Below are 55,400 nucleotides of genomic sequence, written 5' to 3'. Positions count from 1 at the left end.
ACGGTCTTGCCGTTGAGCGAGGCCGTGACCTCCTGGATGAACCAGGCGGGGATGGTCTTGCCGGCGGCGTCCTTGCGCTGGCCGGTTTCCATTTCGTGCGCCATGAGGATGCGCACGGTCGTCTTGTCGCCCGCGGCCTGGGCGCGGATGCGCATGGGATCTGCCATGGTGGTCTCCTTCTTCTCGTCGTGTTCTGTGTGTGAAGCCCGTCGCTCAGCCGCCGCAGCCGCCGAGCGTGACCTTGACTTCCTTCTTGGCGAAGAGCGCCTTGCCGTCGTTCATGACCGCGATCGCGTACACGTCGGACGACTGGCCCAGCTTGGCGCGCGTGGTGAAGTTCGACTCGACGAACTCCGAGGTGTTGAAGATCGCGACCACGGCGTTGGGGTTCTTCTCGACCAGCAGCATGAGCTGCTTCACGCCGGGCAAGGCGGTGGCCACGCTGAGCGGCACCACGGCGCCGTTCTCGGCGATGTCGGGGCCGGTGATGGTGACGTCCTTGCTCTCGGTGGGCGCGCCGGTGACACCGACGGCCTTGAGCGCGTCGGCCACGCTCTTGGCGTCGAAGGCGTCTTTCGAATACGCGAGGGCGGTGGCGGGGAGCCAGCCGGCGGTGGCCGCCAGGCCTGCGAGGGCGGCGGACTGCGTGAGCATCTGTCTGCGGTTTTTCATGGGGTTGTCTCCTGTCGAATCATGGTCCGGCGCTGTCGGCGAGCCAGCGTGCGATGGCCTTGGCATCATCGTCGCCGAGGGTCTGCGGCGGCATCGGGATCGCCCCCCAGACGCCGGTGCTGCCCGCCTTGATCTTCTGCAGCAGGTGGTCGGCCTGGCCGGGGTACTTCTTCGCGATGTCCGAGAAGGCGGGGCCGACGAGCTTCTGCGTCATGCCGTGGCAGGCGGTGCAGCTGTTCTTCTCGAGCAGCGCCACGGGCACTTTCGGTGCTGCGGTCGGTGCGCTGGTCTTCACGGCAGCAGCAGCGGGCGCTGCGGTGGCGATGCCGCGCTGCGCACCCACCAGCCGGTTCTGGTCGGCGAGGTTGCCGTGGCTGCCGCGCGCATGCGCCGGCAGTTGCGCGACCGACGACGCCGCCGGCACGCAGTCGCGCATGCAGGCCACGGCCGACACGTCGGGCTTGGCCGCGCGGCCGAACTCGCTGCCGGGCCACATCGCATGCGCGGTGGTGCCGCCGTTGCGGTTGGGCATGCGGGCCTGCACCTCGCGGATGTTCTTGTCGGACAGCGTGAAGTCGTCGGGCACGATGCCGCCGAGGTTCAGCATGTAGGCGGTGACGGCGTACACGTCGTCGGGCGTCAGCGACTTGGGCTGGTTCCACGGCATGGCGCGGTACACGTAGTCCCACACGGTCGACAGGCTCGTGACCTTCATCAGCGTGGTGCGGCCCGGGAAGGCCGGGTCTTTCAGGCGCGCGACGTGGCCGCTCTTGATGTCCTCGGCCGTGGTGCCGCCGACGATGGGGCTGAACACCTGGTTCGATTCGCCGAACACGCCGTGGCACGAGGCGCACTTGCCTTCCCACAGGTCCTGCCCGCGCGTGACCGAGCCCGAGCCGGGCGGCAGGCCCTTGAAGTCGGGGCGCACGTCGATGTCCCACGCGGCCACTTCCTTGGGCGTGGCGTCGCGGCCGATGCCGGCGTAGCCTGCCGCCTTGGGCTGTGCCCATGCCGCAGCGCCGCATGCGAGAACGAGCAACAGCAGCGCGCGCTTAGGAAAGCTGGACATTCGCCACCTCCCCGTTCGCCTGCACCTGCCACGACTGGATGGCGTTGTTGTGATAGATCGAGCGCGTGCCGCGCACCGCGCGCAGCTGCTTGTAGCTGGGCTGCACGTAGCCGGTGTCGTCCATCGCGCGGCTCTGGATGATCGCGGGCGTGCCGTCCCACACCCAGTCGATGTTGAAGCGCGTGAGGCACTTCGAGAGCACGGGCGATTCGAGCCGCGCGGTGCGCCAGTTGCGCCCACCGTCCACGCTCACGTCCACGCGCTTCACCTTGCCGCGGCCCGACCACGCGAGGCCGGTGATGTTGTAGAAGCCCTTGTCGAGCAGCATCTGCCCGCCCGAAGGCGTGGTCACGACGCTCTTGCATTCCTGGATGCTGGTGTACTGGCGGTGCTGGCCGTCGGGCATGAGGTCGACGTAGTGCACGGTCTCGTCCTTGGCGCCGTAGGGCTGGTCGCCGAGTTCGATGCGGCGCAGGTACTTGACCCAACTCACGCCCTGCACGCCGGGCACCACGAGCCGCAGCGGGTAGCCCTGCTCGGGCCGCAGCATCTCGCCGTTCTGGCCGTAGGCCACGAGCACCTCGCCCGAGCGGATGAGGCTCATGGGAATGGTGCGCGTCATCGACGAACCGTCGGCGCCCTCGGCGAGCACGAAGCGCTCGCCCTTCAGGTCGGCGCCCGCCATCTCGAGCAGCGTGATCAGCGGCACACCGGTGAACTCGCTGCACGACAGCATGCCGTGCGTGTACTGGGCCGTGGGCACGGCGACGTTGCCCCACTCCATGCCGGTGTTGGCGCCGCATTCGATGAAGTGGAAGCGCGACACCGAGGGCAGGCGCATCAGCTCGTCGAGCGTGAAGACCTTCGGCGTCTTCACCATGCCGTTGACCATCAGGCGGTGCTTCGACGGATCGATGTCCCACCAGCCCTGGTGGTGCCGCTCGAAGTGCAGGCCGCTGGGCGTGACGATGCCGAACAGCGACTGCAGCGGCGCGAACGACACCGAGGCCTGCGCAGTCGGCGTGAGCCCCGGGCTCTGGCGGCGCTGCACGTTGGCTTCGTACTTGGAAGGCTTGCCGTAGCCGTCGGTGACGACCGGCTGGCCGAGGCCCGTGCTGTGCGCGGGCAGGTTCAAGATGGCGGGATCGCCGTCGCCCACAACGGTGCGCGATTGCGCGAGCGCGGACGACGTGGCCGCCGTGCCTGCGACGGCGGCCGCGAAGGCGTTGCGGATGAAGTCGCGCCGCCCCTTGCCGGCTTCGGCGAAGACGGCGCGCACGCCTTGCGCGTCGAGAAAGTTCTCGGGTGCCTTGCGCACCTGCCCGGTCTGCTGGATGCTGCCGCTCATCGCGTCGCGTCCGTGGGCCTTACTTGGCGCCGCCCAACACCCAGGCGGCCAGCGCCTTGGCATCGGCCTCGCTCATCGCGGGCTGCGCGGGCATGGGCACGGCGCCCCACTTGCCGGTGCTGCCCTTCTGGATGCTCGCGGTGAGCACGGCAAGCGCGTCGGCCTGGCCGGTGTACTTCTTCGCGACGTCGAGGTAGGCCGGGCCGACCAGCTTCTTGTCGACAGCGTGGCAGGCGAGGCAGGCGTTCTTCTGGGCCAGTTCCTTGTTGGCAAGGGCCGGTGTCGACAGCAGCAAGGCGGTGACAGCAACGGCGAGCGACGGCAACAGCAACTTCAATTCGGTCTCCTCGAAACGCGCCCCGAAGCGGCCGGTTTCATCGTTAAATAAGTAAATCGTTATGTATTGATTTTAGGGACGATCGTGAACAAGGGAAGGGCTTTGCCCTTGGGGGAAACCCGTTCGGTTTCGCCATGCATAACGTCAGCCGCGCACGGCGGTGCGCGCTTGCTGCAGGCGTGCTTCGAGGTAGGCGCCGTAGAAGTCCGAGTCGCCGCCGGTCAGGCGCTCGGCGACCTCGCGGCCGTTGCGGCCGAAGAAGAGCACGGTCGGTGCGACGCTGACGTGCCACGCCTTGATGAGCGCGTCGTGCGTGCGCGTGGCGCCGTCGAAGTCGCGCACGGTGCGCGCATCACGAAAGTCGATCTGTACCACGGGCAAGCCCGCGGCGAGTTCGGGCATGAGGTAGTGCTCGCGCGCGATCTTGCAGAAGGGGCAGCCCTGCAGGCTGGCCATGACGACCAGCGGTTGCGAGCGGGCCAGCGCCGCGGCGAGCGCGCCAGCCAGCGAGACGGGCGCGGGCAACTGCACATCGGCCGCATGCACGGCCACTGGCGCGACGCACCACGCGGCGAGGCCCGCAACGAGCTGCCGGCGCGTGCGCTCGCCGCTCATCGCGCCTCCTGCTCCAGCAGCAGGTAGGTGTTGTAGGCGTTCATGCGGTTGGCCACCTTGAACAGCGGCCAGGCCTCGAAGCGCGACCAGTCGGTGGCGGCGTAGGCCTCGTCGAAAGGTGTCATCTCGGTGGCGGCCTTCTGCATCGCGCCGCGCAGGAAGACGAGGTAGTCGCGCGTCTGCCGCAGGTCTTGCGCCGGGTCGTCCGACGCGGGGCCGTGGCCCGGCACGATGGTGCGTGCGTCGAGCGCGAGCAGCGCGTCGAGTGACGTGATCCAGTGCCGGCTGTCGGCCGAGCCCACGTAGGGCGTGCGGTTGCGGAACACGATGTCGCCGGTGAACAGCACCTTCTGCTGTGGCAGGAAGATGGCCAGGTCTTCGGGCGTGTGCGCGGGGCCGGCGGGCTGGATCACGAAGCGCGTGCCGCCGATGGTGAGCTCGGTGCGCCCGTCGATCCACACGTCGGCCGGCACCAGCCGCGTGCGCTCGTCGATCCACGGCGCGAGTTCCTGGCGCGAGGCCTCGAGCCGCAGCCGCGCGGTGTCGGACGTGAGGTAGGTCTTGCCCCGCGCGTGCGCCACGATCTGCGCGCCCAGTGCCTTGAACACCTGCAGGCCGTAGATGTGATCGGCGTGGTAGTGCGTGAGGATGACGTGGCTGATCGGCTTGGGCGTGAGCTTGCGGATCTCGGCCACCATGCGCTCGGCGACAGCGGGCGAGCCGAGCGCGTCGATCATCACGACGCTGTCGCGCGTGATGACGAAGCCGGCGTTGGAGATGAAGTTCTGGTTCTCCTTCGAGCCCAGCGCGGGGATGCCCTGCACGTAGTAGATGTCGGGCGCCACCGGCAGCGGGCGGATCTCGGGCGCGGCGAACGCGGCACTGGCGCTCAGCCAGAGCGCAGCGCACATCAGCAGCGCCTTCGCGCGAACGGCGGTGGGCCGGCACGGGAACATCGTGGGTCGTCTCCTGCGGGCTTGGCGGCGAGGGCCGCGGGCTTGCCCGGCTGTAAATATAAGCAGAAGATGATATTTTGCGGGCAACGACAACAGCCAGAGGGTTTCCCCATGAGACACGCATTCATCGCTTTCCTGCTCGCCATGGTCGCCACGTTCGCGGGCGCACAGGAGACCAAGGTGGTCTACCACGTGAACACCGGCGTGGAGAACAGCGCAGCCATCCTGGCGAACATCACGAACCACCTGAACGCAGACCCGAAGGCGAAGATCGTGGTGGTCACGCACGGCCCCGGCATCGACTTCCTGCTGAGCGATGCGAAGGACAGCCGGGGCCGCGAGTTCAGCGGCCCGGTGAGCGCATTGGCCGGACGCGGCGTGGAGTTCAAGGTGTGCAACAACACGCTGACCACGCGCAACATCGACGCGGGCAAGCTGCTGATGGAAACCAAGGTGGTGCCCTCGGGCGTGGCCGAGGTGGCGCGGCTGCAGGCGAAGGAAGGCTACGTCTACCTGAAGCCCTGAGGCGCGAAAGCCGGCTGATGCCGGCCCTCTTCTTCTCTTCTTATTCCTGCTCGATGGCGATCTGCACGCAGATGCTGCGGCACAGCGCCACCACGGTTTCGTTCGCGATGCTGTAGTAGATGCTCACGCCGTCGCGGCGTCGCGCGAGCACGCCCGCCTGGTAGAGCGTGTTCAGGTGCTGCGACATGTTGGGCTGCGTGGTGTCGATCTGCGCGAGCAGCTCGCTCACGTTCTTCTCCCCGTTGCACAGCAGGCTCACGATCTTCAGCCGCATGGGCGCGGCCATGGCCCGGAACAGGTCGGCGGCCATATCGAAGACCTCGTCCTCGGTGACAGCCGCGGACTTCTTACGGGGTTTGGTGGCCATGCTGAATAGGTTCATGCGCAGGTCGCAATGTACATCGGCGCCTGGCGCAGCGAGCGATGTCCCGGCGGCCGTATGGCGATTGCACGCCGGCGCCGCGTCACAAAAGCGACGCGCTGCCCGTCTTCGGGGTGCGGGGATGTCCCCGCGCAACCACCCGGAGCACCCACCATGCACGCGACGCCAAAGATAGCCCTGCCCTATCGGGGCCATTGCCACGTCTTTCTCGACAGCGTTCGGACGCGATCTAATAATCAAAGCACTTTCTTTGATAAAAAAGCAGGTTGCGTATGAACAAACAATCCAGGACCTGGCTCGGCGCCGGTCTCACGGTCGCGGTGCTGGGCGCGGCGGGCTACGGGCTCGTGGCGAAATTCCAGCCGGCCCATGCACAGGGCGGCGCGATGCCGCCGGCCAAGGTGGCGGTGGCCCCCGCGCGGCAGACCGAGATGGCGCGCTTTCTCGGCGGCATCGGCACGCTGGAGGCCAACCGGCAGGTCGAGGTGCCGGCCGAGGTGGAGGGACGAGTCGCGAAGATCCTTTTCACGCCGGGCGCACAGGTGCGTGCCGGCCAGCTGCTGGTGCAGCTGAACGACGCGCCCGAGCAGGGCGACCTCGAACGGCTGCGCGCCCAGCATGCCAATGCCAGGGCCCTGCTCGAACGCACGCGCCGCCTGCTGCCGCAGCAGGCCGCCACGCAGGAGCAGATGGAGCAGGCCCAAGCCGCCTTCGACCAGGCCAGCGGCGAGCTGCGCCGCGTGCAGGCGCTCATCGAGCAGAAGCACATCCGGGCGCCGTTCGACGGCGTGCTGGGCATCCGCAAGGTCAACCTCGGCCAGTTCGTGCGCGCCGGCGATGCGCTGGTGTCGCTCACCGATGCGCGCACGCTGTTCGCCAACCTCACGCTGCCCGAGAACGCGCTGCCGGCGCTGCGGCGCAACCAGGCGGTGGCGCTCGCGGTCGACGCCTATCCGGGCCGCGTGTTCCCCGCGAAGCTCAGCGCCATCGAGCCCATGATCGGCAGCGACACGCGCACCGTGCGCCTGCAAGCCACGGTCGACAACGCCGACGGCGCGCTCACGCCCGGCATGTACGTCAACGCCAAGGTGGCGCTGCCCGCGCGCGCCGACGCCATCGCGGTGCCTGAAACCGCCATCACCTACAGCACGCACGGCGACTCGGTGTTCGTGGTGCGCGCCGGCGACAAGGGCGACGGCTTCTCGGTGCAGCAGGTGTTCGTGAAGACCGGCGAGCGGCAAGACGGCCTGGTCGTCGTCGAGCAAGGCCTGAAGGCCGGCGAGCAGGTCGTCACCTCGGGCCAGCTGCGCCTGTACAACGGCGCCGCCGTGGCCCCGGCCGCGAAGGACACGCTGGCCCTGCAGGACGCGAAGTCATGAAGTTCACCGACCTCTTCGTGCGCCGGCCCGTGCTGGCGCTGGTGGTGAGCACGCTCATCCTGCTGCTCGGCGCGCGTGCGCTGGGCGACCTGCCGGTGCGCCAGTACCCGCTCACCGAGAGCACCACGCTCACCATCACCACGCAGTACCCCGGCGCCTCGCCGGAGCTGATGCAGGGCTTCGTCACGCAGCCCATCGCGCAGGCGGTGGCGACCATCGAGAACGTCGACTACCTTTCGTCGTCGTCCACGCTCGGGCGCAGCGTGATCAGCGTGCGCATGAAGCTCAACGCCGACGCCAACCAGGCGCTCACGCAGGCGATGGCGCAGGTCAGCCAGGTGAAGTACCGGCTGCCGGCCGAGGCCTTCGACCCGGTGATCCTCAAGTCGTCGGGCGAGGCCACGGCCGTCGCGTACGTGGGCTTCTCGAGCAAGACGATGCCCGTGCCGCAGCTCACCGACTACCTCTCGCGCGTGGTGCAGCCGCAGTTCGCGTCGATCGAGGGCGTCTCGGGCGTCGAGGTGTCGGGCGGGCAGACGCTGGCGATGCGCGTGTGGCTGGACGCCAACCGCATGGCCGCGCGCGGCATCTCGGCCGGCGAGCTGGCCGACGCGCTGCGCCAGAACAACGTGCAGGCCGCACCCGGGCAGGTGAAGGGCCTGTACGTGGTGTCGAACATCCGCGTGAACACCGACCTGGTGAACGTGGCGGAGTTCCGCGACATGGTCATCAAGCGCGACGGCGATGCCATCGTGCGGCTAGGCGACGTGGCCACGGTGGAACTCGGCGCGGCGAGCGCCGACAGCAGCGCGACGATGGACGGCGACAAGGCCATCTACCTCGGCCTGCAGGCCGCGCCCAACGGCAACCCGCTGGTGATCGTGAAGCGCATCCGCGACCTGCTGCCCGGCATCAAGCAGAACCTCCCGCCGGGCGTGGAGGTGCAGCTGCCCTTCGAGCTCGCGCGCTTCATCGAGGCCTCGATCGACGAGGTGCAGAAGACGCTGCTCGAAGCCATCGCCATCGTGGTGCTGGTGATCTTCCTGTGCCTGGGCTCGCTGCGCGCGGTGCTCATCCCGGTGGTGACCATTCCGCTGTCGATGCTGGGCGCGGCGGCGCTGATGCTGCTGTTCGGCTTCAGCATCAACCTGCTCACGCTGCTGGCGATGGTGCTGGCCATCGGCCTGGTGGTGGACGACGCCATCGTGGTGGTCGAGAACGTGCACCGCCACATCGAGGAAGGCAAGTCGCGCGTGCAGGCCGCATTGATCGGCGCACGCGAAGTGGCCGGCCCGGTGATCGCGATGACGCTCACGCTGGCCGCGGTGTACGCGCCCATCGGCCTCATGGGCGGACTCACGGGGTCGCTGTTCAAGGAGTTCGCCTTCACGCTGGCGGGCGCGGTGGTGGTGTCGGGCGTGATCGCGCTCACGCTGTCGCCGGTGATGAGCTCGTTCCTGCTGCCGCAGGACGCCACGGCGGGCCGCATGGCGCGCTATGCCGAGGCCTTCTTCCACAAGCTGGCCACGGCCTACGGACGGCTGCTCGACGTGTCGCTGCACCACCGCTGGGTCACGGGCCTGCTGGCGGCGGCCGTGCTCGTGAGCCTGCCCTTTCTGTACAACGCGGCGCAGCGCGAGCTGGCGCCGGGCGAAGACCAGGCGATGGTGATGACCGTCATCAAGTCGCCGCAGCACGCCAACATCGACTACGTCGAGAAGTTCGGCCAGAAGTGGGACGAGGTGCTGGCCAAGCTGCCCGAGAACACCGGCCGCTGGCTCATCAACGGCTCGGACGGCGTGTCCAACAGCATCGGCGGCGTGCAGCTGTCCGACTGGAACGCTCGCCAGCGCAACGCCGACCAGATCCAGGGCGACGTGCAGGGCGGCATGAACGAGGTCGAGGGCAGCAGCGTGTTCGCCTTTCAGCTGCCGTCGCTTCCCGGTTCGACCGGTGGGCTTCCGGTGCAGATGGTGATCCGCAGCGCGGGTGACCACCGCAGCGTGTTCGAGGCGATGGAAACGCTGAAGAAGGCGGCGCGCGAGAGCGGCAAGTTCGCCGTGGTCGACAGCGACCTGGAGTTCAACAACCCCGTGACCGAGGTGCGCGTGGACCGCGCCAAGGCCAACAGCATGGGCGTGACCATGAAGGCCATCGGCGACACGCTGGCCGTGCTGGTGGGCGAGAACTACGTCAACCGCTTCGGCATGGACGGGCGCTCGTACGACGTGATTCCGCAGTCGCCGCGCGACCAGCGGCTCACGGCCGAGGCCCTCGCGCGCTACTTCGTGAAGAGCGCGAGCGGCCAGCCCGTGCCGCTGGCCAACCTGGTGCAGCTGTCGACCAGCGTGGGGCCCAACAAGCTCACGCAGTTCAACCAGCTCAACGCCGCGACCTTCCAGGCCATTCCGATGCCGGGCGTGACCATGGGCGACGCCGTGGCGTTCCTCAGCGAAGAGGCCAAGAAACTGCCGGCCGGCTTCAGCTACGACTGGCAGTCGGACGCGCGCCAGTTCACGCAGGAAGGCTCGGCGCTGGTGATGGCGTTCGTGTTCGCGATCGTGGTGATCTACCTGGTGCTGGCCGCGCAGTACGAGAGCCTGCGCGACCCGCTGATCATCCTGGTCAGCGTGCCGATGTCGATCTGCGGCGCGCTGGTGCCGCTGGCGCTGGGCTTTGCCACCATCAACATCTACACGCAGATCGGGCTGGTGACGCTCATCGGGCTCATCAGCAAGCACGGCATCCTGATGGTGGAGTTCGCCAACGAGATCCAGGAGCGCCTGAACCTGGAGCGCCGCGCCGCCATCGAGCAGGCCGCGCGCATCCGGCTGCGCCCGATCCTGATGACCACGGCCGCGATGGTGGTGGGCCTGGTACCGCTGCTGTTCGCCAGCGGCGCGGGCGCCAACAGCCGCTTCAGCATCGGCCTGGTGATCGTGGTCGGCATGCTGGTGGGCACGCTGTTCACGCTGTTCGTGCTGCCCACCATGTACACGCTGCTGGCACGCGACCACCGCACGGTGGGCCGCTCGCAGCGCGCCGCCGAACTCGAGGCGCTCGTGGCGCGCGAGCCTGCGGGCGACACCGTCTGAGACACCGGGAGCATGACCATGACGACAAGACTTTTCTCCTACGCCGCGCCGTTCGCCCTCAGCCTGCTGGTGCTGGCCGGTTGCGCGGTGGGGCCGAAGTACGCCGCGCCGAACGATGCGCCGGTGGCCATCGCCGCCCCCGAGCGCGCGCTGTTCGCGCCCGACGCGGTGCAGCGCGACTGGTGGCGCCAGCTCGACGACCCGCAGCTCGACGCGCTCATCGAGCGTGCGCTGGCCGGCAACCACGACATCCGCATCGCCCACGCGCGGCTGCTGGAAGCGCGTGCGATGCAGACCGAGGCCGAGCTCGACCGCCTGCCCGTGGTGACGCTGGGCGCCAGCAAGACGCGCAGCATCGCGCAGGGCAACGGCGTGCCGGCCGATGCGCGCACGCTGGCGCAAAGCAGCCGCGCCGGCTTCGACGCCGGCTGGGAGATCGACCTGTTCGGCCGGCTGCAGCGCCTGGACGAAGCCGCCACCGCGCGCGCCCAGGCCAGCGCGGCCGACCTCGCGCAGGTGCGCATCGTGGCCGTGGCCGAACTGGCGCGCAACTACTACGAGATGCGTGGCGCCGAGCAGCGCCTGGCCGTGACGCAGCGCACCCTCGACAGCCTGCGCCAGAGCCTGCGCGTGACCGAGGCGCAGGTGCGCACCGGGCGCGGCCTCGAAGGCGACCTGGCGAGCGCGCAGGCCAACCTGGCCAGCACCGAAAGCCAGCTGCCCGCGCTCGAGACCACGCGCCGCCAGGCCGCGCACCGCGTCGCCGTGCTGGCGGGCCTGCGCCCGGCCGAGCTGACACCGATGCTGCAGCCGCACCCGCTGCGCGTGCTCGACAAGCGCCTGCCCATCGGCGACCTGGGCGAGTTGCTGCGCCGCCGGCCCGACGTGCTGCGCGCCGAACGCGGCCTGGCCGCCAGCACGGCCGACGTGGGCGCGGCCACGGCCGAGCTGTACCCGCGCGTCGACATCGGCGGCTTCCTGGGCTTCATCGCACTGCGCGGTGCCGACCTGGGCAGTTCGTCGAGCCGCGCCTTCAGCGTCACGCCCGGCGTGAGCTGGCCTGCGCTGCGGCTGGGCTCGGTCAAGGCCCGCCTGCGCGGCGCCGAAGCGCGTGCCGAGGGCGAGCGCGCCGTCTACGAACAGACCGTGCTGCGCGCCATCGAGGACGTCGAAAGCGCCCTCACCGGCTACGGCCAGAACCAGCTGCGCCTGCAGCGGCTGCTGGAGGCCTCGGCCCGCAGCGGCCGCGCCGCCGAGCTGGCCGAAGTGCGCTACCGCGAAGGCGCCGCGCCCTACCTGAGCGTGCTCGACGCGCAGCGCACCCTGCTGCGCGCGCAGGATGCCGTGGCCGAGGCCGAAACGGCCTCGTTCACCAGCCTCGTCGCGCTTTACAAAGCACTGGGCGGAGGCTGGCAAGCGCCCACGGATGCGAAGGGAGGGCCAACCACCTGACAATGACGCTGTTTTCCCCCACGACCGAAGCCGCCATGTCCGCCCCCGATGCCACCAAGCCCACCTGGATGCCGCACCAGCCGGCAGACCGCATCCTCTCCACGCTGAAGACCCGCGGCGCGCTCGGCATCCCCGACATCGCCAAGGTGCTGCACGTGACGGTCGAGGCGGTGCGCCAGCAGATGTCCAAGCTCGAGACCGAAGGGCTGGTGGACGCCGAAAGCCGCTCCAGCGGCCGCGGCCGTCCGACCCAGATCTGGCGGCTCACCGGCGAGGGCCACAAGCGCTTTCCCGACACGCACGCCGAGATGACGGTGCAGATGATCAGCGCCGTGATCAGCGTGTTCGGCGAAAAGGGCATGGACCAGCTCATCGGCGCGCGCGAAGCCACCATGCGCGCCACCTACACCGAGGCCATGCGCGGCGCGCGCAACCTCGAGACGCGGCTCGAGCGGCTGGCGGACATCCGCAGCCGCGAGGGCTACATGGCCGAGTACCGGGCCGAGGGCGACGGCTTTCTCTTCATCGAGAACCACTGCCCCATCTGCACCGCGGCGCAGGCCTGCACCGGCTTTTGCCGCAGCGAGCTGCAGCTCTTCGACGAGGTGCTGGGGCCCGAGGCCGACGTGAGCCGTGTCGAACACGTGCTTGCAGGCGCGCGGCGCTGCGCCTACCGCATCGTGCCGAAGGCCCGCGCCTGAGGCACCGACCTGTTTTTTGTTTTCCCCTTCCACCAACTAGAAAGAAAGACTCCACCATGGAACACACCCTTCCCCCGCTGCCGTACGCCATCGACGCGCTGGCCCCCGAGTATTCGAAGGAAACGCTCGAGTACCACCACGGCAAGCACCACAACGCCTACGTGGTGAACCTGAACAACCTGCAAAAGGGCACCGAGTTCGAAGCGATGACGCTCGAAGAGATCGTCAAGAAGTCCAGCGGCGGCATCTACAACAACGCCGCCCAGATCTGGAACCACACCTTCTTCTGGAACTGCATGAAGCCCCAAGGCGGCGGCGCCCCCACCGGCGCGCTGGCCAAGGCCATCGATGCCAAGTGGGGCAGCTACGACGCCTTCAAGGAAGCCTTCGTGAAGTCGGCCGTGGGCAACTTCGGCTCGGGCTGGACGTGGCTGGTGAAGAAGGCCGACGGTTCGGTGGACATCGTGAACACCGGCGCAGCCGGCACGCCGCTGACCACCGCCGACACCGCGCTGCTGACGGTGGACGTGTGGGAACACGCGTACTACATCGACTACCGCAACCTGCGCCCGAAGTTCGTCGAGACCTTCCTGGCCAAGCTGGTGAACTGGGACTTCGCAGCGAAGAACTTCGGCTGAAGCCCGCGCTGTCGGCATGAAGAAAAGCCGGCCTGCGGGCCGGCTTTTTCATGGGCGCGCCGTCACCATCCAGTCGATCCAGCGCGCCACGTGCGCCTGGTCGAGGTCGAAGTAGTGGGTGTGGGCGCCCAGGCCGAGGCAGGCCTCGTGCTCGGCCGCGACGCACCAGGCTGGTGGCGTCGTCACCTGCTCGTAGGGCTTGTCGTCCTCGCCCCAGAGCCAGCGCCCGACATAGTCGCCGGCCGTGTAGAGGTTGACCCAGCGGGCCACGCCGACCTGGGCCGCGCTCGGCCCGCCGCCATTCGCGTCTTCCGCCGTCACCCAGCCATAGAGGTGCGGAAAGCGCGCCGCATACAGCTGGCGCAGCGGGCAGCCGGCGGTGAGCAGCAGCAGGCGGCTCTTGTTGAGCGCCGCCCAGAGGTCGGTCACCCGCGCATCGACTTTCTGCGCGGCGCGGAACTGCAGGTAGCGCAGCAGCTCGGTCGAGATCACCGTGCCCTGGCTGTGGGCCACGATCACGATGCGGTCGTAGCCCTGCGCCGCCACGTGCTCCAGCAGCGACACGTAGCGCGAGAAGATGCGCGCGCGCGGAATGGCGCGGCGCGGGAACTCGCGGAAGTGGCCGTCGACGTCCAGCGCCACGTCGAGCGGCATGCGCAGGCCCGGCACGGTGCGCGTGAGAAAACCGCCGAGCAGCGAGACGGCGGCGGCCAGCGTGGCGGCGGTGAAGATCAGCGGCTTGAGCCCGCTTTGCGACAGCGCCGACACCCAGATCACCGCGTCGTCGATCCAGCCGCCGACCGAGACATTGCACTGCTTGAGCACCAGCAACAGGGCCACCGCGAAGGCGACCACCACGCTGGCGCTGGTCAGCACGGCGACGAAGCGGTCCAGCCGCCGGTAGCCCGCGCCGAGCCAGCGGCCCAGGCCCTGCGAGGTGCCGAAGGCCACCTTGAGCTCGGCGAACAGGCTGGGCACCAGCACCGCCACCAGGTAGGCCAACAGCGACAGCGTGAGGCCGGCCGTCAAGGCGAAGGCCTGCGTGCTCTTCTCATAGCGGCTGTGCAGGAAGTTCGCGCCGTCGGCCCAGTAGACGTCCTTGCCGAACCAGAACGGCGCGTAGTCGACGTCCTTCGCGCCGAGCTCCACGAGGTTCGTCAGCACGGCCCACGACACCATCGACAGCGCCACGAACGCCGCCACCGACACGAACAGCCCCAGCCGCCCCGTGGCGATGCTGGCGCGCGCGGCGGCGTCGCGGTCGGGCACCGTCTCCCCGGCGAGCAGCCAGGCGATGAGCAGCACGCCGGCCACGCCCCACCAGGCCACGACGCCCAGCAGCAGGTACTCGACCACCCGCATGCCGGCGCGCACCCAGTGGCGCAGGTCGTCCGTGGCGCCCGCGGCCGAGGCGTTGATCGCCACGTGCACCAGCAGCGCCGCCGCGGTCAGCGCCATCAGCCCCAGCCCCCAGGTGCGCGCCGCCGGAAAGCGGTCGCGCGCGATGCGCAGCGCGCGGTCGGCCAACGCGGCGAGCAGCGCCAGCCAGGCCACGCCGACCACCCAGTGCGCGGGCACCAGCGCCCACAGGAACCAGCCCGCCAGCAGCGCGTACAGGCCCACCACGATCCGCGAGGAGGCCTGGGTGCGCGCCTGGTAGCAGTACCACCAGATCGCCAGCACCGGCACGATCACCGCCAGCACCCGGCGCAGCAGTTCGGTGAGCGACAACGCATGGGGCGCGGGCTCGACCCGCGCCAGTCCGCCAAGCCCCGCGATCACCAGTCCGACCAGCAGCAGCTGCAGGAAGAGGTTCGCCAGCAGGTTGGCAAAGGCCCAGTCGAGCGCGGTCTGCAGCTTCGCCAGGCAGGCCCAGCGCCGCGCGCCCGAAGGTCTGGGCTTCCTGTTCACACCAGCCGCTTCGGCGGCCCGGTCCACCGCGTCGCGGCCCAGCTGCGAGAGGCGGAACACGATGGTGAAGAGCTCCGCGACGATGCGCGCCACCGAGCCCGGCAGGCGCGACAGGTCGGCCCAGTACATCTCGTGCACGTCGATGCGCTGCTGCACCGGCTGCCCGTGGGCATCGGTGGCGTCGCGCGTCATGCGCACGCGCGTGGCCTCGTAGGCCTCGTGGTCGGGCTCGGCGCGCTGCGACTTGAACAGCAGGTAGTCGCTGAAGGCGATGTCGGGGTTGCTCTTCTTCAGCTCGCGCGGCGTGAGCGGCCCGCGCCCCTTGGCGGCACGCACCACGCCCGCGTCGTCGGCCTCGGCGGTCGAGATCCAGTCGTCGGCGCTGAAGTCGGACGTCTTCGACTGCCGCATCGCCTTGCGCACGGGCGGCACGTAGGCCTTCTGCGCGGCGCCGCCTTCCGTGGCGGCCTTCTCGTTCTTGTCCTGATGCCCCGTGCGCTGCTGCACCATCGAGGTCAGCGGCGGCACCGGCAGGAGGTGGCTGTCGCAGTCGGCCTGGCGGTAGGTGGCGCCCTCGCCGGGGTGGTTGAGCATCAGCGAGGCGATGGCGCGCGCCGTGTCGCCAGCCTTCTGGTCGGCCACCCCGTGGATGGCGATGACCGCGACGCGCTCGGGGCGCGCGGATGGCTCAAACGTTGGCTGCTCGGGCGACGGTGCGCTCATGTGGGAACTCCTCCATGCCAGGCCGGTGCATGGCAGGAGGAATTGTCCGCAGCGCGCTGCCCTTGGCTTCCCCCAAACGGGGGATGCCGGATGGACAGGGGTTGCTCAGACGTTGATGAGGTTCAGGATGTTCCCGTCGGGGTCCTTGAACCACGCGACCTTCATCTCGCCCATGACGTGGATGTCGCCCGCGAGCGTGGTGTCGGGCATGTCGTAGTGCTCGAAGCGCACGCCCTTGGCCTTGAGCGCGGCCACGAGGCGCTCGATGTCGCCGTCGACCGACCAGGTCACGGCCGTGGCCTGGTTGGTGCCCGCGAAGGCCGAGCGGTAGACGTTGAGCCGCGTGTTGCCGCTGCGGTAGACGATGACCTCGTCGCCTTCGGCGTCGACCTGCGCGAGGCCGAGCGTGTCTTCGTAGAAGCGTCGGGCCACGGCGAGGTCTTTCACCGCCAGGTTGGCCACTGCATTGATGTGTCCGAGCATGGGTGCCTCCCGCAAAGAGGAATGGCGCCCGGAAGCCGCCGAGCGCCGGGCGAGCCAGAAATACTCAACCATTTGGTGGAGTATTCGACGCGCGATGGGCGGTGTCAAGGCGTCCGAAAGTACGCACCGCCCCGTGTTCTGCCCCCGCCAGCCGAGACGAGGGCCATCGCGAACCGCGAAAACCCCGCGCCGGCACTTCCGGCAGACTGCATCCCCCCTGCCCCCAGAACGAGACAATGCCCCCCATGACCCCATCGAACTTCCTCCGTCCGCTGGCCTTTGCGCTGGCCTTCACCGCCGTGGCGGCCACCGCCCCGGCCCACGCCCAGACCGCCGCCTACCCCGCCAAGCCCATCCGCATGGTCGTGCCCTTCCCGCCCGGCGGCGGCACCGACATCCTGGCGCGCCTGGTCGCGCAGAAGCTCACCGAAGCCAACCACTGGACCGTGGTGCCCGACAACCGCGCGGGTGCCGGCGGCACCATCGGCATCGCCGAGGCCGCGCGCGCCACGCCCACGGGCTACGACATCGTGATGGGCCAGAAGGACAACATGGTCGTCGCGCCCTGGCTCTACAAGAGCCTGAGCTACAACCCGGTGAAGGACCTCACGGCCGTGGCCCACGTGGCCTACACGCCCGTGGTGATCGTCACGCAGGCCAACTCCAAGTTCAAGACGCTCGACGACGTGGTGAAGGCCGCGCGCGCCGCGCCCGACACCGTCACCTACGGCTCGCCGGGCAACGGCACCACCATCCACCTGGCCGGCGAGATCTTCAACGGCGCCGCCAAGATCAAGATGCGCCACGTGCCCTACAAGGGCTCCAACGCGGCCATGATGGACGTGCTCGCGGGCAACGTCGACCTGATGGTGTCGTCGGTGCCCTCGGCCATGGCGCAGATCAAGGCCGGCAAGCTGCGTCCGCTGGCCGTCACCTCCGCCAAGCGCAGCACCTCGCTGCCCGACACGCCCACCGTGGCCGAGCTGGGCTACAAGGACTTCGACGTGAGCACCTGGTACGGCGTGTTCGTGCCGGCCGGCACGCCCAAGGACATCGTCACCACGCTGAATGCGGCGGTCAACAAGCTGCTGGCCACGCCCGAAATGAAGGCGGCCATCATTGCCCAGGGCGCGGAGCCGCAGAGCATGACGCCGGAGCAGTTCGGCGCGCTGCTGAAGACGGACTACGAGAAGTGGAAGGGGATCGTGCAGGCCTCGGGCGCGACGATCGAGTAAGAGGGGTTTTCATACCAGGAACACCGCGGAACCGGCTTTGCCGGGCCGCTGGTGTTGCCCCCGGTAGGGGGTTGGCGAAGCGACACGAAGTGCGCGAAGCCTGGGGGCGAGCTCAGTCCGGCACGAACTTGGCGTTGAAGATCTCCACGTCCGCCGCATCCTCGAACGTCGCCACCTGCCCCATCTTTCCGTCGCTCATGCGGCAGGCCGAGAACAGGCTGTAGCGACCCTTGAAATAGAACTCGTCCATCACGATCAGCGCGTACGGGTACGGCACGAACACCTGGTGCTCGAAGACGATGCGGTGCACGTTCCTCGGCGACGGGAAGAGCTTGTATTCGACGGTGTCGATGGACTTTGCGGTGGCCATGATGTGGTCGCCGTGTTCAGGCCGGGTCGCGCACGTCGGCCACGGGATTGCTGCCGAAGTCCGCGCGCGCCAGGTAGGCGAGCACCTTGGCCGCGGCGCTCTGGGGGCTGTCGAGCCGGCCTTCTTCCTTCATGCTCACGAAGCGCGTGCGGTCCGGGAACTGTTCGGCCGAAGCGCCGCGCAGCTGCACCTGCATGTCGGTGTCGATGATGCCGGGCGCCAGCGACACGATGCGCGCGCCGTTCGGTGCATGCACCTCCTCGAGCGCCACGGCGCGCGAGAAATGGTCCATGCCGGCCTTGGCCGCGCAGTACGGCGCCTGGCTGCCCAGGGCGTTGCGGCCCAGGCCCGACGAGATGTTCAGCACCTTGCGTGCGCCGCGCCATTCGCGCGTGCCGCCGAGGAAAGCGGCCGTGAGCAGCATCGGCGCCTCGAGCCCGATGCGCAGCGCCTGGGCCAGCTCGGCCGGCACGGCGCGCGACAGCGGCGCGGGGTTGCCGACGGTGCCGGCGTTGTTGATGAGCGTGACGCTGTCGAAGCACTGGCCGTCCAGCGTGCGCAGCCAGTCCGACAGGCGCGCCGCGGCGGCCACCGGGTCGGACAGGTCCTGCTCCCATTGCGTCAGTTCAGCGCCGGCCGCCTTGGGGGCTTCGGCCAGTTCGGGCGAGGACTTGCGCGCGATGCCGAGCACCGTGTGGCCGGCCTGCAGCAGCTGTTCGGCCATGGCACGGCCCAGGCCGCGCGAGGCGCCGGTGATGACGGTGAGGTGGGAAGAAGCGGAGGTGGTCATGGTGGTGTGGGAGCAGGAGAAGGCCGCAAGGCTAAGGGATATCGAAAGGCCGCGCGCGTCAGCCGGTACGGAACTGGGCGCGCAGGAAGTTGCGGTGGCGGGCGATGTGCTGCAGCTGCGCCGGTGCGATGGAGCCGCCGAGGTCGACTTCGTCCGCCCCGTTGAGCACCGCGTTGGCGTTCGCCATGGCGCGCGCCACGACCTCTTCCTCGCTCACGCCGAGCTGCGCCGCCAGGTCGAGCGCGACGCGGCGCATGGCGCGCTGCGACAGCATCCACATCGCGCCGAAGCGGTCCCAGGCCAGCGCGGCCTCTTCCGATTTCTCGCGGTCGGCCAGGATGTCCTTGAGCGGGCGCGCCAGGATCTCGTTGAGCGCGTCGATCTGTTCGCCCAAGGCCTCGGCGCGGTCGATGGCTTCTTCCAGCGTCGGGCCGTCGTCTTCCTCGTTGCGGGCCTGCGTGGCCTGTTGCTGCTGCGGCGGAAGAAAGCTCGCCTGTGCGTCGGCGGGCACGATCTGCAGGTGGTCGGAGAGGGCCATGTTTTTATCTTTCAGTTCGAGGTGCTGTTGTTCTTGCGGCTGGACATCGCGGTGGCGCGCAGGCCCGGCAGGTCGAGCACGCGCAGGCCACCGTACTCCACGCGGATCAGCCCCTGCGCCGACAGCGCATTGAGCGCCTCGTTCACGCGCTGGCGCGACAGGCCGACAAGGTACGCCAGTTCCTGCTGCGTGATGCGCAAGACCTCGCCCACGCCGGGGTACAGCACCGGGTTGAACAGCGACACCAGGTTGCGCGCCACGCGCGCGTCGGGGTTGTTGAGGCGGTCGATCTCCAGCGCCGCGATGAACTGGCCCAGCCGCTCGTTGAGCTGGTTCATCACGAAGCGGTTGAAGCCGATGGAGTGGTCCAGCAGCCAGTGGAAGCTCTCGATCGGCAGCCCCGCCACGAGGCTGCGGCGCAGCGCCTGGATGTTGTAGCGGTAGGGCTCGCGCTTCATCACCGTGCCCTCGCCGAACCAACCGCCGGGCGGCACGCCGGTGTAGGTGACCGAGCCGCCGTCGGCGTTGTCGTTGCTCATCTTCAGCAAGCCCTCGACCACGCCGAACCAGTAGGTGGGCGAACGCCCGACGCGGCACACCAGGTCGCCGGGCTCGGCCTCGCCCACCACGAGCGTGGCCTCGGCGCGGCGGCGCTCGGTGGGCGTGAGCGTGGGCAGCCACGGAATGCCGTCGAGTTCAGCGGCATTGGCAGGGCGCACGCGGTCCTTGATGGAACCGCCGAGCACGTTCTGTGGGTTGAGGTTGCCAGGAGGCATCGGGAAACTCCGGGGAGTAGTGTCCCTAGGATTGTCGTTGGAACGACAACCGGGCGTCAAAGTGGGACCTACGATCCGGCCACTGTGCAAACCACCGCCCCCACCTTCCCCCGTCTGCTGCTCGCGCATGCCGAGGCCCGTCCCGAGGCTCCCGCCGTGCGCGAAAAAGACCTTGGCATCTGGCAAACCTGGACCTGGAACGCCGTGGCGCAGGAAGTGCGCGAGATGGCCTGCGGTCTGGCAAGCCTTGGCTTCAAGGCCTTCGACAACCTCGCGATCGTCGGCGCCAACCGGCCGCACCTGTACATGGCCGTGCTCGCCGCGCAAAGCCTGCGCGGCGTGCCCGTGCCGCTGTACCAGGACGCGGTCGCCAGCGAGATGGTCTTCATGCTGAACGACGCGAGCATCGAGTTCGTGATCGTCGAAGACCAGGAGCAGGTCGACAAGCTGCTCGAATGCCGCGAGCTGCAGCAAGGCCAGGAGGGCCAGCAGCAGGGCATCCGCCACATCATCTACGACGACCCCAAGGGCCTGCGCCACTACGAGCAGCCGGGGCTCATGAGCTACGAGCAGCTGCGCGAGCTGGGCCGGGCCTTCGACAAGGCCAACGCCGGCTACTACGACCGCGCCGTGGCCAGCGGCGAGGCCAGCGACGTCGGCGTGATCCTCTACACCTCGGGCACCACCGGCCGCCCCAAGGGCGTGTGCCAGACGCACGCCAGCTTCATCGCGGCGGGGCGCGGCGGCGTGGAGACCGACAAGCTCGGCCCCGGCGACAACATCATGAGCTACCTGCCGATGGCGTGGGTGGGCGACCACCTGTTCTCGGTGGCGCAGTGGCTGGTGGGCGGTTTCACGCTCAACTGCCCCGAGTCGGCCGAGACGGTGATGAACGACATGCGCGAGATCGGCCCGAGCTACTACTTCGGCCCGCCGCGCACCTTCGAAGGGCTGCTCACGGCCGTGTCGATCCGCATGGAAGACGCGGCCGCGCCCAAGCGCTGGCTGTATGCGAAGTTCATGGCGCTGGCACAGCGCGTGGGCGCCGACATCCTCAACGGCACGCCCGTGAGCACCGGCGACCGCTTCATGTACAGCCTGGGCAACCTGCTCATCTACGGCCCGCTGCGCAACGTGCTGGGCATGAGCCGCATCCGCGTGGCCTACACGGCCGGCGCGGCCATCGGGCCCGACCTGTTCCGCTTCTACCGCTCCATCGGCGTGAACCTCAAGCAGTTCTACGGCCAGACCGAGACCTGCGCCTACGTGTGCCTGCAGCAGGACGGCAAGGTCAAGCTGCAGACCGTGGGCACGGCGGCGCCGGGCATCGAACTGAAGATCGCCGACGACGGCGAGGTGCTGGTGCGCGGCGTGTCGGTGCTCAAGGAGTACTACAAGCGCCCCGACGCCACGGCCGAGGTGCTCGACGCCAACGGCTACTTCCACACCGGCGACGCCGGCGTGCTCGACAGCGAAGGCCACCTGCGCATCATCGACCGCGCCAAGGACGTGGGCCGGCTCGTGGGCGGCGCGATCTTTGCGCCCAACTACATCGAGAACAAGCTCAAGTTCTTCCCGCAGATCAAGGAAGCCGTGTGCTTCGGCAACGGCCGCGACGAGGTCTGCGCCTTCATCAACATCGACTTCGAGGCGGTCGGCAACTGGGCCGAGCGCCGCGGCCTGGCCTACGGCGGCTATGTGGACCTGGCCGGCAAGCCCGAGGTGCTGACGCTGGTGGCCGAGTGCATCGCCAAGGTCAACGCCGACCTCGCGGCCGAGGACGGCATGGGCGAGACGCAGATCGCGCGCTTCCTCGTGCTGCACAAGGAACTCGACCCCGACGACGACGAGCTGACCCGCACGCGCAAGGTGCGCCGCGGCTTCATCGCCGAGAAATACGCCGTGCTGGTCGATGCGCTGTACGGCGGCAAGACCGCGCAGTACATCGAGACCCAGGTCAAGTTCGAGGACGGACGCACGGGGGTTGTCAGCGCCACGCTGAAGATCAACGACGCCAAGACCTTCCCCATCGTGAAGGCCGCTGCATGAGCAACCGAAAGATTGGCGACGTCATCCTCGACGTCCAGAACATCAGCCTGAGCTTCGGCGGCGTGAAGGCGCTGACCGACATCAGCTTCAACGTGCGCGAGCACGAGGTGCGGGCCATCATCGGCCCCAACGGCGCGGGCAAGAGCTCGATGCTGAACTGCATCAACGGCGTGTACTGGCCGCAGCAGGGCTCCATCACCTTCCGCGGCCAGACCTTCAAGCACATGAACTCGCGCCAGGTGGCCGAGATGGGCGTGGCGCGCACCTTCCAGAACCTGGCTCTGTTCAAGGGCATGAGCGTGCTCGACAACATCATGACCGGGCGCAACCTCAAGATGAAGAGCGGCCTGTTCGCACAGGCGCTGCGCTGGGGCCCGGCCGAACGCGAGGAGCTGCAGCACCGCGAGTTCGTCGAGCACATCATCGACTTCCTGGAAATCCAGGCGCACCGCAAGACGCCGGTGGGCCGCCTGCCCTACGGCCTGCAAAAGCGCGTCGACCTCGGCCGCGCGCTGGCGATGGAGCCGCAGGTGCTGCTGCTGGACGAACCCATGGCCGGCATGAACGTCGAAGAGAAGCAGGACATGAGCCGCTTCATCCTCGACGTGAACGACGAGTTCGGCGCGACCATCGTGCTCATCGAGCACGACATGGGCGTGGTGATGGACATCTCCGACCGCGTGGTGGTGCTGGACTACGGCAAGAAGATCGGCGACGGCACGCCGGATGAAGTTCGGAACAACGAAGACGTGATCCGGGCGTACCTCGGCGTGGAGCATTGACCATGGGATTTTTCCTCGAAACCCTTTTCGGCGGCCTCATGGTCGGCATGCTGTATTCGCTGATCGCGATCGGCTTCGTGCTGATCTACAAGGCCTCGGGCGTCTTCAACTTCGCGCAGGGCGCGATGGTGCTGTTCGCGGCGCTGGCCATGGCGCGCTTCGCCGAGTGGTTCCCGCAGTGGTTCGGCTTCCAGAGCCAGATCCTCGCGAACATCCTGGCCTTCATCGCGGCCATGGCGGTGATGATCGTGGTGGCCTGGCTCATCGAACGGCTGGCGCTGAGCAAGCTGGTGAACCAGGAAGGCATCACGCTGCTGATGGCCACGCTGGGCATCGCCTACTTTCTGGACGGCGTGGGCCAGACGATCTTCGGCAACGACATCTACAAGATCGACGTGGGCATGCCCAAGGAACCGCTGATGGTGCTCGAAGGCACCTTCCAGGGCGGCCTGCTGCTGAGCCAGGAAGACCTGATCGCCGCACTGGTGTCCGCCGCGCTGGTGGTGGTGCTGGCGATCTTCTTCCAGAAGACCGCCACGGGCCGGGCGCTGCGTGCGGTGGCCGACGACCACCAGGCCGCGCAATCGATCGGCATTCCGCTGTCGCGCATCTGGGTGATCGTGTGGTCGGTGGCCGGCTTCTCGGCACTGGTGGCCGGGATCATCTGGGGCTCCAAGCTCGGCGTGCAGTTCTCGCTCTCGCTGGTGGCGCTCAAAGCTCTGCCGGTGGTGATCCTCGGCGGGCTGACCTCGATCCCCGGCGCCATCATCGGCGGCCTGTTGATCGGTGTCGGCGAGAAGCTGTCTGAGATCTATCTCGGCCCCATGCTCGGTGGCGGCATCGAGATCTGGTTTGCCTATGTTCTAGCACTGGTCTTCCTGCTTGTGCGGCCCCAAGGGCTGTTCGGCGAAAAGATCATCGATCGGGTCTGACATGTTCTACAGAGAAAACGGCCAGTTCAAGTCGAGCTACCGCGCCGACCAACAGATCTTCCCGATCGCGCAGGACCGCCTGGCGATCCTGGTGCTGCTGCTCGTGGCGTTCGTCGTGGTGCCGATGGGCGTGTCCGACTACTGGATGCGCGCCATCCTCACGCCCTTCCTGATCCTGTCGCTGGCAGCGCTGGGCCTGAACATCCTGGTCGGCTACTGCGGCCAGATCTCGCTGGGCACCGGCGCCTTCATGGCGGTGGGCGCGTACGCGGCTTACAACTTCCAGGTACGCATCGACGGCATGCCGCTCATCGCCTCGCTGCTGCTGGGCGGTCTGTGCGCCACGGTGATCGGCGTGCTGTTCGGCATTCCGAGCCTGCGCATCAAGGGCCTGTACCTGGCGGTGGCCACGCTGGCTGCGCAGTTCTTCACCGACTGGGCCTTCCTGCGCATCCAATGGTTCACCAACAACTCGTCCTCGGGCTCGGTGAGCGTGGCGGGACTGAACGTGTTCGGCGTGCCGATCGAATCGCCGGTGCAGAAGTATTTGTTCTGCCTGATCTTCGTGGTGGTGTTCGCACTGCTCGCCAAGAACCTGGTGCGCAGCGCCATCGGCCGCGAGTGGATGGCGATGCGCGACATGGACGTGGCCGCCGCGGTGATCGGCATCCGCCCGGTGTACGCCAAGCTCACGGCCTTCGCGGTGAGCAGCTTCATCGTCGGCGTGGCCGGCGCGCTGTGGGGCTTCATTCACCTGGGCGCTTGGGAGCCGGCGGCGTTCAGCATCGACCGTTCGTTCCAGCTGCTGTTCATGGTGATCATCGGCGGGCTCGGCTCGATCATGGGCAGCTTCTTCGGCGCCGCCTTCATCGTGCTGCTGCCGCTCTTCCTGAACCAGTTGCCGGGGTGGCTGGGCTTCTCGATCTCGACCGCATTGGCCTCGCACCTGGAGACCATGATCTTCGGCGCGCTGATCGTGTTCTTCCTGATCGTGGAGCCGCACGGCCTGGCGCGGCTGTGGTCCACGGCCAAGGAAAAGCTGCGGCTGTGGCCCTTCCCGCACTGACAGGTTCCCGTTGTTGTTGTTCGTTCGTAAAAACCCGGCACCGAGGTGCCCACAAAAGGAGACAGGCATGACACTGAAATCGCTCGCTCTGACCGCCGCCCTGGTGGCCAGCACCCTCGGCGCGGCCTTCGCGCCTTCGCTCGCGCAGGCCCAGGCCAAGGAACAGTTCTTCCCGCTGCTGGTGTACCGCACCGGCCCTTACGCGCCCAACGGCACGCCCTGGGCCAACGGCAAGCAGGACTACATCAAGTACATCAACGCCACCGGCGGCATCAACGGCGTGAAGATCACGTACGAGGAATGCGAAACCGGCTACGCCACCGACAAGGGCGTGGAATGCTACGAGCGCCTGAAGGGCCGCCCGGGCGTGACGCTGTTCGACCCGCAGGCCACCGGCATCACCTTCGCGCTGACCGACAAGGTGCCCACCGACAAGATCCCGCTCATCACGCTGGGCTACGGCCTGTCGGCCTCGCAGGACGGCGGCGTGTTCAAGTGGAACTTCCCGCTCATGGGCTCCTACTGGACCGCGGCCGACATCCTGATCCAGCACATCGGCAAAAAAGAAGGCGGCATGGACAAGCTCAAGGGCAAGAAGATCGCCCTCGTGTACCACGACTCGCCGTTCGGCAAGGAGCCGATTCCGCTGCTGCAGGAGCGCGCCAAGCAGAACGGCTTCGAGCTGTCGCTCATTCCCGTGACCGCACCCGGCGTGGAACAGAAGTCGGCCTGGCTGCAGGTGCGCCAGTCGCGTCCCGACTTCGTGCTGCTGTGGGGCTGGGGCGTGATGAACTCCACCGCCCTGAAGGAAGCCGTGGCCACGGGCTACCCGCGCGAGAAGATGTACGGCGTGTGGTGGGCCGGCGCCGAACCCGACGTGAAGGACGTGGGTGCCAACGCCAAGGGCTATAACGCGCTGGCGCTGAACACCTCGGGCACGCAGCCCAAGGTGATCCAGGACATCCTCAAGCAGGTGCACGACAAGGGCCAGGGCACGGGTCCGAAGGACGAAGTGGGCTCGGTGCTCTACACGCGCGGCGTGATCATCCAGATGCTGACCATCGAGGCCGTGCGGCGTGCGCAGGAGCGCTTCGGCAAGGGCAAGGTCATGACCGGCGAGCAGGTGCGCTGGGGCATGGAAAACCTTGCACTCGACCAGAAGAAGCTGGACGCGCTGGGCTTCTCGGGCGTGATGCGTCCGGTGAGCACCTCGTGCCAGGACCACATGGGCTCGACCTGGGCGCGCGTGCACACCTGGGACGGCGCCAAGTGGGGCGGCATGTCCGACTGGTACGAGGCCGACAGCCAGATCATCAAGCCGATGGTGAAGGCGGCCGCCGACAAGTACGCGGGCGAAAAGAAGCTCACCCGCCGCGAAGCAGCCGACTGCCAATCCTGATGCACTGAGTGCCGTGGCGGCTCGCAAGAGCCGCCATTCGCAAGGACGGCGATGTGCCGTTCTTGCGAATGCTTCGGACCACACCATGAGCGAACCCAAGATCCTTCTCAACGTCAACGGCATCGAGGTCATCTACAACCACGTGATCCTCGTGCTCAAGGGCGTGTCGCTGACCGTGCCCGAAAGCGGCATCGTGGCGCTGCTCGGCGGCAACGGCGCCGGCAAGACGACCACGCTGCGCGCCGTGAGCAACCTGCTCGCGGGCGAACGCGGCGCCGTGACCAAGGGCACCATCGAGCTGCGCGGCGAGCGCATCGAGGCGCTGTCGCCGGCCGAGCTGGTCAAGCGCGGGCTGATCCAGGTGATGGAAGGCCGCCACTGCTTCGCCCACCTGACCATCGAAGAGAACCTGATGACCGGCGCCTACACGCGCACCGACGGCAAGGCCTCGGTGCAGGAGACGCTGGAGAAGGTCTACGCGTACTTCCCGCGCCTGAAGACACGCCGCACCTCGCAGGCGGCCTACACCTCGGGCGGCGAACAGCAGATGTGCGCCATCGGCCGCGCGCTGATGGCCAACCCGACCATGGTGCTGCTGGACGAGCCCTCGATGGGCCTGGCGCCGCAGATCGTGGAAGAGGTGTTCGAGATCGTGAAAGACCTGAACACCAAGGAAAAAGTGACCTTCCTGCTGGCCGAGCAGAACACCAACATGGCGCTGCGCTACGCCGACTACGGCTACATCCTGGAGAACGGCCGCATCGTGATGGACGGCGAGGCCAAGAGCCTGCGCGAGAACGAGGACGTGAAGGAGTTCTACCTCGGCGTGGGCGGCGCGGACCGCAAGAGCTTCCGTGATGTGAAGAGCTACAAGCGCCGCAAGCGCTGGTTGGCCTGAAGTACCCACCCCAGAGCGACCGAATCGATAGACGAAGGGTACGGACATGAACGACCACTACGACCAACTGGAAATCCGCGACCCTGCCGAACGCGAACGTGACCTGCTGGCCGCGCTGCCCAAGCAGATCGCCCAGGCACAGACTGCAACGTCCGCCTTCACGAAGATCCTCGACGGCGTGAAGCCCGGCGACGTCACCTCGCGCGAAGCGCTCGCGAAGCTGCCCGTCACCCGGAAGTCGGAACTGCTCGAACTGCAGAAGGCACGCCGCGCCGACGACCCCTTCGGCGGCTTTGCGTCGATCGTGCGCGGGCCGCGCATGCCGCGCATCTTCGCGAGCCCCGGCACCATCTACGAACCCGAGGGCGAGGCGCGCGATTACTGGCGCACCGCGCGGGCCTTGCATGCGGCGGGCTTTCGCAGCGGCGAGCTGATCCACAACAGCTTCAGCTACCACATGACGCCGGCCGGCTCCATCATGGAAAGCGGCGCGCATGCCATGGGCTGCACCATCTTCGCGGGCGGCACGGGCCAGACCGAGCAGCAGCTCGAAGCCATCGTCGACCTCAAGCCCGACGGCTACGCGGGCACGCCGAGCTTCCTGAAGATCCTGCTGGAGAAGGCCGAAGAAAAAGGCCAGAAGCTGCCGTGGTTCACCAAGGCGCTCGTGTCCGGCGAGGCCTTTCCGCCCAGCCTGCACGACTGGATCGCCGCGCACGGCGTGCAGGGCATCCAGTGCTACGCGACCGCCGACCTGGGCCTCATCGCGTATGAAACCAGCGCGCGCCAGGGCCTGGTGATCGACGAGGGCGTGCTGGTCGAGATCGTGCGTCCCGGCACCGGCGACCCGGTGCCCGACGGCGAGGTGGGCGAGATCGTCGTCACCACCTTCAACCCCGACTACCCGCTGGTGCGCTTCGGCACCGGCGATCTCTCGGCCGTGCTCGCGGGCACCTGCCCCACGGGCCGCACCAACAAGCGCATCAAGGGCTGGCTCGGCCGCGCCGACCAGACCACCAAGGTGCGCGGCATGTTCGTGCATCCGTCGCAGGTCGCCGAGGTCGTGCGGCGCTTTCCCGAGATCGTGCGCGCACGGCTCGTGGTGTCGGGCGAGATGGGCGACGACCAGATGACCTTCAAGCTCGAATGCGCCGGCGCCCCGGCCGGGCTCGACGCGCGCATTGCCGACGCGGTGCGCGAAGTGACCAAGCTGCGCGGCACCATCGAACTGGTGGCGCCGGGCAGCCTGCCGAACGACGGCAAGGTGATCGAGGACGCGCGCAGCTACAAGTAGGGGCGGTACAGGCGGCGCGTGATGAAGCGCGTGAGCAGCACGGTCAGTGCGAAGTAGAGCGGCACGAGGGCGGCGGCCAGCACGATCAGGCCGCCGAGGCCGGCCATGCTGGTCGACGACGGCACGAGCACCAGCGCCAGCCCCACCAGAAAGATGGCCGCGCAGCTCGCCACCACCAGCACCAGGGCGAGCACCGACGCCGCCACGGCCCGGAAGGGCCGGACGCGTGCGGGAACGGGTCCGGGGCCGAGGCCCAGCCACCCGCCCCAGAACGCCAGCGCAAAGAGCACCAGCGGCGGCGCGATCCAGCCCAGGAAGGGCAGCACGCGATTCAAGGTCCTTTCGACCTCGTTCCACGGGTCCACGGCCATCACGCACCACACCTGGATCGACGCGGACACGGCAGCGATCAACAGCGCCACCGTGGCCCGGCCCGGCGATGCGCCCGGGGGCGCCTCGGCGTCGGCATCGAACGACGACGCGGCCGGTGCCCGGGCGCCCTGCCTCAGCGCGACCCAGGTCGCCAGCCACACACCCAGCACCAGCATCGCCAGTTGCACCAGTCGGCCGCCGGGCATGTAGAGCAGCTCCAGCCCGTAGAGCCACGGGCTCAGCACGAAGTACTCGAGCACCCGCACGATGAGATAGGCGCCGGCAAGGCGCACACGCGGGCCGCGCAGCTGCGCCAGGCGCGCGGCACCGCGAACTTCCAGCGCCTGGCAGGCATGGCTCCAGGCCAATGCCGCCGACAGCACCCAGGCCATCGCGAGGTTGGCCGCCATGCCCAACCACACATCCAGGCCATAGCCGCTGTCCTCCGAGCCGGACCACAGCTGCCGGCCGAAGCGGACCCCCACGATGGCCGCTTCGACCGCCACGGTGATGAGCGCGAAGTCGCGCGGCAGGCGCCACGCGTGTGCGATGGAAGCGGGAGACGTCATCAGGGCCAATGACCGGCTACTTCTTGCAGCTCGCCGGCAACGCCTTGTCCTTCAACCCCTCACCCGCGCTGCAATGCCACGCAATGCCCCGGTCGGTCGACGACGGCTCCATGCGCAGCGTGCCCTTGGTCGTGGCCACTTCCACCACCATGCTGTCGGGGTCGAGCGTGAGGGTCGCGCCGTTGGGCAGGTTCTCCGGCAGGCCGACGGCGGCCAGGGTGTCGGGGATCTCGGCCTTTTCTTCGTAGTGGCGCGTGAGCGCGTTGCGCACCGGCGCGCCCTCGGACCAGGCCTGCGCGACGACGGCGCGGGTCTGGTACTCCTGGTAGGCGGGGATGGCTGCAGCCGCCATGACACCGATGACAGCCACCACGATCAGCACACCCGCCGCGCCGCCGCCGGCCCGGCCGGCATACGGCACGAAGAGCGCGAGCAGGTAGGCCACCGGGTTGCGCTCGGGCAGCTTGGCGCCCGGGTCGATGGCGCGCGCGACGCGCTTGGTGAGCCAGGGGTAGCCGCCGATGAGTTCGTGGAACGAGCCCCAGAAGCCGCGGTTGCCGGCCGACTGGGCGGCGTAGCGCTGCAGGTTCACGTTGCGCCACTGCTGCGCGCCGGCAGCCAGTGCGACCAGCGCGCGCGGCGCGGAGTCGACCTCGCGGCAGCAGGCGGCGCCGTGCAGGTCGCAGGTGTATTCCTTGGCGCGCGCATAGGCCGCGCCCAGGAGCGGCAGCCAGAGCACGGGCGCGCGCCAGATGTGGCCCGTGAGGTGGCCGCGGCGGATGTGGCCCAGCTCGTGGCCCATGTAGAAGTGGATGCCGTCGGGCTGCGCCTCCATGGCGTCGACCACGTCGGACAGCAGCACCACGAAGTTGCGCCCGAAGAAGCGCGTGGCGAAGGCGTTGAACATGCCGTCGCCGTGCAGCAGGTAGGCCTCGGGCGGCTGCGCGATGCCCAGGCGGGTGCAGCAGTCGACGAAGCGCGCGTGCAGCTCGGGCAGCTGCTGGGGCGACAGCTTCACGCCCGTGCCCTTGATCCAGGCGATGACCGCCGACTGCGCGAACACGTAGCCGATGAAGCCCAGCAGCACGTACAGCAGCGCGATGCCCAGCGTGCCGACGACGATCAGCGCCCAGGCCAGCAGGCCCAGAACGAGCGTGAGTTTGCCGAGCCAGCGCTCGCGCGGATAGACCCAGGGATCCATTGGTTTCTTCTCCTCGATGCCGCCCGTCGGGCTGGCCTGTTTGTGGTTGTGGTCACCCCGGCGCGGGTGCGCGGGACGGGCGTGATCATGCCCCAGCATGGGGCGAAAACGGTGACATTCCTAAGGGCTATTCGGTATGGGTCAGCCCCCGGTCAGCCGATAAGATCGCGACCCTTTCCATTTAAAAACTCCGTCGGAGACATCATGAAGAAACTGTTTGCCCTCGCGGCGATTGCCGCGGCCGCCGTCGGCGCACACGCCCAGGATTTCCCCGCAGGCAAGCCCGTGACGCTGGTGGTGCCTTTCTCGGCCGGCGGCCCGACCGACCGCGTGGCCCGCGACCTGGCCGAATCGCTGCAGAAGACGCTGGGCACGACGATCATCGTGGACAACACCGCCGGTGCCGGCAGCTCGATCGGCACCGCCAAGGTGGCGCGCGCCAACCCCGACGGCTACACGCTGCTGCTGAACCACATCGGCATGTCGACGATGCCGGCGCTGTACCGCAAGCTGCCGTTCAACGTCGAGAACGACTTCGAATACCTCGGCATGGTCAATGAAGTGCCGATGACGCTCATCGGCAAGCCCGGCCTGCCCGCCAACAACTACAAGGAACTGACGACCTGGATCAATGCCAACAAGGGCAAGATCAACCTGGGCAACGCCGGCCTGGGCGCCGCCTCGCACCTGTGCGGCCTGCTGTTCCAGAGCGCGCTGAAGATCGAGATGACGCCCGTGCCGTACAAGGGCACCGCGCCGGCCATCGCCGACCTGCTGGGCGGCCAGATCGACCTGCTGTGCGACCAGACCACCAACACCACGTCGCAGATCGAGGCCAAGAAGGTCAAGGCCTACGCCGTGACCACCAGCAAGCGCCTGAGCACGCCCGCGCTGAAAGACCTGCCCACGCTCGACGAGTCGGGCCTGAAGGGCTTCGAAGTGTCGATCTGGCACGGCGTGTACGCCCCCAAGGGCACGCCCGCACCGGTGCTCAAGAAGGTCAACGAAGCCATCAAGGCCGCCATGAAGGACCCGGCCTTCATCAAGCGCCAGGAAGGCCTGGGCGCCGTGATCACCACCGACAAGCGCGTCGAGCCGGCCGAGCACAAGAAGTTCGTCTCGGCTGAAATCGCCAAGTGGGGCCCGATCATCAAGGCGGCTGGCGTCTACGCCGACTGATCCTTTCGATCTCCCATCGAAAAAGCCGCCGACCCGAAAGGGCCGGCGGCTTTTTTCATGCGGTGACAGCAGGAAAAGAATCAGGGAGGCGAGTAGGTCCACGCCTCGAAGTTCTTGCGCACATCGACCTGGCGCGCGGTGCGTGCCGTGAAGATGAAGCTGCTGACCGACGAGCCCTGCGCGTATTGGTAGGCGTTGTTGCCGACGCTCACGCAGTGGTTGTCGCTCGGCGAGTTCACCGGCTGGCAGTAGATGACGGCCTTGCGCGCCGAGGTGCGCACGGTGATCGAGTCGGTGAAGCGGTTGTTGTTCGGGCCACGGCCGGCTACCAGGAAAGTGGTCGGGGCGTAGGCGCCGCTGGGCACGGCCCAGCCGTCCTGGTTGCCCTCGGCGCTGAAGTCGATGTTGTTGGCGCTGGGGTCGGAGGGCACCGGCGCCGGGAACACGATGCCGCGCGGGACACCGTCGATTTCCTGCATCAGCTCGGCGCGCAGGGCGGGCGTCATTTCCACGGTCGGCAGTTGCACGGCCTCGGCGAGGGTCGGCGCGCGCGAGAAGGTGCGCACGTACTGCACCGGGTTGGTCCCGCCGGCCGCCAGGAAGAACTCGAGCTTCCAGACCGCCTGATCGGGAATGGCGCTCAGCTGCGCGTCGTCGAACTGCGGCGCTGCGAAGAGATTGCCGGGCTCGACGCTGCTCGGGTTGCCGCCTTGCGCCGGGTCCACGTAGCGCGCGGCCATGCGCCACAGCGAGGAGTTCAGCGCGCCGTTGGCGGTCCCGTCGGTGGTGAGCACCAGGGTGGTCAGCCCGGCCCGGGGCACGAGGACCAGCTCGCGGCCCGGCAGCGCCGACGAGGTGGCCACCACCTTCGTGAAGATCGAGTCGCCGTTGCCGTCGAGCACGTTGTCCACCGACACGTTGTAGCCCGCGGCGTGGTACTTCAGGTTCGCGTGCTTGAGGAAGTCCTTCAGCTCCTGCTGCGGACGCACGGCGGCGCGGTAGGCGTTGCTGTTGCCGGTGAGCTTGAGCGCGCCATTCACGATCCTGGCGTTGAACACGTCGTTGTCGGTGTTGCCCACGCTGTCGGTCCAGCGGTAGGTGAGCGCGATGTCGCCGCCCGGGTGGAAGTATTCGAAATTGCCGCGGTCGTGCTTCAGGTTCGTCGGGCCGAAGCGGAACAGGCTTTCGAAAGGCCGGCGCGGGCCGCTCGACGCGCGCCCGATGTGCAGGCCGGCCGCGACGAAGCTGGCCGGGTCGTCGCCCACGAACAGCGTGCGGCAGGCCGGCGCGACCACGTCGGCGGCCTCGCCGAAGGCGTTGCCGTCGGAGCCGATGGTGCTGTCCACGCGCTCGTTCAGCGGCAGCGCGTAGCAGGCGTTGAGGCGGTCCAGCAGGTCCTTGACCATCGCCGGCGTGGGCGGCTGCACGAGGGCCGCGGCATCGACCGCGGGCAGCGGCGCGATGCTGCTCTCGCCGGTGCGAAAGACGATGGACACCGGCGCGCTCTCTTCGCTCGCGGGCTGCGCCTTGACGGTGATCTCGATGTTGGCGGCCGTGCCGTCGGGGCGCACCGAGACGTTCAGCGTGTCGAGCACGCGGTCCTGTCCCGTGCCGTTGGCCTGGAAGGTGCCGCTCATCGGGTCGATGCTGGTGTTGAGCGCGTCCAGCAGCGGCTTCAGCGCGGCCACGAGCTTCGCCACCTGGTCGCTGATGGCGCCCGGCGTGACGGCGCCGGCGTCGGCCTGCACCGCGGCGGCGAGCTTCGACGGATCGCCGTTGGGCGACAGCTGCGCCACCACCACGGTGGTCAGCGGCGTGACGTTGGTGGTGCCGGTGGCGGTGCTGGCGGTGGTGCTGTAGAGCGTGAGGTCGTCGCGCACGGCCTGGATCACCAACGGCGCCTTGGTGCCCGCGGGCAGCACGCAGCTGTAGGTGCCTTCGGCCGGCACGGTCACTTCGCAGACCTTGGCGCCGGTCTGGTCGAACACGGTGAGCGCGGCGCCGGCAAAGGCCGCGCCGGTGGCCACGGTGCCGCTCAGCGTGCCGGGCGACTCGGCGGCGGGCGGCGTGCCGCCGTTGCCGCCCGTACCGACGGGGAATGCGAAACCACCGCCGCCTCCGCCACCCCCACCGCCGCCGCAGGCGCCGAGGATCAACAGGGTGGCAAGGGACAGGGCGTGGGGGATTCTGGAGGTGGGGTGGGGCATCGTGGGTCTCTCGAAAAGGGAAAGGGCCTGGTCAGCAACCGAGGGCGCTGCAAACAATAGCTTTCGCTTTTGGAAATCAAATGATGCAAATGCACCATTCTTGAAACCGCGCGGCCGAGCCCCGCGCGCGTCACCGGAACATGGGATGGGCATGCGGCGGCGGGGCTGGAAGACTCCCCGCATGACCTTCACGGCCGGTGTCCCGCGCGACTTCAGCGACCTCCTGTTGCGGCTGTACCGCCTCTCGCACGAGTTGCCCATCGACGCCTTCCAGGACGCCGCGCTCGACCTCCTCAAGCCCGTGCTGCTCTTCGACTCGTCGATGTGGGGCACCGCCACCCGCACCGACCACGGCATCGACATCCACACGATCCACCTGCACAACCAGCCGCTCGAGATGGTCACGGCCTACGAGCAGGTCAAGCACATGGACACGGCCGCCGGCGAGGTGGCCAAGCAGTCGAACGCCACGCTCGCCTTCAATGCGCAGGCGTGGTTCTGCCGTGACGACCAGGCCGAGCTGCGCGACTACGGCCGCCGCTTCGAGCAGGCCAACTTCTTCATCACCTCGGATTCGAACCCGCAGACGAGCTTCGTCCACTGGCTCAGCCTGTTCCGCGCCGACCCGGAAGCCCACGGCACGGAGGAAGAGCGGCAACTGCTCGCCAGCCTCGCGCCGCACGTGATGCAGGCGCTGGCGCTGAACCGCGTGATGCACCTGGACCGCCTCGAAGCGGGCAGCGCGTCGCCCGGCGGCTCGGCCATCGGCGACCTGCGCGGCGTGCTGTACCACGCCGACCGGCTGTTCGAGGCCACGCTGAAGGCCGAGTGGCCGGCCTGGCACGGCCGCACGCTGCCCGATGCGCTGCTGCAGCACTTCCTGCAGGGCCACGCGCGCTTCAACGGGCGCGAGATCGTGGTCACGCACCGCGTCGAGCAGCGCCTGCTGTTCCTCAAGTGCCGCCATCGCTGCCGCGCCGACAGCCTCACGCCGCGCGAGCACACCATCGCCGAACTGCTGGCGCGCGGCGACACCCACAAGGAAGTGGCCGCCATCCTGAACCGCTCGCCGGCCACGGTGCGCAACCACATCCAGTCGATCTACGACAAGCTGCAGGTGGGCAACGTGGCAGGGCTGATCCACGAGCTGCGGCTGGCGGGCTGACCAGCGCCCTGCCCCAAAAGAAAAGGCGCCGATGGCGCCTTTTCTGTTTGAGTCCGCGATACCTCTACTTCGGCCGGATCGCGTCCGCCGTGCCCTGGATGAAGGCCTTGATGCTCTCGATGTCGTCGCCCGAGAGCTTGCCCGTGAAGTCGGGCATGCCGCGCGACATGGCCGGGCCCTTGAGCACGAACTTGTCGAGGTTCTCGATGTAGGCCGGGTCGAGGTAGCCCAGGTTCGGGATGTTGCCGCCGCGGTCCACGCCCGGCACGCCGTGGCAGAACACGCAGTTGCTCACGTACAGCATGGTGCCGGCCTGGACCTTGGCGGGGTCGTACTTCACGCCCTGCACCAGCTTGGCCATGCGGTACTCGACGAACGCGGGCATCTTGGCCGTGCCGCCGACCGCGAAGGTGTAGACCGTGCCCGGGCCCTGGCGCTCGGTGGCACGCTGCGCCAGGCCGTACACGCCGCCCCAGCCCACGGCCACCGACACGTACTGCTTGCCGTCCACCATGTAGGTCGCGGGCGCCGCCACCACGCCGGTGCCGGTGGGCGTTTCCCACAGCTTCTCGCCGGTCTTGGCGTGGTAGGCCACCAGGCGCCCGTCGGCCGTGCCCTGGAACACCAGGTCGCCGGCAGTGGTCAGCGTGCCGCCGTTCCACGGCGAGGCGTAGTCCACGCCCCAGGCTTCCTTCTGCTTGATGGGGTCCCAGGCCACGAGGCGGCCGAAGGGCTTGCTGGTGGGCGGCTCGACGTTGGCGAACTTGCCCAGGTTCCAGCCCAGCGCCGCGTGCGGCCGGCCAGGGGCGTTCTCGTCGAACTTCCAGGCCTTGTCGTCCATCAGGTTGATCGGCACGTGCTGGGCGGGCAGGTAGGCCAGGCCGGTCTGCGGGTTGTAGGACATCGGGTGCCAGTTGTGCGCGCCGAACGGGCCCGGGATGCTGTCGCCCGGCTTCTCGTTCTGCCGCGCGGCGGGGACCTCGATGGGCCGGCCGTTCTTGTCGTAGCCCGTGGCCCAGTTGACCGCGACGAAGTTCTTCGCCGAGATGAACTTGCCGTTGGTGCGGTCGATGACGAAGAAGAAGCCGTTCTTGGGCGCATGCAGCAGCACCTTGCGCGCCTTGCCGTTCAGCTTGACGTCGGCCAGGATCATCGACTGCGTGGAGGTGTAGTCCCAGTTGTCGCCGGGCGTCTCCTGGTAGTGCCACTTGTACTTGCCGGTGTCGGGGTCGAGCGCGACCACCGAGCCCAGGTACAGGTTGTCGCCGCCCTTGGGGCTGCGCGCCTTGGCCGCCCAGGGCGAGCCGTTGCCGGTGCCCACGTACATCAGGTTGAGCTCGGGGTCGAAGGCGAAGCTGTCCCAGGCGGTGCCGCCGCCGCCGGCTTCCCAGTACTTGCCGCTCGGGTCCCAGGTCTTGGCGGCGCGCGCCATCGACTCGTCCTCGAAGGGCTTGCTCGGGTCGCCGGGCACCACGAACCAGCGCCACTTCTGGTCGCCGGTCTTCGCGTCGTAGGCGGTGACGTAGCCGCGCACGCCGTACTCGGCGCCGCCGTTGCCGATGATGACCTTGCCCTTGAACACGCGCGGCGCGCCGGTGATGGTGTAGCTGCCCTTCTGGCCCTCGATGGTGTTCTTCTCCCACACCTTCTGGCCGGTGGCGGCGTCGAGCGCGATCAGGCGGCCGTCGTAGGCGGCCACGTAGACGCGGCCTTCGTACAGCGCCACGCCGCGGTTGACCACGTCGCAGCAGCCCCTGAAGCCTTTCGTGCGGTCGACCTGCGGATCGAAGGTCCAGATCTTCTGCCCGGTGCGCGTGTCGATCGCATGCACGATGCTCCACGAGGCCGTGACGTACATGATGCCGTCGACCACCAGCGGCGTGGCTTCCACGCCGCGCGTCGATTCGAGGTTGTACGACCAGACCAGCCCGAGCTGCTTCACGTTGCCGGTGTTGACCTGGTCGAGTTTGCTGAAGCGCGACTCGGCGTAGTCGAGCCCGTAGCTAGGCCAGTCGGGCGTCTTCTTCGCCGCGTTGGCGCGCACGAAGTTGCCGTCGACGCGCTTGGCGGCCGCGCCGGCGCGGTCCTGCGGGCTGGCGGCCGTCTGGGCCAGCGCCGGGGCCGCCAGGCCCAGGCACAGCAAGGCGCCCGCAAGCAGGCGCCGCCCGGAAAGAGGCTGTGTCGTTGTCGTCTTCATCGGGGTCTGTCTCCTTCTTCGTTCTGCCCCAAGGATCGTTCGCACGGCATCGGCCTTCACCCCCGGGATTTCCCCAATCAAGCCTTGTTCCATTGCGGAACACATTCGAGAGGGTCCCTGAACCCGGAAGAGGCGGCGAACCCATGGCGCTCGACAGGCTCGGCACGGCGGATGCGCCGCGCCAACTCTTTGCCAGCACGCCGGCGCAGCGCGTGGCGCTGGCGCGGCAGCAGTTTTTCGAAGAAGGCGTGCGCCCCTCGGGGCTGGTCGGCGAGGCGGTCATCCAGTCGTGGATGCGCTGCAGCCGCACCCACACCGACCGGCAGCGCGTGGTGGCCTTCGACGCCGTCACGCCCAGCCGGCTGCACACCACGCTGGCGCGCAACCGCGAGCTGCTGGACGTGGCGCGGCACGAGCTCGTGCAGATGGAACACATGCTCGCGGGCACCGACTGCCGCGTGATCCTGACCGACCGCGACGGCGTGGTGGTGCACGTCACGAGCCAGCCCGCCGGCACGCACCAGCCCGTGCTGCGCCAGACCGCGCGCCTGGGCGTGAACATCTCCGAGCGCGTCGTGGGCACCACGGCGCCGGGCATCGTGGCCAGCACCGGGCAGGCCTGCACCGTGGACGGCGCCGAGCACTACTACGACGTGCTGTGCCACATGCAATGCGCCGCGGCGCCGATCCGCGACGTGAGCGGCCGGCTCGCGGGCGTTCTCGACCTCACGGTGGAGGCGCGGCGCTTCGGCTTCGACGCGGCCTCGATGGTCGCGCTGCACGCCACCATCATCGAGAACCGGCTGCTGCAGGCGCAGTCGCGCGACCACCTCATCCTGCGCTTCCAGGCCAGCCCCACGCTGCTGGGCACGCCGCTCGAGGCGCTCGCGGGCATCGCGCCCGACGGCACCATCGCGTGGCTCAACAACGCCGGCGCGCGGCTGCTGGGGCGGCTGCCCGAAGCACCCGACGACCGCGACGTCGAATGCCTGCTGGGCCACGACCTCGCGAGCCTGCTGCGGCTGGGCCGGCGCGAGGCCGCGCAGCCGCTGCGGCTGGCCAGCGGGCTCGGCGTGTGGATGCAGGCGCAGCTCAAGGGCGCGGACGGCGCGGACTTCCGGCATGCGGTGGCGATGCCTGACATGGCGAGCGCACAGGGCGATGCGCCCGTGGCGATCGACGTGCAGGCGCAGCCGCCCGTGGCGCTTGCTCCCACTAGCGAGACGCCACCCACCGAAACCCTGCGCGAGCACAGCCGCAAGCTGATCGAGGACACGCTCGCGGCGCACGGCGGCAACGTGTCGCAGGCGGCGCGGCAGCTGCGCGTGTCGCGCGGCACGCTGTACCGGCGGCTGCGCGGCTGGCGCGACGACGACAGCGGCGCAGCAGCGGACTGACGGACAGCGCAGGTTCAGGCGCCGGCGCGCGCCAGTGCACGCGCGCGGCGCGCCTTCGCATCGGGCTGCAGCGGCCGCAGGTAATCGTGCAGCGCCAGCGCCGCCGCGCCCACCGCGGGCGCAAGTTCTTCATAGCGCGCCGTGCGCAGTTCCGGCGCAGGCATGCCCGCACGCTCCGCATGGCCCTTCACGCCTTCGAACGCGGCCTGCGCGAACTCCGGATGCTCGGCGCAGACCTTGCCCCCGAGCACGATCGCGCGCGGGTTGAAGGTGACCCACAGGTTCTGCAGCAGCACGCCGAAGAACGCGGCGGCGCGCGCCATGTCCGCGCCCTCGCGCGCCAGCACGCGCGAACCGAAGAAGGCCTCGGCGCAGCCGCGCCGGCCGCACGAGCACAGCGGCCCGTCCAGCTGCAGGATGGTGTGGCCGATCTCGCCGGCCATGCCTTGCGCGCCGGTGAAGAGACGGTCGTTCAGCACCACGCCCGCGCCCACGCCGACGTCGCTGTTGACGAAGATCAGCGGGTCTTCGCCCTCGCCCGCGGCGAACTCGTACTCGCCGAGTGCGGCGGCGTCGGCGTCGTTCTGCAGTTGCACGGTGACGCCCGGCAGGCCCGCTGCGGCCAGCGCCTTTTCGAGCGCGGGCAGCAGGCTCACGTTGCGCCAGCCGAGGTTCGGCGCGAAGCGCACGACGCCCGTGCAGTCGTCCACCGCGCCGGGCACGCACACGCCGATGCTCGACAGGCGCAGGCCGCGCTGGTCGAGCTGCGCGTGCGCCGCCGCCGCCATGCGCGCGAGCTGCGCGCACACACGGGCGGGCTCACCGTCGTCCAGCGGCTCGGCCTGCGCGTGCAGCACCTCGCCCTGCAGCGAGACGCACACCAGGCGCAGCGTTTCGACGGCGATCTCCACGCCCATCAGCGCGCGCACGCCGACGTTGATGCGCAGCGGCGTGGACGGCCGCCCGAGTCCGTCGGCCACGGCGGCGCCCGATTCGCTGAGCCAGCCTTCGTCGAGCAGCTCGCGCACCAGCAGGCTCACGGTCGACTTGGTGAGCCCGCTTTCGCTCGCGAGGCGCGCACGCGACAAGCCCGGCTGCGCGCGCAGCAACCGCAGCAGCACGCTGCGGTTCAGGCGCTTGAGCAGCTGCTGGTCGCCGATGGTCTTCATGTCATGCCGCGGCGGTGGCCGCGGTTGCTGCGTGGTGCGCCTGCTCGCGCCCCTCGGGCCGCTTGCCGGCAATGATCATCCCGAGCACTTCGTCTTCGGTGACGTCGGCCGTGCGGTAGGTGCCCACGAGCTTGCCGTTCTTCATCACCGCGAGCCGATCGCTCAGCGAGAACACGTCGGGCATGTCATGCGTGATCAGGAAGATGCCGACGCCGTCGTCCTTCAGCTGCTTGACCAGGCGCCCGACCATCGCCGTCTCTTCGGGGCCGAGCGCGGCGCAGGGCTCGTCCATGATGAGGATGCGCGCGTTGAAGTACAGCGCGCGCGAGATCGCCACCACCTGCCGCTGCCCGCCCGACAGGCGCCGCACCGGGATGCGGATGTTGGTGAAGTTCTTGTTCAGCCGCTGGAACACCTTGCGCGCCTGCACTTCCATGAAGTGGTCGTCGAGCGTGTTCCACGCCGTCATCTTCTCGCGGCCCAGAAAAAGGTTCGCCACCGAGTCGAGGTTGTCGGCCAGCGCGAGCGTCTGGTAGATGGTCTCGATGCCCTGCGCCTGCGCCTCGGCGGGCGTGCGGATGTGGACCTTTTCGCCCGCGATGAGCGTGTCGCCCGAATCGATCGGGTAGGCGCCCGCGAGCATTTTCATCAACGTGGACTTGCCCGCGCCGTTGTGGCCCAGGAGCGCGACCACTTCGCCGGGGTAGAGGTTGATGCTCACGCCGTCCACGGCCTTCACGCCGCCGAAGGCCTTGCGGATCTCGCGCAGCTCGACGAGTGGTTTGGTCTTGTCGATGTCGGCCATGTCAGTTCTCCCCGAACTTGCGGCGGTACAGCACGTCGAAGACGACGGCCACGATCAGCACCTGGCCGATGATCACCATGCGCTTGCCGATCGGCACGTCGAGCAGCAGCATGCCGCTGTCCAGCGACTGCATGATCAGCGCGCCCAGCACCGAGCCGAAGATCGAGCCGCTGCCGCCCGCCAACGCCGTGCCGCCGATGACAGCCGCCGCGATCACGTACAGCTCCATGCCCGTGCCCAGCGAGTTGGTGCCCGCGTTGAGCCGCGCGATCGACACGATGGCCGCCACCGTCACCAGCACCGCCAGCAGCGCGAACAGCATCAGCGTGACGCGCTGCACCGGAATGCCCACCAGCGCCGCCGCGTCGGGGTTGCCGCCCATCGCGAACACATAGCGGCCGAAGCGCGTGCGATGCACGATGAACGACAGCACGATCGCCACCGCCGCCCAGATCAGCACCGGAATCGGAATGCCCTGCGGCTCGCTCTTGGACGAGATCTGGTAGCTGTTCATCACCCAGGCGAAGCCGACCACCACCGCCACCGGCACGGCCGTGAGCAGCACGTCGAGCCACAGCGCCTCGGTCGGCATGTCGTAGCGCTGGCGCGCGCGGCGCTTTTGCACCATGCGCCCGAACAGCACCAGCGCCACCAGCCCCGCGAGCACCCAGCTGGCCGTGACGCCGATGCCGCCGTCGTAGCCGCCGCCCAGGCGCTGGAAGAACTCGTCGTTCACCGGCTGCGTCTTGCCGTCGGCCACCAGGAAGGCCGCGCCGCGAAACGACATCAACCCGCCCAGCGTGACCACGAACGACGGCACGCCCAGCACCGCCGTGAGCCAGCCCTGGTAGATCGACACCAGCAGCGCCACCGCGAGCCCCGCCAGGCAGGCCGTCGGCCACGACCAGCCCGAGGTGTACTGCAGGTAGGCAATGAGCACGCCGACGAAGCCCATCACCGAGCCCACCGACAGGTCGATGTGGCGCGCCACGATGATCAGCACCATCACCGTGGAGACGATGCCGACCACCGCCGTCTGCTGCGCGACGTTGTAGAGGTTCTCGGGCGAGAGGAACACGCCGCCCGACATGACGCTGAACGCCACCGCCATCACGGCCAGCAGCACGCACATCAGGAGCAGGCGCAGGTCGATGCCGGTGCGGCGCCACCAGCCGGGTGTTGGATCGCTCATTTTTTTCAAGCCCCCTCAGGACGGACTACAGGTGCGCAACCGTCCCGCCGGCAGGCCCTTGCGGGTCGGCCGGAAGCCATGTTGCGAAGAGATGGAGCGGCGCGTTCAGCCGTTCGGAAAGGGGCCGAACGCGCCGGTGGTTGCGGCGTTACTTGCAGGCCGCGGGTGCGTTCGCACCCGAGACGCCCTTGCACAGCTCGTCCTTCTTGATCCAGCCGGCCTTGACGATCACGTCGAGGTTGTCGCGCGTGATCGGCACCGGCGTCAGCAGGCGCGAGGACAGCGAAATCTTCTTGGCGCCGCCGGCCCACGGCGCGGCCTTCTCGACCGGCTTGCCCGCTGCGAGCGACACCGCGGCCGTGGCGGCTTCGCGGCCGAGCTCGCGCGAGTCCTTCCAGATGGTCGCGGTCTGCGTGCCCAGCGCCACGCGGTTCAGCGCGGCGAAGTCGGCGTCCTGGCCCGACACCGGAATGCCGCGCAGGCCCTTGGCCGTGAGCGCAGCCACGGCACCGCCGGCCGTGCCGTCGTTGGCCGCCACCACCGCGTCGACCTTGTTGCCGTTCTTGGTGAGGATCTGCTCCATGTTCTTCTGCGCGACTTCGGGCTTCCAGCCTTCGGTGTACTCGTCGCCGACGATCTTGATGTCGCCCTTCTTGATGGAGGCGTCCAGCACCTCCTGCTGGCCGGCGCGCAGGAAGTCGGCGTTCGGGTCGCTCGGCGAGCCCTTGATGATCACGTAGTTGCCCTTGGGCTTGACCTTGAGCACCTCGCGCGCCTCCATGCGCCCGACCTCGACGTTGTCGAAGGTGATGTAGAAGACGCCCGGCGCCTCGATCAGCCGGTCGTACGCCACCACCGGCACCTTCTGCCGCGTGGCCTTGGTGACGGCGGGCAGGATCGCGTCCTTGTCCATCGCCAGCACGATGAGCGCCTTCGCGCCCTTGGACATCAGCCCCTCGATGTCGCCCAGCTGCTTCTCGGGCGAGCCGCCCGCGTCGGCACTGATGTACTTCGCACCGAGTTTTTCCAGCTGCGCCTTGATCGCGGCCTCGTCGGTCTTCCAGCGTTCTTCCTGGAAGTTGGACCAGCTCACGCCGACCACGGTCTGCGCCATCGCGCCCACGGCCGTGAGACCGAACGCCAGGGCGGCCAGGGTGTGTTTCGTTGTCAGTTGCATCGGTGTCTCTCCTCAGAACGGTGGGCCGGGGTAGTTAGTTTGAGTGGCGAACTAACTATCCCATCGGCGGGGGGTTCCGGGCACCCGGGAATTCCCGGACGGCACCGCCGCTCCAGATACAAATGGAAAACTCTGGGGACAGTTTCCGGACAAGCCCCCTGTTATCCACAGCGGGAGCGACCCCGCCCAAGTTGTTCCTGTTTTGATAGCACCGCGAAAGCACAGGAGCACACAGTGTCCGGGGTGTGACAAGTTGTTGTCAGGTAAGGGAAAAAGTGCCCTGTCCACAGGGCGGGTTTACCCTTATCTACTACTACTAACTTAAATAAGAAGAATAAATAGAGAAGAGAGCAGGAAGCCCGCGCCCGAAAAAGAGGCCGGGCGGGGGGGGCGAAGGGTTAGCCCGGTAGGTCGAATCCGTCTCGGTTGATACGATTTTTCTCAAAGCGCCGATCCCCAGGGCGTTGGAGACAAGATGGACCCGAGCAACCCCCCAGGCGCCGGCGAGGCGCTGTACCGCGTCATGGTGCGCATCCGCGCCTTCGAGAACGCCGCCGAAACCGCCAGCCAGGGCGGGGTCAGCGCCTACGGCCAGCAGGCGGGCGGCGCCGCCAAGGTGCGCGGGCCGCTGCACCTGTCGACCGGACAGGAAGCGGTGCCAGCGGGCGTGTGCGCCCACCTGCGCGCGAGCGACTACCTCACCTCCACGCACCGCGGCCACGGCCACACGCTGGCCAAGGGCGCGGACCTCACGCGGATGATGTGCGAGCTGTTCGGCAAGGCCACGGGCTTCAACGGCGGCAAGGGCGGCTCGATGCACATCGCGGATTTCTCGGTGGGCATGCTGGGCGCCAACGGCGTGGTCGCGGCGGGGCTGCCGATCGCGGTCGGCGCGGCGCATGCGCAAAAGCTCTTGAAGCACGGCGACGACATCACGGTCTGCTTCTTCGGCGATGGCGCGATCAACCGCGGCCCGTTCCTCGAAGCGCTGAACTGGGCCCGCGTGTACGACCTGCCCGTGCTCTTCGTCTGCGAGGACAACCGCTGGAGCGCCACGACCGCGAGCGGCCCGATGACGGCCGGCGACGGCGCCTCGGCACGCGCCGCGTCGATGGACATCGCGGCCACGCAGGTCGACGGCAACGATGTGTTCGCGGTGCATGCCGCCGCCGCGCGGCTGGTGGCCGAGGTGCGCAGCGGCGCGGGGCCGCGCTTGCTGCATGCGCTCACCTACCGCGTGAAGGGCCATGTGTCGGTCGATCTCGCGGCCTACCGCGATCCGGCCGAGCTGGCGGCCGCGCTGGAGACCGACCCGATCGCGCGCGCCCGCGGCCACCTGCTGGACACCGGCGTGGCCGCCGCGACGCTGGACGCCATCGAGAATGCCGCGCGCGACGAGGTGGACACGGCCCTGGCCGTGGCCGACGCGGCGCCCTGGCCCGAGGCGAGCGCCGCCTTCACCGACGTGCAGACCACGGGAGCAGGCCAATGGCTGTGACGACGCTGAGCTATTCCGAAGCCGCCGTGCGCGCGCTGCAGCAGGAGATGGACGCCGACCCGCGCGTGGTCGTGCTGGGCGAAGACGTGGGCCGCGGCGGCATCTTCGGGCAGTACAAGGGGCTGCAGCAGCAGTACGGCGCCGAACGCGTGATCGACACACCGATCAGCGAGGCCGCGATCATGGGCGCCGGCGTGGGCATGGCGCTCGCGGGGCTGCGCCCTGTCGTCGAAATGCGCGTGGTCGACTTCGCGCTGTGCGGTATGGACGAGCTGGTGAACCAGGCCGCGAAGAACCGCTTCATGTTCGGCGGCCAGGGCCGCGTGCCGTTGGTGGCGCGCATGCCGGGCGGCATCTGGGACGCGTCGGCGGCGCAGCATTCGCAGTCGCTCGAGGCCTGGTTCGCGCACCTGCCGGGCGTGGTGGTGGTGAGCCCGTCGACGCCGCAGGACAACCACGGGCTGCTGCGCGCGGCGCTGCAGTGCGGCGACCCGGTGGTCTACATCGAGCACAAGACGCTGTGGGGCGTGCGCGGCGAGGTGGACGACACGCTGGTCGTGCCGCTGGGCCAGGCGGCGCGCGTGCGCGAGGGCAACGCGCTCACGCTCGTGAGCTGGAGCAAGCAGATGCAGCCTTGCGCCGCGGCCTGCGACGCGCTGACGGCCGAGGGCATCGCGGTGGACCTGATCGACCTGCGCACGCTGTGGCCGTGGGACCGCAAGACGGTGCTGTCGTCATGTGCGCGCACGGGGCGGCTGCTGGTGGTGCACGAGGCGGTGCAGGCCGCGGGTTTCGGTGCCGAGATCGCCGCGAGCGCGGCCGAGGCCACGGGCTGCCGCGTCGCGCGGCTGGGCGCGCCGCGCATTCCGGTCGGCTACGCGCCGGTGCTGGAGGCGCAGTCGCGCGTCGGCGTGGACGCGATCGTGGCGGCGGCGAAGAAGCTGGCCGGCTGAACCACAAAAGCACGAACGCCCATGGACCCGCTCTTCTTCAAGCTGGTGCGGGTCGTCAACCTCACGGCGCGGCCGTTCCATGAGCGCGTGGGGCGCGAGCACCAGCTCACGCTGAACGAGTGGCGCGCAATGGCCGTGCTGGCCGCGCAGCCGGGGCTCAGCGCCACGCAGGTCGCCGACCTCACCGGCCTGGACAAGATGGCCGTGAGCCGCGCGCTGGCGGGCCTGAAGCGCCACCAGCGCGTGCAGCGCCGCAGCGACCCGACCGACCAGCGCTGCAGCCGCCTGTACCTCACGGCCGCCGGCAAGGCGCTGCACGCCACCGTCGGCGCGCTGGGACGGCAGCGCGAGGCCGAGCTGTTCGCGGGCGTCGATGCCAGCGAGCTGGCCCGCCTGAGCGACACGCTCGACACGCTGATCCGCGCGGTGGAGCGCGCGCCCGACGCCGGCGCCATCGATCAGACCGTGTAGCCGCCGTCCACGCTCAGGTTGGCGCCGGTGACGAAGCCGCCGTCCGGGCCCACGAGGTAGGCGACCATGCCGGCGATTTCTTCGGCGCGGCCGTGGCGCGGCAGCACCATCACGTCGTGCATCGAGGCCGCGCGCGGGCCGGTGGCGGGGTTCATGGCGGTGTCGATGGGACCGGGCTGCACGTTGTTGACCGTGATGCCGCGCGCGCCGAGGTCGCGCGCCAGGCCGCGCGTGAGGCCGACGATGGCGGCCTTGCTCATCGCGTAGACGCTGGCGCCCGCGTCCAGCACGCGCTCGGCGTTGATGCTGCCGATGTTGACGATGCGGCCCGTGCCGTCGCCCATGTGGCGCGCGGCGGCCTGGACGGCCACGAAGGTGGCGCGCACGTTGACGTCGATGGTGCGGTCGAAGTCTTCGAGCGAGAAGGTGTCGAGCTCGCCGCCGAGGTACACGCCGGCGTTGTTCACCAGGATGTCGAGCCGCTCGAAGGCGCGTGCGCCCTGGGCAATGGCGGCAGTGAGCGCGGCGGCGTCGCCGGCGTCGGCGCGGATGGCCAGCGCGCGGCCGCCGGCGGCCTGGATCTCGCCGGCGAGCTTGTCGGCCTCGGCTTGGGCGCTGACGTAGGTGAAGGCCACGGCCGCGCCGTCGCGCGCCAGCCGACGCACGATGGCGGCGCCGATGCCGCGCGAGCCGCCGGTGACGAAGGCGACCTTGCCGGCCAGGACGGGGGAAGAAGACACAGAGGTGGAAGCCATGATTTTTCCGATCAGTTGGAGGAGGAAGGCCTTCAGTGTCGGAATTCCATTCCCTTTGCGGTAGCCATCAATCGGCCCGATCAGATTCAACCCAAAGTTGAAGATGAACGCCAGAATGGCGGCATGGAACCGCTCAACCACCTCGAATCCTTCGTGCAGAGCGCCGAGGGCGGCAGCTTCTCGGCGGCCGCGCGGCGCCTGGGGCTCACACCCGCGGCGGTCAGCAAGAACGTGGCGCGGCTCGAGGCGCGGTTGGGCGTGCGGCTGTTCCAGCGCAGCACGCGGCGGCTCACGCTGACCGAGGCTGGCGAGCGCTTCCTGGCGCAGGTGGGCGGCGCGCTGGCCACGCTGCAGGACGCGGTGGCCGGCCTCGCGCAGGACGACGGCCAGCCCTCGGGTACGCTGAAGGTGAGCATGGGCCAGGCCTTCGGGCGCGAGCACGTGCTGCCGTTCATGGGCGACTTCCTGGCGCGCTACCCGGGCATCGTGCCCGACTGGCATTTCGACAACCAGCAGGTCGACCTGGTCGGCGAGGGCTTCGACGCGGCCATCGGCGGCGGCATTGCGCTGTCGCCCGGTGTGGTGGCGCGCGAGCTGGCACGCATCCACGTGGTCGCGGTGGCGGCGCCGGCCTACCTGGCGGGGCGCGCGCTGCCCGCGCATCCGTCCGAGCTGGCGCGCTTCGACGTGCTGCTGCGCCGCTCCTCGCCCACGGGCAGGCTGCGACCGTGGACGCTGCGGCATGCGAGCGGCGAGGAAACCATGGTCGACCTGCCGGCGCGCCCGCGCGCGATCTTCAACGACCCCGAGGCGATCGCGCAGGCGGCGCTGCTGGGGCTCGGCGTGGCGATGCTGCCGATGCCCTTCGTGGAGCGCGGCCTGCGCAGCGGCGCGCTGGTGAGGTTGCTGCCCGGGTGGTACCAGGATTCGGGCGCCGTGTGGATCTACTACCCGAGCAAGAAGCTGCTGCCGCCCAAGACGCGGGTGTTCGTCGACTTCGTGCTGGCGCGCTTTCGCGAGGCGAAGTTCGCGCAGCGGATGCAGGTGGGTTGAGCGGCGATGTCCATCGAAGGCCGGGGTTTTTACTCGCGACGCCTTTGGCGCCCCCCTGTACAAAGGCGCGCATGACTTCCATCTCCCGCTCTTCTTCCGTCACTTCCTCCACCCGCCGCTTCGCGCTCGTCGCCACGGCTGCGGCCACCCTCGCGCTGCTGGGCGGCGCGGCGCACGCGCAGGCCACCTGGCCGACCAAGCCGGTGCGCATCGTCGTGCCCTTCGCGGCCGGCGGCACCACCGACATCCTGGCGCGCGCCGTGGCGCCCGAGCTCTCGAAGGCCTTCGGCCAGCAGTTCATCGTGGACAACCGCGCGGGCGCCGGCGGCAACGTGGGCGCCGAGATCGTCGCGCGCTCGCCCAACGACGGCTACACGCTGCTGATGGGCACGGTGGGCACGCACGGCATCAACCGCGCGCTGTACCCCAAGCTGCCCTTCGACCCGATCAAGGACTTCGTGCCGATCACCCTGGTGGCCGCGGTGCCGAACGTGATGGAGATGAACGCCGAGAAAGCCAAGTCGCTGAACATCCGCAACGTGCAGGACTTCCTCAAGTACGCCAAGGCCAACCCGGGCAAGCTCAACATGGCCTCGAGCGGCAGCGGCACGTCGATCCACCTGGCGGGCGAGCTGTTCAAGAGCATGACGGGCACCTTCATGACGCACATCCCGTACCGGGGCTCGGGCCCGGCGCTGCTCGACCTGGTGGGCGGCAGCGCCGACCTGATGTTCGACAACCTGCCTTCGTCGATGGCGCAGATCAAGGGCGGCAAGCTCACGCCGCTGGCCGTGACCAGCGCCCAACGCTCGCCCGCGCTGCCCGATGTGCCGACGGTGGCAGAAGCCGGCGGCCCCGCGCTCAAGGGCTACGAGGCGAGCTCATGGTTCGGATTGCTGGCGCCGGCCGGCACGTCGCCGGAGATCGTGAACCGCATCCAGCAGGAAGTCGCGAAGTCGCTGGGCACGCCGGCGATCAAGGAAAAGATGCTGGCCCAGGGCGCGATCCCGAGCGGCAATTCGCCGGCGGACTTCACGAAGCTCATTGCGAGTGAGCATGTGAAGTGGGCGAAGGTCGTGAAAGACTCCGGCGCAAAGGTGGACTAACCCCCAGTCTTCGCGCACTTCGTGTCGCTACGCCAACCCCCTTGCAGGGGGCAACACCTGCGGCCCGGCAAAGCCGGTTCCGCGGTGTTTCTGGAAGGGAGTGGGGTGACGACTGCGAAGGATCAGGGGGACTCAGGTCCCCCAGGTCACATCCTTGCTCTCGGCCTGTGAGTCCTTGAGCATGTGCAGCAGCGGTGCGGCGCGCTGGTGCAGGCCGACATGCTGCTTCTCGGCGTCGGCATCGTGGCCTTCGACGACGTGTTCGTCGTGGTTGTGCGGCGCGGGCTTGCTGCTTTCGAGCGCCAGTGCGGCTTCGAGGGCAGCAATGGCGCCGGGGATCTGCTCGACCGTGATGATGCCCTGCGGCGCGGCCGGCTTGCCGACGATGTCGAGCAGCTGGCGCGCGTGCACCTCGAGCATCACGAAGTCTGGGGCGGCCCGGGATTTGAAGCGGTAGAGCATGGTGGTGTCCTCACTTATTTGTAGATGTAGTCACGGGCAAAAGGGTACACCGATTGCGCACCGCGCAAGGCACCGTGTTCGACCTTGCCGTCGGGCTTGGTCGACAGCATCTGGTGCAGCGAGATCCAGCCCTGCTCGAAGCTCATCGCCGAGCCCGCTAGGTAAAGGCGGTAGGCGCGAAGGATGCGCTCGGCGTTCTCGCCCTGGCGCCCGCCGCTGCGGCCCAGCACTTCGCGCGCGGCATCGAGCTGCGCCTCGAGTGCATCCGACCAGGCCCACAGCGTGCGCGCGTAGTGCGGGCGCAGGCTTTCGGTGTCGACCATCTCCAGCCCGGCCGCCGCGGTCTCGCGCAGCACGTGCGTCACGTGCAGCAGCTCGCCGCCGGGGAAGATGTATTTCTCGATGAAGTCGCCCATGCCCGCGCCGAGCTGGCGGTAGTTCAGTTCGCCCGAGGTGATGCCGTGGTTGAGCACCAGGCCGCCCGGCTTGAGCAAGGTGTGGATCTTGTGGAAGTAGGTCGGCATGTTGGCCGCGCCCACGTGCTCGAACATGCCCACCGACGAGATCTTGTCGAAGGGCTGGTCGTCGGGCAGCTCGCGGTAGTCGCGCAGCTCCACACGCACGCGGCCCTGCAGCCCTTTTTCTTCGATGAGCCGCTGCACGTGCGCATGCTGGTTCTTCGACAGCGTGATGCCGGTGGCGTCTACGCCGTAGTGCTCGGCTGCCCACAGCAGCAGCGCGCCCCAGCCGGAACCGATGTCCAGGTAGCGCTCGCCGGGCTGCAGCATGAGCTTGCGGCAGATGTGGTCGAGCTTGGCCTCCTGCGCCTGCGCCAGCGTGAGCTCAGGGGTGCGGAAGTAGGCGCATGAATAGACGCGGCGCGGGTCGAGCCACAGCGCGTAGAAATCGTCGGAAACGTCGTAGTGGAACTCGATCTGCGCGGCGTCCTTGCGCAGCGAGTGCGAGCCGCGCGACTTGGCGCGGCGCTGCAGGCGGCTCCACCAGGTGGTGTCGGTCTCGGCCGGGTTGCCGGGCAACAGGCCGACGGTGGCGTCGATCAGGTCGCGCATGGCGCCCTCGATCTGCACCTTGCCCTCGACGTAGGCCTCGCCGATGGCCCCGACCTGCCGGCCGGCCAGCTTGGCCAGCACCGACCACTCCTTGAAAGCCAGCGTCACGCGTGAACCCGCCTGGGCGACCCGGCGCCCGTCGGGCAGCTCCAGTGCGATGGGCACGGGCAGCGAGGCCAGCTGCGACTCGATCTTGGGTATCAAGTGTTGCATGCGTCCATGGTATTGATTTTTCCAAGGATTTGCATGACATCGCGCAGCCGCGCGGGCCGCAGGCCTCTGCAGAGAAGCCCTCGTTGACAACAGATTGTTTATGCCTAAACTATTCAACCATGAACAGCTTGACCTCCCCCCGCCTCGCGCCCGCCTCGGACCTCCAGCGCATCCTGTGCATCGGTGGGGGTCCAGCCGGCCTGTATTTCGCCCTGCTGATGAAGGCCCGCAACCCGGCGCTGCAGATCACGGTGGTCGAACGCAACCGCCCCTTCGACACCTTCGGCTGGGGCGTGGTGCTCAGCGACCAGACGCTGGGCAACCTGCGCGAAGCCGACGGCCCCACGGCCGCGCTCATCGGCAACGAGTTCCACCACTGGGACGACATCCAGGTCTTCTTCAAGGACCGCCAGGTGCGCTCGGGCGGCCACGGCTTCTGCGGCATCGGCCGCAAGCGCCTGTTGAACATCCTGCAGGAGCGCTGCCTCGAACTCGGCGTGGAGCTGGTGTTCGAGACCGACGCCACCGACGACCAGGCCATTGCCGCGCAGTACAAGGCCGACCTCGTCATTGCCAGCGACGGCCTCAACAGCCGCATCCGCCAGCGCTATGCCGACGTGTTCAAGCCCGACATCGACCTGCGCAACTGCCGCTTCGTGTGGCTGGGCACGCACCAGACCTTCGACGCCTTCACCTTCGCCTTCGAACAGACCGAGCACGGCTGGTTCCAGGCGCACGCCTATCAGTTCGACGACAAGACCTCGACCTTCATCGTCGAGACGCCCGAAGCCGTGTGGAAGGCCCACGGCCTCGACCAGATGGAGCAGCCCGAGGCCATCGCCTTCTGCGAGAAGCTGTTCGCAAAGTACCTGGGCGGGCATTCGCTCATCAGCAACGCCACGCACCTGCGCGGCTCGGCCAACTGGATCCGCTTTCCGCGCGTGGTGTGCGAACGCTGGACGCACCGCATCGACGTCGAAGGCCGCTCGGTGCCCGTCGTGCTCATGGGCGACGCTGCACACACGGCGCACTTCTCGATCGGCTCGGGCACCAAGCTCGCGCTCGAGGACGCGATCGACCTGGCCAACGAATTCGCGCAGGGCGGCACTGTCGACCACGTGCTCGAAGGCTATGAAGCGCGCCGCAGCGTCGAGGTGCTGAAGATCCAGAACGCCGCGCGCAACTCCACCGAGTGGTTCGAGAACGTGCCGCGCTACACGGGCATGGAGATCGAGCAGTTCGCCTACTCGCTGCTCACGCGCTCGCAGCGCATCAGCCACGAGAACCTGCGCGTGCGCGACACGCAATGGCTCGGCGGCTACGAGCAGTGGCTGGCGGGCGGCAAGGCCGTGGCGCCGATGCTGATGCCGCTGAAGGTGCGCGGGCTCGAACTCAAGAACCGCATCGTGGTCTCGCCGATGGCGACCTACAGCGCGGTCGATGGTGTGCCGCAAGACTTCCTGCTGGTGCACCTGGGCGCGCGCGCGCTTGGCGGCGCCGCGATGGTGTGCGTCGAAATGACGAGCCCGACGCCCGAAGGCCGCATCACGCCGGCCTGCACGGGCCTGTACAACGACACGCAGCAGGCCGCGTTCAAGCGCATCGTCGACTTCGTGCACACGCAGTCGAGCGCGAAGATCGCGATCCAGCTCGGCCACAGCGGCCCCAAGGGCTCGACCCGCGTGGGCTGGGAAGGCACCGACGAGCCGCTCGAAAGCGGCAACTGGCCCGTGCTCGGCGCGAGCGCCCTGCCCTACGGTGAACAGAACCAGCTGCCGGCCGCGATCACGCGCGCCGAGATGGACACGCTGCGCGACCAGTTCGTCGATTCCACGCGCCGCGCGGTCGAGTGCGGCTTCGACTGGCTCGAGCTGCACTGCGCGCACGGCTACCTGCTGTCGGCCTTCATCAGCCCGCTCACCAACCTGCGCACCGACGAGTACGGCGGCGACATCGAAGCGCGCTGCCGCTACCCGCTCGAAGTGTTCCGCGCGATGCGCGCCGTGTGGCCGGCCGACAAGCCCATGAGCGTGCGCATCTCGGCGCACGACTGGGCGCCCGGTGGCAACACCGACGCCGACGCCGTGGTGGTCGCGCGCCTCTTCAAGGAAGCCGGCGCCGACTTCATCGACGTATCCTCGGGCCAGACCACGCGCGCCGCCAAGCCCGTGTACGGCCGCATGTACCAGACGCCGTTCGCCGACCGCATCCGCAACGAGGTCGGCATCTCGACCATCGCGGTGGGCGCCATCACCGACGCCGACCAGGCCAACAGCATCATCGCGGCCGGCCGCGCCGACCTGTGCGCCGTGGCGCGCCCGCACCTGGCCGACCCGGCGTGGACGCTGCACGAAGCCGCCAAGCTGCAAAGCCGCGACGTCGACTGGCCCAAGCAGTACCTGAGCGGCCGCGACCAGATGTACCGCGAGATCGCCAAGCAGCAGCAGATCGCCGCGGCCACCGCTGCCGCAGGCCGCGCGGCCGACACCGAAGAGACACACTGACATGGACCTCGAAGCACGCGCCCACAGCGAGCACCCCGAGGCGCTGCGCCTCTGGCTGCGCCTGCTCACCTGCACGCAGCTGGTGGAAAAGCAGGTGCGCAACGGCCTGCGCGCGCAGTTCGCCACCACGCTGCCGCGCTTCGATCTCATGTCGCAACTCGAGCGCTCGCCCGACGGGCTGAAGATGAACGAGCTCTCGCGCCGCATGATGGTCACGGGCGGCAACGTCACCGGCATCACCGACCAGCTCGTGACCGAAGGGCTGGTGGAGCGCATCAACGTCGAGGGCGACCGCCGCGCCTGGCGCGTGCGCCTCACGCCGCGCGGACGCAAGCTCTTCAACGAGATGGCGCAACAGCACGAAGACTGGATCGTCGAGGCGTTCTCGAGCCTCAACCCCAAGGAGATCGCGCAGCTTCACAAGCTGCTCGGCAAGGTCAAGCAACATTCCCACAGCAGCCAATTGGCGGAGACCGCATGAAGCACTACATCGGCGCAAGCAATCCCATGCGCGCGCAATTCGAACCCAAGGCCGACTACAAGGCCGAGCACTTCGCCTGGCGCTACGAAGCCGGCGTCGGCACCATCACGCTGAACCGCCCCGAGCGCAAGAACCCGCTGACCTTCGATTCGTACGCCGAGCTGCGCGATCTGTTCCGCGCGCTGACCTACGCAACCGACGTGAAGGTGATTGTCGTCACCGGCGCCGGCGGCAACTTCTGCTCGGGCGGCGACGTGCATGAAATCATCGGCCCGCTGACCGGCATGCGCATGCCCGAGCTGCTCGAGTTCACGCGCATGACGGGCGACCTCGTGAAGGCCATCCGCAACTGCCCGCAGCCCATCGTCGGCGCGATCGACGGCGTGTGCGCCGGCGCCGGCGCGATGATCGCGCTGGCCTGCGACCTGCGCTACGGCACGCCCGCCACGCGCACCGCCTTCCTGTTCACCCGCGTGGGCTTGGCCGGTGCCGACATGGGCGCCTGCGCGCTGCTGCCGCGCGTGATCGGCCAGGGCCGAGCCTCGGAGCTGCTGTTCACCGGCCGCGCCATGACCGCCGACGAAGGCCAGGCCTGGGGCTTCTTCAACGCACTGCACGACAGCGCCTCGCTGCTCGACGCCGCCACCAAGGTCGCGCGCGACCTGGCCGAGGGCCCGAGCTTCGCGCACGGCATGACCAAGACCATGCTGTCGCAGGAATGGTCGATGACCATCGACCAGGCCATCGAGGCCGAAGCGCAGGCGCAGGCGATCTGCATGCAGACCGAAGACTTCAAGCGCGCCTACGAGGCCTTCGCGGCCAAGCGCAAGCCGGTGTTCGGCGGAGACTGACGCGCATGATGACCAAGATCCCCGCCCCACCTTCGACCGCGCACCTCGCGCTGCCGTTCTTCGACGACGCGCACCGCGCGCTCGCCAACGACCTGCTGCCCTGGTGCGCCGCCCAGGAGATCGATGAGCGCGACGACCGCACGGCTTGCCGCGAATGGGTGCGCCGCCTCGGCGACGCCGGTTGGCTGCGCTACGCGGTGCCCGGCAGTGCCGGCGGCGCGCTCGAACGCCTCGATTCGCGCGCGCTCGTGCTGCTGCGCGAAACGCTCGGCTACCACTCGCCACTGGCCGACTTCGCCTTCGCGATGCAGGGCCTGGGCAGCGGCGCAATCACGCTGGATGGCACGCCCGAGCAACAGTCGCAGTACCTCACGGCCGTGGGCCAGGGCAAGAAGATCGCGGCCTTCGCGCTCAGCGAACCCGAAGCCGGCTCCGACGTGGCGGCGATGGCGATGCGCGCCGAGCCCACCGCCGACGGCTGGCGCCTGAACGGCGAGAAGACCTGGATCAGCAACGGCGGCATCGCCGACTTCTACTGCGTGTTCGCCAAGACCGACCCCACGGCCGGCACGCGCGGCATCACGGTGTTCATCGTCGACGCGACGACGCCGGGGCTCGACACCTCGGCCCACATCGACGTGATGGCGCCGCACCCGCTGGCCACCTTGCGCTTCGACAACTGCGTCGTGCCGCGCACGGCACAGCTGGGCACGCTGAACGGCGGCTTCAAGCTCGCGATGCGCACGCTCGACATCTTCCGCGCGTCGGTCGCCGCGGCCGCGCTCGGCATGGGGCGCCGCGCGCTGGCCGAAGCCATCGCGCATGCCAAGGGTCGCCGCATGTTCGGCCAGACGCTGGCCGATTTCCAGCTCACGCAGGCCAAGCTCGGCGAGATGGCCGCGCTGATCGACAGCGCCGCGCTGCTCACCTACCGCGCC

51 protein-coding genes (2 of these 51 cut by a window edge) are annotated in these 55,400 nt (G+C 68.7%); 26 read left to right on the top strand and 25 right to left on the bottom strand.

Features of this window, described 5'->3' with window-relative positions:
• The 7 genes from soxZ to AC1RL8_RS28125 form a co-directional block, all read right to left on the bottom strand.
• Window positions 1–167, bottom strand: partial view of a thiosulfate oxidation carrier complex protein SoxZ gene (gene soxZ, locus AC1RL8_RS28155; RefSeq protein ID WP_172438442.1) — the 5' portion only. The gene continues 145 nt to the left of window position 1, outside the view; 167 of the gene's 312 nt are visible here — the first part of the coding sequence; it begins with the start codon at window positions 165–167; its stop codon lies off the left edge, out of view.
• A gap of 46 nt (window positions 168–213) precedes the next feature.
• Window positions 214–672, bottom strand: coding sequence for a thiosulfate oxidation carrier protein SoxY (gene soxY, locus AC1RL8_RS28150; protein ID WP_056576806.1), 459 nt, complete (start codon window positions 670–672; stop codon window positions 214–216).
• A 19-nt stretch (window positions 673–691) separates the two neighbouring features.
• Entirely contained in the window at window positions 692–1,741 is a 1,050-nt protein-coding gene (locus tag AC1RL8_RS28145) for a c-type cytochrome (protein WP_492686922.1), read from the bottom strand.
• The gene (gene soxC / locus AC1RL8_RS28140) at window positions 1,725–3,089 is read right to left on the bottom strand and encodes a sulfite dehydrogenase (RefSeq protein ID WP_307581964.1); all 1,365 of its coding nucleotides are present in this window, start codon (window positions 3,087–3,089) and stop codon (window positions 1,725–1,727) included. Before soxC ends, AC1RL8_RS28145 begins: the two co-directional genes overlap by 17 nt.
• A gap of 19 nt (window positions 3,090–3,108) precedes the next feature.
• Complete coding sequence (locus AC1RL8_RS28135) at window positions 3,109–3,426, bottom strand: c-type cytochrome (RefSeq protein ID WP_101491419.1); 318 nt, start codon at window positions 3,424–3,426, stop codon at window positions 3,109–3,111.
• A gap of 144 nt (window positions 3,427–3,570) precedes the next feature.
• The gene (locus AC1RL8_RS28130) at window positions 3,571–4,041 is read right to left on the bottom strand and encodes a thioredoxin fold domain-containing protein (RefSeq protein WP_070063010.1); all 471 of its coding nucleotides are present in this window, start codon (window positions 4,039–4,041) and stop codon (window positions 3,571–3,573) included.
• Window positions 4,038–4,997, bottom strand: a complete 960-nt coding sequence (locus tag AC1RL8_RS28125) for an MBL fold metallo-hydrolase (RefSeq protein ID WP_492686921.1) — start codon at window positions 4,995–4,997, stop codon at window positions 4,038–4,040. The genes AC1RL8_RS28130 and AC1RL8_RS28125 overlap by 4 nt, the downstream gene beginning before the upstream one ends.
• 111 nt (window positions 4,998–5,108) lie before the next feature.
• Here AC1RL8_RS28125 and AC1RL8_RS28120 point away from each other — a divergent pair, with 111 nt between their 5' ends.
• The gene (locus AC1RL8_RS28120) at window positions 5,109–5,522 is read left to right on the top strand and encodes a DsrE family protein (protein ID WP_095950321.1); all 414 of its coding nucleotides are present in this window, start codon (window positions 5,109–5,111) and stop codon (window positions 5,520–5,522) included.
• A gap of 40 nt (window positions 5,523–5,562) precedes the next feature.
• Here AC1RL8_RS28120 and AC1RL8_RS28115 read toward each other — a convergent pair whose 3' ends face one another.
• Window positions 5,563–5,889 carry an ArsR/SmtB family transcription factor gene (locus AC1RL8_RS28115; RefSeq protein ID WP_062473861.1) on the bottom strand — a complete coding sequence of 109 codons (327 nt, stop codon included), beginning with the start codon at window positions 5,887–5,889 and terminating at the stop codon, window positions 5,563–5,565.
• A gap of 287 nt (window positions 5,890–6,176) precedes the next feature.
• On the opposite strand from AC1RL8_RS28115, the gene AC1RL8_RS28110 reads away from it, so the two are divergent.
• From AC1RL8_RS28110 to AC1RL8_RS28090, 5 genes are read left to right on the top strand one after another with little or no spacing between them, the layout of a single operon-like run.
• Window positions 6,177–7,283 carry an efflux RND transporter periplasmic adaptor subunit gene (locus tag AC1RL8_RS28110; RefSeq protein ID WP_492686920.1) on the top strand — a complete coding sequence of 369 codons (1,107 nt, stop codon included), beginning with the start codon at window positions 6,177–6,179 and terminating at the stop codon, window positions 7,281–7,283.
• Complete coding sequence (locus tag AC1RL8_RS28105) at window positions 7,280–10,378, top strand: MexW/MexI family multidrug efflux RND transporter permease subunit (protein ID WP_492686919.1); 3,099 nt, start codon at window positions 7,280–7,282, stop codon at window positions 10,376–10,378. Before AC1RL8_RS28110 ends, AC1RL8_RS28105 begins: the two co-directional genes overlap by 4 nt.
• Window positions 10,379–10,390: 12 nt before the next feature.
• Complete coding sequence (locus AC1RL8_RS28100) at window positions 10,391–11,830, top strand: efflux transporter outer membrane subunit (protein ID WP_492686918.1); 1,440 nt, start codon at window positions 10,391–10,393, stop codon at window positions 11,828–11,830.
• 35 nt (window positions 11,831–11,865) lie between these two features.
• Entirely contained in the window at window positions 11,866–12,531 is a 666-nt protein-coding gene (locus tag AC1RL8_RS28095; RefSeq protein ID WP_492686917.1) for a helix-turn-helix transcriptional regulator, read from the top strand.
• Between the two features lie 56 nt (window positions 12,532–12,587).
• Window positions 12,588–13,169, top strand: coding sequence for a superoxide dismutase (locus AC1RL8_RS28090; protein ID WP_159274807.1), 582 nt, complete (start codon window positions 12,588–12,590; stop codon window positions 13,167–13,169).
• A 48-nt stretch (window positions 13,170–13,217) separates the two neighbouring features.
• On the opposite strand, the gene AC1RL8_RS28085 is transcribed toward AC1RL8_RS28090, so the two are convergent.
• Entirely contained in the window at window positions 13,218–15,803 is a 2,586-nt protein-coding gene (locus tag AC1RL8_RS28085; protein WP_492686916.1) for a hypothetical protein, read from the bottom strand.
• 105 nt (window positions 15,804–15,908) lie between these two features.
• Window positions 15,909–16,286, bottom strand: a complete 378-nt coding sequence (locus tag AC1RL8_RS28080; protein WP_492686915.1) for a VOC family protein — start codon at window positions 16,284–16,286, stop codon at window positions 15,909–15,911.
• A gap of 245 nt (window positions 16,287–16,531) precedes the next feature.
• Here AC1RL8_RS28080 and AC1RL8_RS28075 point away from each other — a divergent pair, with 245 nt between their 5' ends.
• Entirely contained in the window at window positions 16,532–17,521 is a 990-nt protein-coding gene (locus tag AC1RL8_RS28075; protein ID WP_095950327.1) for a Bug family tripartite tricarboxylate transporter substrate binding protein, read from the top strand.
• A gap of 112 nt (window positions 17,522–17,633) precedes the next feature.
• Here the strand turns inward: AC1RL8_RS28075 and AC1RL8_RS28070 are convergent, their stop codons facing one another.
• The 4 genes from AC1RL8_RS28070 to AC1RL8_RS28055 are packed head-to-tail and all read right to left on the bottom strand — an operon-like array spanning window position 17,634 to window position 19,995.
• On the bottom strand, window positions 17,634–17,891 hold the full coding sequence (locus AC1RL8_RS28070) for a hypothetical protein (RefSeq protein ID WP_062473877.1): 258 nt from the start codon (window positions 17,889–17,891) through the stop codon (window positions 17,634–17,636).
• A 16-nt stretch (window positions 17,892–17,907) separates the two neighbouring features.
• Complete coding sequence (locus AC1RL8_RS28065) at window positions 17,908–18,681, bottom strand: SDR family NAD(P)-dependent oxidoreductase (protein ID WP_492686914.1); 774 nt, start codon at window positions 18,679–18,681, stop codon at window positions 17,908–17,910.
• Window positions 18,682–18,739: 58 nt separating this feature from the next.
• The gene (locus AC1RL8_RS28060; protein ID WP_062473882.1) at window positions 18,740–19,219 is read right to left on the bottom strand and encodes a hypothetical protein; all 480 of its coding nucleotides are present in this window, start codon (window positions 19,217–19,219) and stop codon (window positions 18,740–18,742) included.
• A gap of 11 nt (window positions 19,220–19,230) precedes the next feature.
• A complete protein-coding gene (locus AC1RL8_RS28055; RefSeq protein WP_489061205.1) occupies window positions 19,231–19,995 on the bottom strand; it encodes a Crp/Fnr family transcriptional regulator in 765 nt (254 codons plus the stop codon).
• Between the two features lie 84 nt (window positions 19,996–20,079).
• Here AC1RL8_RS28055 and AC1RL8_RS28050 point away from each other — a divergent pair, with 84 nt between their 5' ends.
• From AC1RL8_RS28050 to AC1RL8_RS28020, 7 genes are all read left to right on the top strand, one after another.
• Complete coding sequence (locus AC1RL8_RS28050; RefSeq protein WP_492686913.1) at window positions 20,080–22,044, top strand: AMP-dependent synthetase/ligase; 1,965 nt, start codon at window positions 20,080–20,082, stop codon at window positions 22,042–22,044.
• A complete protein-coding gene (locus AC1RL8_RS28045; protein WP_062473888.1) occupies window positions 22,041–22,826 on the top strand; it encodes an ABC transporter ATP-binding protein in 786 nt (261 codons plus the stop codon). Before AC1RL8_RS28050 ends, AC1RL8_RS28045 begins: the two co-directional genes overlap by 4 nt.
• Window positions 22,827–22,828: 2 nt before the next feature.
• Window positions 22,829–23,758: a branched-chain amino acid ABC transporter permease gene (locus AC1RL8_RS28040; protein ID WP_070062998.1), complete on the top strand. Its 930-nt coding sequence runs from the start codon at window positions 22,829–22,831 to the stop codon at window positions 23,756–23,758.
• Between the two features lies 1 nt (window position 23,759).
• Window positions 23,760–24,824, top strand: coding sequence for a branched-chain amino acid ABC transporter permease (locus AC1RL8_RS28035; protein WP_062473892.1), 1,065 nt, complete (start codon window positions 23,760–23,762; stop codon window positions 24,822–24,824).
• A gap of 67 nt (window positions 24,825–24,891) precedes the next feature.
• A complete protein-coding gene (locus tag AC1RL8_RS28030) occupies window positions 24,892–26,223 on the top strand; it encodes an ABC transporter substrate-binding protein (RefSeq protein WP_062473894.1) in 1,332 nt (443 codons plus the stop codon).
• A gap of 85 nt (window positions 26,224–26,308) precedes the next feature.
• Window positions 26,309–27,121, top strand: a complete 813-nt coding sequence (locus tag AC1RL8_RS28025; RefSeq protein ID WP_062473897.1) for an ABC transporter ATP-binding protein — start codon at window positions 26,309–26,311, stop codon at window positions 27,119–27,121.
• A gap of 46 nt (window positions 27,122–27,167) precedes the next feature.
• Entirely contained in the window at window positions 27,168–28,415 is a 1,248-nt protein-coding gene (locus tag AC1RL8_RS28020; protein WP_492686912.1) for a phenylacetate--CoA ligase family protein, read from the top strand.
• On the opposite strand, the gene AC1RL8_RS28015 is transcribed toward AC1RL8_RS28020, so the two are convergent.
• Together AC1RL8_RS28015 and AC1RL8_RS28010 are read right to left on the bottom strand one after the other, a co-directional pair.
• A complete protein-coding gene (locus AC1RL8_RS28015) occupies window positions 28,406–29,356 on the bottom strand; it encodes a hypothetical protein (protein WP_492686911.1) in 951 nt (316 codons plus the stop codon). The genes AC1RL8_RS28020 and AC1RL8_RS28015 overlap by 10 nt on opposite strands.
• 16 nt (window positions 29,357–29,372) lie before the next feature.
• Entirely contained in the window at window positions 29,373–30,557 is a 1,185-nt protein-coding gene (locus AC1RL8_RS28010) for a M48 family metalloprotease (protein WP_139700553.1), read from the bottom strand.
• Window positions 30,558–30,761: 204 nt separating this feature from the next.
• On the opposite strand from AC1RL8_RS28010, the gene AC1RL8_RS28005 reads away from it, so the two are divergent.
• The gene (locus tag AC1RL8_RS28005) at window positions 30,762–31,736 is read left to right on the top strand and encodes a tripartite tricarboxylate transporter substrate-binding protein (RefSeq protein ID WP_070062994.1); all 975 of its coding nucleotides are present in this window, start codon (window positions 30,762–30,764) and stop codon (window positions 31,734–31,736) included.
• 80 nt (window positions 31,737–31,816) lie between these two features.
• On the opposite strand, the gene AC1RL8_RS28000 is transcribed toward AC1RL8_RS28005, so the two are convergent.
• Window positions 31,817–33,943 carry a carboxypeptidase regulatory-like domain-containing protein gene (locus AC1RL8_RS28000; RefSeq protein ID WP_492686910.1) on the bottom strand — a complete coding sequence of 709 codons (2,127 nt, stop codon included), beginning with the start codon at window positions 33,941–33,943 and terminating at the stop codon, window positions 31,817–31,819.
• 181 nt (window positions 33,944–34,124) lie between these two features.
• Between AC1RL8_RS28000 and AC1RL8_RS27995 the strand changes: the two genes are divergently transcribed.
• Window positions 34,125–35,108, top strand: a complete 984-nt coding sequence (locus AC1RL8_RS27995; RefSeq protein ID WP_492686909.1) for a helix-turn-helix transcriptional regulator — start codon at window positions 34,125–34,127, stop codon at window positions 35,106–35,108.
• 64 nt (window positions 35,109–35,172) lie between these two features.
• Here AC1RL8_RS27995 and AC1RL8_RS27990 read toward each other — a convergent pair whose 3' ends face one another.
• Window positions 35,173–37,305: a PQQ-dependent dehydrogenase, methanol/ethanol family gene (locus AC1RL8_RS27990; protein WP_062473911.1), complete on the bottom strand. Its 2,133-nt coding sequence runs from the start codon at window positions 37,303–37,305 to the stop codon at window positions 35,173–35,175.
• A 143-nt stretch (window positions 37,306–37,448) separates the two neighbouring features.
• On the opposite strand from AC1RL8_RS27990, the gene AC1RL8_RS27985 reads away from it, so the two are divergent.
• Window positions 37,449–38,702: a helix-turn-helix domain-containing protein gene (locus AC1RL8_RS27985; RefSeq protein ID WP_492686908.1), complete on the top strand. Its 1,254-nt coding sequence runs from the start codon at window positions 37,449–37,451 to the stop codon at window positions 38,700–38,702.
• Between the two features lie 14 nt (window positions 38,703–38,716).
• Here the strand turns inward: AC1RL8_RS27985 and AC1RL8_RS27980 are convergent, their stop codons facing one another.
• From AC1RL8_RS27980 to xylF, 4 genes are all read right to left on the bottom strand, one after another.
• Window positions 38,717–39,871 carry an ROK family transcriptional regulator gene (locus tag AC1RL8_RS27980; protein WP_492686907.1) on the bottom strand — a complete coding sequence of 385 codons (1,155 nt, stop codon included), beginning with the start codon at window positions 39,869–39,871 and terminating at the stop codon, window positions 38,717–38,719.
• 1 nt (window position 39,872) lies between these two features.
• Entirely contained in the window at window positions 39,873–40,676 is an 804-nt protein-coding gene (locus tag AC1RL8_RS27975; protein WP_095747145.1) for an ATP-binding cassette domain-containing protein, read from the bottom strand.
• 1 nt (window position 40,677) lies between these two features.
• Entirely contained in the window at window positions 40,678–41,868 is a 1,191-nt protein-coding gene (locus AC1RL8_RS27970) for a sugar ABC transporter permease (RefSeq protein WP_070062989.1), read from the bottom strand.
• A 148-nt stretch (window positions 41,869–42,016) separates the two neighbouring features.
• Window positions 42,017–43,039, bottom strand: a complete 1,023-nt coding sequence (xylF, locus tag AC1RL8_RS27965) for a D-xylose ABC transporter substrate-binding protein (RefSeq protein ID WP_492686983.1) — start codon at window positions 43,037–43,039, stop codon at window positions 42,017–42,019.
• Between the two features lie 481 nt (window positions 43,040–43,520).
• On the opposite strand from xylF, the gene AC1RL8_RS27960 reads away from it, so the two are divergent.
• Genes AC1RL8_RS27960 through AC1RL8_RS27950 form a run of 3 tightly spaced genes read left to right on the top strand, consistent with a single transcriptional unit; the run spans window position 43,521 to window position 45,967 of the window.
• Window positions 43,521–44,543 (top strand): thiamine pyrophosphate-dependent dehydrogenase E1 component subunit alpha, encoded by a 1,023-nt coding sequence (locus AC1RL8_RS27960; RefSeq protein ID WP_492686906.1) that lies wholly within the window; start codon window positions 43,521–43,523, stop codon window positions 44,541–44,543.
• A complete protein-coding gene (locus tag AC1RL8_RS27955) occupies window positions 44,534–45,496 on the top strand; it encodes an alpha-ketoacid dehydrogenase subunit beta (RefSeq protein ID WP_492686905.1) in 963 nt (320 codons plus the stop codon). The genes AC1RL8_RS27960 and AC1RL8_RS27955 overlap by 10 nt, the downstream gene beginning before the upstream one ends.
• A 21-nt stretch (window positions 45,497–45,517) precedes the next feature.
• On the top strand, window positions 45,518–45,967 hold the full coding sequence (locus AC1RL8_RS27950) for a MarR family winged helix-turn-helix transcriptional regulator (protein ID WP_492686904.1): 450 nt from the start codon (window positions 45,518–45,520) through the stop codon (window positions 45,965–45,967).
• Here the strand turns inward: AC1RL8_RS27950 and AC1RL8_RS27945 are convergent.
• Window positions 45,955–46,722, bottom strand: a complete 768-nt coding sequence (locus tag AC1RL8_RS27945) for an SDR family oxidoreductase (protein WP_062474843.1) — start codon at window positions 46,720–46,722, stop codon at window positions 45,955–45,957. The two genes, AC1RL8_RS27950 and AC1RL8_RS27945, sit on opposite strands and share 13 nt — an antisense overlap.
• Before the next feature lie 123 nt (window positions 46,723–46,845).
• Between AC1RL8_RS27945 and AC1RL8_RS27940 the strand changes: the two genes are divergently transcribed.
• Together AC1RL8_RS27940 and AC1RL8_RS27935 are read left to right on the top strand one after the other, a co-directional pair.
• Entirely contained in the window at window positions 46,846–47,775 is a 930-nt protein-coding gene (locus tag AC1RL8_RS27940) for a LysR family transcriptional regulator (RefSeq protein WP_390347979.1), read from the top strand.
• A gap of 71 nt (window positions 47,776–47,846) precedes the next feature.
• Window positions 47,847–48,881 carry a Bug family tripartite tricarboxylate transporter substrate binding protein gene (locus AC1RL8_RS27935; protein WP_062474838.1) on the top strand — a complete coding sequence of 345 codons (1,035 nt, stop codon included), beginning with the start codon at window positions 47,847–47,849 and terminating at the stop codon, window positions 48,879–48,881.
• Between the two features lie 132 nt (window positions 48,882–49,013).
• On the opposite strand, the gene AC1RL8_RS27930 is transcribed toward AC1RL8_RS27935, so the two are convergent.
• Entirely contained in the window at window positions 49,014–49,343 is a 330-nt protein-coding gene (locus AC1RL8_RS27930; protein WP_070062980.1) for a DUF1840 domain-containing protein, read from the bottom strand.
• 14 nt (window positions 49,344–49,357) lie between these two features.
• Window positions 49,358–50,626: a class I SAM-dependent methyltransferase gene (locus AC1RL8_RS27925; protein ID WP_062474832.1), complete on the bottom strand. Its 1,269-nt coding sequence runs from the start codon at window positions 50,624–50,626 to the stop codon at window positions 49,358–49,360.
• 128 nt (window positions 50,627–50,754) lie between these two features.
• Here AC1RL8_RS27925 and AC1RL8_RS27920 point away from each other — a divergent pair, with 128 nt between their 5' ends.
• The 4 genes in view from AC1RL8_RS27920 to AC1RL8_RS27905 are tightly spaced (at most 5 nt apart) and all read left to right on the top strand, a layout consistent with a single transcriptional unit that may run on beyond the window.
• A complete protein-coding gene (locus tag AC1RL8_RS27920) occupies window positions 50,755–53,130 on the top strand; it encodes a bifunctional salicylyl-CoA 5-hydroxylase/oxidoreductase (protein WP_492686903.1) in 2,376 nt (791 codons plus the stop codon).
• Between the two features lies 1 nt (window position 53,131).
• Window positions 53,132–53,611: a MarR family winged helix-turn-helix transcriptional regulator gene (locus tag AC1RL8_RS27915; protein ID WP_056576953.1), complete on the top strand. Its 480-nt coding sequence runs from the start codon at window positions 53,132–53,134 to the stop codon at window positions 53,609–53,611.
• Window positions 53,608–54,462 (top strand): enoyl-CoA hydratase family protein, encoded by an 855-nt coding sequence (locus AC1RL8_RS27910; RefSeq protein WP_354347742.1) that lies wholly within the window; start codon window positions 53,608–53,610, stop codon window positions 54,460–54,462. The genes AC1RL8_RS27915 and AC1RL8_RS27910 overlap by 4 nt, the downstream gene beginning before the upstream one ends.
• A 5-nt stretch (window positions 54,463–54,467) precedes the next feature.
• Window positions 54,468–55,400 carry the 5' portion of an acyl-CoA dehydrogenase family protein gene (locus AC1RL8_RS27905; protein WP_492686902.1) on the top strand. Its footprint extends 261 nt past the window's final position, so only the first 933 of its 1,194 coding nucleotides appear in the window; the start codon lies at window positions 54,468–54,470; its stop codon lies beyond the right edge, outside the window.

The sequence above is a fragment of the Variovorax sp. GW822-FHT04E09 genome (assembly GCF_058800845.1).
The sequence above is the reverse complement of the archived record's forward strand: the minus strand, read 5'-3'. Positions and strand labels throughout refer to the sequence as shown.

Coding starts and splice junctions, on each gene's coding strand:
- soxY (WP_056576806.1), bottom strand. CDS start 672: ATGAAAAACCGCAGACAGATGCTCACGCAGTCCGCCGCCCTCGCAGGC.
- AC1RL8_RS28145 (WP_492686922.1), bottom strand. CDS start 1,741: ATGTCCAGCTTTCCTAAGCGCGCGCTGCTGTTGCTCGTTCTCGCATGC.
- soxC (WP_307581964.1), bottom strand. CDS start 3,089: ATGAGCGGCAGCATCCAGCAGACCGGGCAGGTGCGCAAGGCACCCGAG.
- AC1RL8_RS28130 (WP_070063010.1), bottom strand. CDS start 4,041: ATGAGCGGCGAGCGCACGCGCCGGCAGCTCGTTGCGGGCCTCGCCGCG.
- AC1RL8_RS28125 (WP_492686921.1), bottom strand. CDS start 4,997: ATGTTCCCGTGCCGGCCCACCGCCGTTCGCGCGAAGGCGCTGCTGATG.
- AC1RL8_RS28120 (WP_095950321.1), top strand. CDS start 5,109: ATGAGACACGCATTCATCGCTTTCCTGCTCGCCATGGTCGCCACGTTC.
- AC1RL8_RS28115 (WP_062473861.1), bottom strand. CDS start 5,889: ATGGCCACCAAACCCCGTAAGAAGTCCGCGGCTGTCACCGAGGACGAG.
- AC1RL8_RS28110 (WP_492686920.1), top strand. CDS start 6,177: ATGAACAAACAATCCAGGACCTGGCTCGGCGCCGGTCTCACGGTCGCG.
- AC1RL8_RS28105 (WP_492686919.1), top strand. CDS start 7,280: ATGAAGTTCACCGACCTCTTCGTGCGCCGGCCCGTGCTGGCGCTGGTG.
- AC1RL8_RS28100 (WP_492686918.1), top strand. CDS start 10,391: ATGACCATGACGACAAGACTTTTCTCCTACGCCGCGCCGTTCGCCCTC.
- AC1RL8_RS28095 (WP_492686917.1), top strand. CDS start 11,866: ATGTCCGCCCCCGATGCCACCAAGCCCACCTGGATGCCGCACCAGCCG.
- AC1RL8_RS28090 (WP_159274807.1), top strand. CDS start 12,588: ATGGAACACACCCTTCCCCCGCTGCCGTACGCCATCGACGCGCTGGCC.
- AC1RL8_RS28085 (WP_492686916.1), bottom strand. CDS start 15,803: ATGAGCGCACCGTCGCCCGAGCAGCCAACGTTTGAGCCATCCGCGCGC.
- AC1RL8_RS28080 (WP_492686915.1), bottom strand. CDS start 16,286: ATGCTCGGACACATCAATGCAGTGGCCAACCTGGCGGTGAAAGACCTC.
- AC1RL8_RS28075 (WP_095950327.1), top strand. CDS start 16,532: ATGACCCCATCGAACTTCCTCCGTCCGCTGGCCTTTGCGCTGGCCTTC.
- AC1RL8_RS28070 (WP_062473877.1), bottom strand. CDS start 17,891: ATGGCCACCGCAAAGTCCATCGACACCGTCGAATACAAGCTCTTCCCG.
- AC1RL8_RS28065 (WP_492686914.1), bottom strand. CDS start 18,681: ATGACCACCTCCGCTTCTTCCCACCTCACCGTCATCACCGGCGCCTCG.
- AC1RL8_RS28060 (WP_062473882.1), bottom strand. CDS start 19,219: ATGGCCCTCTCCGACCACCTGCAGATCGTGCCCGCCGACGCACAGGCG.
- AC1RL8_RS28055 (WP_489061205.1), bottom strand. CDS start 19,995: ATGCCTCCTGGCAACCTCAACCCACAGAACGTGCTCGGCGGTTCCATC.
- AC1RL8_RS28045 (WP_062473888.1), top strand. CDS start 22,041: ATGAGCAACCGAAAGATTGGCGACGTCATCCTCGACGTCCAGAACATC.
- AC1RL8_RS28040 (WP_070062998.1), top strand. CDS start 22,829: ATGGGATTTTTCCTCGAAACCCTTTTCGGCGGCCTCATGGTCGGCATG.
- AC1RL8_RS28035 (WP_062473892.1), top strand. CDS start 23,760: ATGTTCTACAGAGAAAACGGCCAGTTCAAGTCGAGCTACCGCGCCGAC.
- AC1RL8_RS28030 (WP_062473894.1), top strand. CDS start 24,892: ATGACACTGAAATCGCTCGCTCTGACCGCCGCCCTGGTGGCCAGCACC.
- AC1RL8_RS28025 (WP_062473897.1), top strand. CDS start 26,309: ATGAGCGAACCCAAGATCCTTCTCAACGTCAACGGCATCGAGGTCATC.
- AC1RL8_RS28020 (WP_492686912.1), top strand. CDS start 27,168: ATGAACGACCACTACGACCAACTGGAAATCCGCGACCCTGCCGAACGC.
- AC1RL8_RS28015 (WP_492686911.1), bottom strand. CDS start 29,356: ATGACGTCTCCCGCTTCCATCGCACACGCGTGGCGCCTGCCGCGCGAC.
- AC1RL8_RS28010 (WP_139700553.1), bottom strand. CDS start 30,557: ATGGATCCCTGGGTCTATCCGCGCGAGCGCTGGCTCGGCAAACTCACG.
- AC1RL8_RS28005 (WP_070062994.1), top strand. CDS start 30,762: ATGAAGAAACTGTTTGCCCTCGCGGCGATTGCCGCGGCCGCCGTCGGC.
- AC1RL8_RS28000 (WP_492686910.1), bottom strand. CDS start 33,943: ATGCCCCACCCCACCTCCAGAATCCCCCACGCCCTGTCCCTTGCCACC.
- AC1RL8_RS27995 (WP_492686909.1), top strand. CDS start 34,125: ATGACCTTCACGGCCGGTGTCCCGCGCGACTTCAGCGACCTCCTGTTG.
- AC1RL8_RS27990 (WP_062473911.1), bottom strand. CDS start 37,305: ATGAAGACGACAACGACACAGCCTCTTTCCGGGCGGCGCCTGCTTGCG.
- AC1RL8_RS27985 (WP_492686908.1), top strand. CDS start 37,449: ATGGCGCTCGACAGGCTCGGCACGGCGGATGCGCCGCGCCAACTCTTT.
- AC1RL8_RS27980 (WP_492686907.1), bottom strand. CDS start 39,871: ATGAAGACCATCGGCGACCAGCAGCTGCTCAAGCGCCTGAACCGCAGC.
- AC1RL8_RS27975 (WP_095747145.1), bottom strand. CDS start 40,676: ATGGCCGACATCGACAAGACCAAACCACTCGTCGAGCTGCGCGAGATC.
- AC1RL8_RS27970 (WP_070062989.1), bottom strand. CDS start 41,868: ATGAGCGATCCAACACCCGGCTGGTGGCGCCGCACCGGCATCGACCTG.
- AC1RL8_RS27960 (WP_492686906.1), top strand. CDS start 43,521: ATGGACCCGAGCAACCCCCCAGGCGCCGGCGAGGCGCTGTACCGCGTC.
- AC1RL8_RS27955 (WP_492686905.1), top strand. CDS start 44,534: ATGGCTGTGACGACGCTGAGCTATTCCGAAGCCGCCGTGCGCGCGCTG.
- AC1RL8_RS27950 (WP_492686904.1), top strand. CDS start 45,518: ATGGACCCGCTCTTCTTCAAGCTGGTGCGGGTCGTCAACCTCACGGCG.
- AC1RL8_RS27945 (WP_062474843.1), bottom strand. CDS start 46,722: ATGGCTTCCACCTCTGTGTCTTCTTCCCCCGTCCTGGCCGGCAAGGTC.
- AC1RL8_RS27940 (WP_390347979.1), top strand. CDS start 46,846: ATGGAACCGCTCAACCACCTCGAATCCTTCGTGCAGAGCGCCGAGGGC.
- AC1RL8_RS27935 (WP_062474838.1), top strand. CDS start 47,847: ATGACTTCCATCTCCCGCTCTTCTTCCGTCACTTCCTCCACCCGCCGC.
- AC1RL8_RS27930 (WP_070062980.1), bottom strand. CDS start 49,343: ATGCTCTACCGCTTCAAATCCCGGGCCGCCCCAGACTTCGTGATGCTC.
- AC1RL8_RS27925 (WP_062474832.1), bottom strand. CDS start 50,626: ATGCAACACTTGATACCCAAGATCGAGTCGCAGCTGGCCTCGCTGCCC.
- AC1RL8_RS27915 (WP_056576953.1), top strand. CDS start 53,132: ATGGACCTCGAAGCACGCGCCCACAGCGAGCACCCCGAGGCGCTGCGC.
- AC1RL8_RS27910 (WP_354347742.1), top strand. CDS start 53,608: ATGAAGCACTACATCGGCGCAAGCAATCCCATGCGCGCGCAATTCGAA.